Genomic DNA, 43,972 nt, shown 5'->3' with positions numbered 1-43,972 from the left:
AATAAGTACTGCACCGGGCCAGAGGCTGCATAGGCGAGGAACACCAGCAGCAGAATGCGCGGAGGATCACTGAACACGACGGCGAACACCAGCACGACTGCGAGGATGGCCACAAAAGGTACGCGCCCTTTCAGGTCCAGCTCCTTGAAGCTGTTGTACTTGATGTTGCTGACCATCAGCATGCCTGCTGCCGCGACCATCAACGCCACCAGGAAAGACATCTTGGAGCCCTGAATCCCGTAGTCGCTGAACGCCCAGACAATCCCTGCTACAACCCCAGCGGCAGCCGGGCTGGCCAGACCGATGAAGTAGCGTTTATCGGCGGTACCGACCTGGGTGTTGAAACGCGCCAGACGCAACGCAGCGCCTGCTACATAAATGAAGGCGACCATCCAGCCAACCTTGCCCATGTCGCCCAGTGCCCAGCCAAATGCCAGCAGTGCCGGCGCCACGCCGAAAGCGACCATGTCCGACAGCGAGTCGTACTCGGCACCGAAAGCGCTCTGGGTGTTGGTCATGCGAGCCACACGGCCATCGAGGCCGTCGAGCACCATGGCGACAAAGATCGCGATGGCAGCAAAAGCAAAGTACTTGCTTGCGCTGATTGAGTCGCCGGCGCTCAAGGCGGCCTGCGCACTCATCGAGTTGATGATGGAGTAGAAACCTGCGAACAGGTTCGCAGTAGTGAACAGATTCGGCAGAAGATAGATACCACGATGCCGGACTTTACGGCCTTCAGCGTCGTGCCCTTCTTCGACATGTTCATCGATGGGCAGCAGGCTTTCGGCGTCAGAGGCCTGGTTTGGCTCTTCGGGACGTTCGCTCATGGACAATACCTTGCAACAGGGTGGAAAGTTTCGACAGGTGTCTGCGACGACGGTTCGCATCGCAAACGATGCAGCTTTATACCAGAACCGGCGATCCAAACGAAAAAACGCGGCCTAAGCCGCGTTTTTCGTACAAGCGTCAGACTTAGTTTTTGGCTTTGTCGACGATCTTGTTGGCACCGATCCACGGCATCATGGAGCGCAGTTGCTCGCCGATGATTTCGATACCGTGAGCGGCGTTGTTACGACGCTTGGCGGTCATCGAAGGATAGCCGGTAGCGCCTTCGCTGATGAACATCTTGGCGTATTCGCCGTCCTGAATACGTTTCAGGGCGTTGCGCATGGCCTGACGGGATTCGGCGTTGATAACTTCCGGGCCGGTCACGTACTCGCCGTATTCGGCGTTGTTGGAGATCGAGTAGTTCATGTTGGCGATACCGCCTTCGTACATGAGGTCAACGATCAGTTTCAGTTCGTGCAGGCATTCGAAGTAGGCCATCTCCGGCGCGTAGCCAGCTTCAACCAGAGTTTCGAAACCGGCTTTAACCAGTTCAACGGTACCGCCGCACAGAACGGCTTGTTCGCCGAACAGGTCGGTTTCGGTCTCGTCCTTGAAGGTGGTTTCGATGATGCCGGTACGACCGCCACCAACGCCCGCCGCGTAGGACAGAGCAACGTTTTTGGCGTTGCCCGAAGCGTCCTGGTAAATCGCGATCAGGTCAGGGATACCGCCGCCTTTCACGAACTCGGAACGTACGGTGTGGCCTGGAGCCTTCGGCGCGATCATGATCACGTCGAGGTCAGCGCGTGGCACTACCTGGTTGTAGTGGATCGCAAAACCGTGGGAGAAGGCCAGGGTAGCGCCCTTCTTGATGTTCGGCTCGATTTCGTTCTTGTACAGCGAAGACTGGAATTCGTCCGGGGTCAGGATCATGACCAGGTCGGCAGCTGCAACGGCGGAAGCAACGTCAGTCACTTTCAGGCCATGGGCCTCAGCCTTGGCAACGGTAGCCGAACCTTTACGCAGGCCAACGGTAACGTCAACGCCGGAGTCTTTCAGGTTGCACGCTTGAGCGTGGCCTTGGGAACCGTAACCGATGATGGCTACTTTCTTGCCCTGGATGATCGACAGATCGCAGTCTTTATCGTAGAAAACTTTCATGAATTTCCCCTATATCAGGCCGTTCAGGCCATTCGCTAATTTGGTTTAGATGCTGAGTACTTTGTCGCCGCGGGCAATACCGGTCACGCCACTGCGGACGGTCTCCAGAATCGAAGCGGTGCCAATGGACTGAATGAAGCTGTCGAGTTTGTCGCTGGTACCGGTCAATTGAACGGTATACACGCTGGCACTGACATCGACGATCTGTCCACGATAAATATCGGTGGTGCGCTTGATCTCGGCGCGCTGGGCACCGGTAGCCTTGACCTTGACCAGCATCAGTTCGCGCTCGATGTGAGCACTTTCCGACAGGTCGACCAGTTTGACTACTTCGATCAGTTTGTTGAGGTTCTTGGTGATCTGCTCAATGACCTCATCGTGACCGACAGTGGTCAACGTCAGACGCGACAGGGTCGGGTCTTCGGTTGGCGCCACGGTCAGGCTTTCGATGTTGTAGTTGCGCTGCGAGAACAGGCCAACCACACGAGACAGAGCGCCCGGTTCGTTTTCCAGAAGCAAGGAAATAATGTGCCGCATGATTAAGTACGCTCCGTCTTGCTCAGCCACATATCGCGCATGGAGCCGTCTTTGATCTGCATCGGGTAGACGTGCTCGCTGGTGTCGACCGAAATATCGATGACCACCAGGCGATCCTTCATGGCAAACGCTTCTTCCATCTTCGACTTCAAATCTTTCGAATCGGTGATGCGCACGCCAACGTGACCATAAGCCTCTGCCAGCTTGACGAAATCAGGCAGCGATTCCATGTAGGAATGAGAGTGGCGGCTGCCGTAGCTCATGTCCTGCCACTGACGAACCATGCCCAGTACACCGTTGTTCAGGATGACGATTTTTACCGGCAAACCGTATTGCAGGCAGGTCGACAGTTCCTGAATGTTCATCTGGATGCTGCCCTCGCCCGTTACGCAGGCGACGTCATCGTCCGGAAAGTTCAACTTGATGCCCATGGCCGCCGGGAAACCGAAGCCCATGGTGCCCAGGCCACCGGAGTTGATCCAGCGGTTCGGCTTGTTGAACTTGTAGTACTGCGCCGCGAACATCTGATGCTGACCCACGTCGGAAGCGACGAAGGCATCGCCCTTGGTCACTTCGCACAGGGTTTCGATCACGGCCTGTGGCTTGATCACGCTGCCGTCGCCCTTGTCATAAGGGAACAGGCCGCGATCACCGCGCCACTCGTCGATCTGCTTCCACCAGCTGGCAACGGACTCCTTGTTCGGGGTCTCGCCGATTTCCTTGAGGATCGCGACCATTTCGGTCAGGACGCTCTCGACCGGACCTACGATTGGCACGTCGGCCTTGATGGTCTTGGAAATCGAAGCCGGGTCGATGTCGATGTGAATGATCTTGGCGTTCGGGCAGAACTTCGAGGCGCCGTTGATCACGCGATCGTCGAAACGAGCGCCGACTGCCAGGATCACGTCAGCATGGTGCATCGCCAGGTTGGCGGTGTAGCTGCCGTGCATGCCGAGCATGCCGATGAACTGACGGTCGGTGCCAGGGAAACCACCCAGGCCCATCAGGGTATTGGTCACTGGCAGGTTAAGCATTTTCGCCAGTTCGGTCAGCGGCGCGGAGCCACCACCGAGAATCACACCGCCGCCCGAGTACATCACAGGACGCTTGGCCGCCAGGAGCATTTCAGCCGCCTTGCGGATTTGCCCGGAGTGACCGCGAACGGCCGGGCTGTAGGAGCGCAACTTGGCTTTTTTCGGGAAGACGTATTCGAACTTCTCGGCCGGGTTGGTCATGTCTTTCGGGATATCGACAACGACTGGCCCCGGACGACCGGATTGTGCCAGGTAGAAAGCCTTCTTCATGACTTCAGGGATTTCCGACGCGTGTTTGATCATGAAGCTGTGCTTCACGATCGGCCGGGAGATACCGATCATGTCGGTTTCCTGGAAGGCGTCGGTACCGACCATGGTGCTCGGCACCTGGCCGGAAATCACGACCATCGGAATGGAGTCCATGTAGGCCGTGGCAATACCGGTGATGGCGTTTGTGGCGCCAGGACCGGAAGTCACCAGTACCACACCGGCTTTACCGGTGGCACGGGCGTAGCCGTCAGCCATATGGGTAGCCGCTTGTTCGTGACGAACCAGGATGTGGGTCACTTCCGGTTCTTTGAACAGGGCATCGTAGACATGAAGAAGAGCACCACCCGGGTACCCGTAGATATATTTGACGCCTTCGTCACGCAAAAAGCGGACGAGCATCTCACCGCCAGATAAAAGCTCCACGTTGCTCACCTCTAAAACGCCAGAATACCGCCCACGAAAAATGGGACGGGTCTTAATAGGTTTACTTCTCTGCAGAGCATGAGCGACGGTGGTCGCCGACTACGTCAGCACTGACTGAGCAAGTATTGGGATCGTCCCAAGTGTTGCGGGCTTCTCCCACCCAGCGCGAGGTAACGCGTTGCGGGTGTAACAGGTCGGCGCGGATGTGCGCCTCATGATCTGCTGAGAGGGTCTGCTTCTGGCAGTCCCTGTACAGCGGACTTTGGATTCTTCTGTTTCGCCCTTCGCAAGTCAAGCCGTCTATGTGCTTTATTCTAGTAACCGCATGAGAACGCAAGAAAAAACCTATAAATCCCATGTGTGTTAGCTTCAATTGCGCAACTTTTGACTAGGAATTGGCATGCGTACGCACTTCTACATCGCTGGCCTGTTGGTGGCCATCAGCCCGCTGTCCATGGCCGCGCAGGTTTACAAATGGGTCGACGCCCAGGGCGTTACCCATTTCGATGCGCAACCGCCCCAAGGCCAGCCAGCCACGACCATCGTTACGCCGGCGTCATCCGTGAGCAAACCGCCCGCTCCCACTGCCAGTGGCGCCATTGGCGATCAACAGGCCATCGACAAGAGCGTCAAAAAGCAGGTCGCCCGGCAGCAGGCCGAATTGAAAGTGTTTTGTGAACAGGCGCGAACGAACCTGGCGCAGTTGCAGAACAACCCGCGTATCAGGGAGGAAGTGGAAGGAGAGCTGCGCCGCCTGGACGACGCACAGCGGCAGGAGCGCATTGGCGAAACGCAGAAGCAGATCGCGCAGAACTGCGAATAACCCCTGCAAACTCCTACAAAGAACTGAAGTTAGCGGGAAGCGGTAATGAGCAGGTCGAATTCTTTGAGCAATACCTGCAACTGCCGATCCTTGCCCTGGACATTGCGGCCAGCGAAAACCATTTCGGCCATTTCCTGAATTCCGGATGCATTGGGCAACGGCAGATCCTGCTCCAGGATCGCTTTCATGCGGGGCAGGAAAATCCATTGCAGCCACTGCTCAAAATCCAGCGTATCAACCGAAAAGGGTTCAACGCTGGAGAGCGCCTCAGCGGATGGCGGGACGTCGTCCCACCAGCCTTGCACGCGCAACTCACGCTCGATCAGCAGCAACTGATCGGCGATTTTAAGAAAGCGTGCATCCATTACGAAGTAACCTTGGCTTTCTGACGGGCCAGTGCGGCACCAGCGGAATCACCCTGCTTCTCACGTGCCTGGGCGATCAATTCCCACAGGCTGGCCTGAAGCGCCGGGCGACCATTGGCGAACGTCAGGCCCCGACGTGCAAATTGCTCGGCCTGTGGCGCATCACCTTGAGCCATACGCACTTGCGCCAACCGATAAAGCACTTGTGGCTCACGCGGCGCAACTCGCTGGGCGCGCTCCAGGCTTGACGACGCACCGTTCAGGTCACCGCCGGCCTGTTGCTGCTGAGCCGTGGTCAACAGCGCAAGGACCGGACCGTCCAGTTGCTCGTCAGCGGACAGGCCGCCAGAGCTGGCCGAAGGAATACCGCTCGGCGTTGAAGGCATGCTGTAGCTGCCCTGGTTGATCGGCGCGGACTGAACCGGCGAGGTATCAATCGGCCCCGGTGTAATCGGGCCTGGCGTAATCGGCGTGGTGCTGATCGGTGTCGACGTTGTCGCACCGCCACCCGGCACCATCACAACGACGCCGGTATCGCCCTGTGGAATTGCCTGAGGCTGAGATTGCACAGGACGTTTGACCGTTGTCTGACGGTATCCACCGTTCGCTGAAACGCGCTCACTGTTGGAAACCGCGGTACCGGAATCCACAACCGGAATCGAACCACGCTGTACAGAGGAACAACCGCTGAGCACAGCTACGGCGGCAACCGCTGGAATCAACCACTTGTTCACTTGAAACCCTCTTTGCTTAATTCATCCAGCCTTTGACCCAATCCATCACCGACTCTGCAGGGTTTTCACCACCACATGCGGCGCCTGGAGGCGGTTCGCTGCCGCGAATATACGGCATCTGCACGGCACCCGGGCAACCGGCATCGGAACCTTGCCCGGTTCGCGAATCGACCCAGGCCTGAACGATATTGTCCGGCTGCGGCATGTCCAGGGGAAGTGGGTCTGCCTTGCGCATGAAGCTGGTCCAGACCTGCAATGCGCCGGTTGCACCGGTGAATGGCGTCTTGCCGTTGTCATCGCGCCCCAACCAGACCACCGCCAGCAAGTCCTGACTGAAACCGGCGAACCAACTGTCCCGGGAGTCGTTACTGGTCCCCGTCTTGCCCGCCAGGGTCAAGGTTTTTGGTAACACGTTGTAAACCGAACTGCCGGTACCTTCACGCATGACCCGCTGCATGGCGCTCTGGACCAGGTAAATCGATGCCGGGTCGAACCGCTGCTGAATCTGGAACGGGTAACGCTTGAGCGGTTCGCCCTCCGCCGTCAGCACGCTGCGAATCCCGCGCATTGGCGTGTTGAAGCCGCCGTTGGCGAGCGTCTGGTACATGGTCGCGACTTCAATCGGAGTCATGCCGCCGGCGCCCAACAACATCGACGGGAAGGCCGGAAATTCGCGACTCACACCCAGGCGCCCCAGGGTCTTGAGTACATTCGGCACACCCACCGCCAGACCGAGACGCGCCGTCGACAGGTTGTAGGAGTGCGCGAGGCCCTGATAAAGGAAGACCGTACCGTGGGAACGGCGATCGTAGTTTTGCGGCTTCCAGACCTGGCCGTCCGCACCTTTAACCGAGAACGACTCGTCCGACAGCCAACTGGTCAATGTGTACTGGCTCGGCTTCTCCAGCGCCGTCAGATAGACCGCCGGCTTGATCAGCGAGCCGATTGGCCGCACAGCATCCAGTGCGCGGTTGAACCCGGCAAAACTGGCCTGGCGACTGCCTATCATGGCCTGAACCTCACCGGTTTCCGGATTGGTCACGACCATGGCCGCTTCCACGTCGTCGGAGCCTTTGCGCCCGGAAAGGCGCTTGAAGGTGTCATTGACCGACGCTTCGGCCTTCATCTGCAGGATCGGGTCAAAACTGGTGAAGATTCGCAGGCCTTCTTCGGTCAAGTCTTCATCGCGATAGTCTTCACGCAATTGACGCTTGACCAGGTCCAGGAAGCCTGGGAAAGAGCTGTCCGCCAATTTGCCTCGCGTTGTCACGCCCAACGGCATTTTCTTCGCGGCAGCAACCTGCTCGGCGCTGGCAACACCTTGTTGCTCAAGCACATCGAGCACCAGATTGCGCCGCTCCAGCGCCCGCTCGGGATTGCGACGCGGGTTGTAGTAAGACGGACCCTTGACCATGCCCACCAACATCGCGACTTGATGCAGCTTCAGTTCGGACAATGGCTGCCCGAAGAAGAACTGGCTGGCCAGACCGAAACCATGCACCGCCCGCTGACCATCCTGACCAACGAACACTTCATTGAGGTAAGCCTCTAGAATTTCTCGCTTGTCGTAATGCAACTCAAGCAACATCGCCATCATGGCTTCAGTGAGTTTACGGCTCAGGCTGCGTTCGCTGGTCAGGTAGAAATTCTTGACCAATTGTTGCGTGAGCGTACTGCCGCCCTGGGTCATCTTGCCGCCAGAGGTGTTGACGTAGACCGCTCGCGCAATCGATTTGGGCGACACACCCCAGTGGCTGTAGAAGTCCCGATCTTCAACGGCGACCAGCGTTTCCAGCAAATACGGCGGGACCTGGTCGATTTTGATCAGAATGCGGTCTTCGAGGTTCTTCGGGTAAATCCCGCCGATCAGCAGCGGTTCCAGGCGCACCACGGACAACTTCGAACCGTTCGTCGCCGAGAGTTCGGCGACATAGTCGCCGGAGAAACGCACGCGCACCGGCTGTGCCTGTTCCATACCTTCGTAGAACTGGAAGCCACGGGTATTCAAGTCGACAGTATTACCATTGACCGCCGCCGCGCCGGGGCCATTGCTCACACTTTCACGGCGATAGCCCAAGGCATCGAGCTCGGTGAGAAAGTCGTCCCGGCTCAGCTTTTGTCCGACGAACAGTTCAAGCGGACGCGCGTAAACCTTGGCCGGAATCGTCCAGCGCTTGCCGGAGAACTTCTCCTGCACCACGGCATCGAGATAAACGGCGAATCCGGCCAGCACCACAAGGCCGACCAGACTGAGTTTAAGGGCCCAGCCCAGCCAAGGCCGCAAGCCTCGGGAAGGTGGTTTTTTTGGGGTACGGGGGGTTCGGGTACGAGTCATGGCGGCGGATTATACGCACTTTATTCATACTCAACAGGAGCCCTCCGAGTTTGCGTTAGGCTGGCTAGACGCCATAATGACGGCCTGAATTTTTCCAGACTCTGAAGGATCGCCCGTGAGCCAGTCCCTGATCGCCGCCCTGCAAAACCCGGCCCTCTACCCGCATGCCGTAAACGGGTTCCAGCTCATCGAGACCCACATTTCCTGGGTACTGCTGACTGGCGACTTTGCTTATAAAGTGAAGAAGCCGATGAATTTTGGCTTCCTCGACTTCACGACCCTGGAAGCGCGCAAGCATTTCTGTGGCGAAGAACTGCGCCTGAATCAGCGCCTGACCGATGATCTTTATCTCGAAGTGTTGCCGGTGACTGGCACTGCCGAAGCGCCTCAACTGGGCGGTGACGGCCCGGCCATCGAATACGTACTGAAAATGCGCCAGTTCCCACAGACCGGGTTGCTCAGCACCCTGCAAGCCAACGGCGAACTGACTACCGCGCACGTCGATGAGCTGGCGGCGCAAATCGCCCGCTTCCACCTCAACGCACCGAAGGTCCCGGCCGAGCATGAAGCCGGCACCCCCGACAGCGTGATGGCCCCCGTTCGCCAGAACTTTGAACAGATCTTGCCGTTCCTCAGCGACAAGGCTGACCTGCAGCAACTCGACGCTTTGCAAGCTTGGGCCGAGAGCAGCTTCGAACGCCTCAAGCCACTGCTGGCACAACGCAAGGTCGACGGTTTCATCCGCGAATGCCATGGCGATATTCATTTGGGTAACGCCACGGTGATCGACGGCAACGTGGTGATCTTCGACTGCATCGAGTTCAACGAACCGTTCCGCTTTACCGACGTCTACGCCGACAGCGCGTTCCTGGCGATGGACCTGGAAGACCGCGGCCTGAAATGCCTGGCACGACGCTTCATCAGCCAATACCTGGAGCTGACCGGCGACTATCAGGGCCTGGAACTGCTGAACTTCTATAAAGCCTACCGCGCACTGGTGCGTGCCAAGGTCGCACTGTTCAGCATGCCGGCCGATGCCACGCCGGTGCAGCGCGCTACCAGCCTGCGCCAATACCGCAACTACGCAAACCTGGCGGAAAGCTACAGCACCATCCCTTCACGCTTCATGGCCATCACCCACGGCGTTTCCGCGGTAGGCAAAAGCCATGTGGCCATGCGCCTGGTGGAAGCATTGGGCGCCATTCGCCTGCGCTCCGACGTAGAACGCAAACGCCTGTTCGGTGAGCAGACTGTGTCGAACGACGTTCAGGCCGGCATCTACAGTAGCGAAGCCAGTACCGCCACTTACCAGCGCCTGCATGAAATTGCCGAGGCGATTTTGCACGCCGGTTTCCCGGTGGTGATCGACGCGACTTACCTCAAGCGCGATCAACGCGACAGCGCTGCGAAAGTTGCCGAAGCGACTGGCGCACCGTTCCTGATTCTGGATTGCAACGCCCCGCAAGCGGTTATCGAGAGCTGGCTGCAGCAGCGTCAGGCTGACAAATCCGATCCGTCCGACGCGACACTGGCCGTTATTGAAGCCCAGCAAGCCAGTCGTGAAGCCCTGACGCCAGCAGAAATTCTCTGCAGCAAACGCGTCCAGACCAATGAAAGCGGGACCCTCGACACCGTGGTGGAGCAAATCCGCCAACGTCTGCCAGGGCTGTAAAAAGTATTTCAGCCGTGAAGCCTTCTCCGGCTTCACGGCTGTCAGATAGTGGCACTATACTGGCGTCATAAAACCAACAGGTGATGCGACATGAGCCAGCCGAAACTTCTCGACACCCCGCTTTATGCCTTGCTGCACAAAGACGACATAACAGGCTTCAACAACGAACGCCCGAAGGAAGGGTTGATCGACATGGTCGGAGGCGATTTCCGTGGCCTGGATCTGCGCGAGTTGAATGCGGACGGTATCGACTTCACCGATGCCTATTTTCGGTCCGCCGATTTGCGTGGCATCGATTTCCGCAACGCTTCGCTTGAGGGCGCGAGCCTGGCCCACGCGCAAATCTCCGGTGCCTACTTTCCTGCGGAGCTCAGCGCCGACGAAATCCTGATGTCGATGAACTTCGGAACCCGACTGCGTTACCGCACACGCTAACCCCGTGCGTAAATTGACAAGTCCGGCGCCCCCGCTTTGCGCTGGACTTCGGGCAGGTTCACTTTGAATCCAGACTATTTCGCCGCCACTCCCTACCCTTTTCGCAGATTTTAACGACACGCCTGCCTGACACCTCTTAGAAGCTTTTGCGTCGAAAACGACCAAACAATCACGCTTTTCCTACTGATGGCTACACTCCTCAGAAGCTTGCCCACGCACCATTCGGCCATCGCAAGGAGGCTTGATGAATGATGAACTGCAACACCTGAAAAATCTTGGCAAGACGTCGGCGCAGTGGCTGCATGCCGTGGGCATCCACAGCGCTTCGGACTTGCGTCGCCTCGGGGCGGTGGATGCTTATCGGGCCGTGCGCACGCGCGGGTTTCGGGCTTCCAAGGTGTTGTTGTATGCGATAGAAGGCGCCCTGATGGATGTGCACTGGAATGACATTCCAGCCGAGCGCAAAGAGGCCCTCAACAAGCAACTGGAAGCCATTTCATCACGCCACAAGAACTGAATAGCTACGGCTGCAATCCGGGGAACGTACTTGTTGCAAAATCAGCACACTAAAAACGACAGATCAATACCCAAGGATTTCAATGGCTTGCATGTAAAGCACGACACCAAGTCGATGAACGAGCAATCAGCTGTTGACTTGGTAATGAGAATCGCTATGATTATCACAACTGGTCGCGAGACTGGTCGATATTCTGAAAAGCCCTTGGTTCGGACTCTCAGATTATCTCCTCATCAGGCTAATCACGGTTATTTGACCCGGCTCTTGCCGGGTCTTTTTTTGCCTGTGGAAACGTCAGCCTGAATTTACTGACTCTCTGCATCCGGATAGAAACCATCGGACAGTGTTTTCACGCTGTCGGGTAGCCGTGGCCCCAATCCACCGACGAGCAAGGTTGGATCAAGCTCGATTACCCGCCCATCCCTGGCTGCACGAGTGGAGGCCAGAATCGGGTTTTCCTTGAACAGCGCTGCCCGCGCCGCATCGCCGCTCATAGCCCTGTCGGCAAAGACCAGTACATCGGGATCCAGACTCACCAGCGACTCGTTGGAAAATGGCTTGTAGCCGGTATGGGTCGCCAAATTGTGGCCGCCCGCCCGTTGCAGCAGCCAGTCGGCGGCGGTGTCCTTGCCGGCAATCAACGGTTTGCCGCCAGCATGACCAAGCACCAACAGCACACCAGGGGATTGTTTCGTCAGTTGTTCACGGGTCACCCGGATCTTCTGCTGCTCAAGCGCCTGTTGATAAGTGGCCAGCAACTGCGTTGCGCGGTCTTCGGCGCCGAGCAACTTGCCCAAACGCTGAAGGTTACCCTGCAAAGTGGAGAGATCCGGTTGCGCCGAGAACAATTCGACCCGAACGCCCGCGCTGCGTATTTGCGAAAGCACCGGCGGCGGACCCGTTTCTTCGGTACCGACCAGGATCTGCGGACGCAAACTCAACACGCCTTCGGCCGAAAGCTGCCGCTGATAACCGATGCTGGGCAGCGCCTTGAGGGATTCAGGATGCTGACTGGTGGTGTCGACGCCCACCAGTTTCGACTCGCCACCCAACGCGCTGACCCACTCCGACAATGCTCCCCCCGCGCTGACCCAGCGCTGCGGTAATTCGTCGGCACTGGCGTGATAGCTGACGAAGAGTCCGGTACAGAGTGCAGCGACACGGGTACTCAGGCGCATAAACAGCTTCCTTTAGGGGTTTCCCGGGCATCGAGTCGACAAGCCAAGTATCCTGCACATCTGGCTATTGCTCTCGATCGGGCTAGTTCGCCATTTGATAATTACTCGCATTTTCACGTCAAGCACAAACACATCCGGTCACCATTGCGGGACCTGAGGACCATCATGAAATTTCTGTGTACCGGCATCGAGCTGGCCGATGCCAGTAGCCGCGGCTTCGAGATCGATGGCCAGAAACTCTTCGCCGTGCGCCGGGGTGGCCAGGCTTACGTATACATCAATCGGTGTCCGCACCGGGGTGTCGGGCTGGAGTGGACCCCAAATCAGTTTCTCGACCCCAGCAACAGCCTGATCCAGTGCGCCACCCACGGCGCGCTGTTTCTGATTGAGGATGGCGAATGTGTGTCCGGGCCCTGCGCTGGCCAGTCGCTGTCCCGTGTGGCCTGCCGCGAGGACGCCCAAGGACTCTGGGTCAGTCTTTAATCGCCCAACAGCACTTCCAGCCGGCGATCCACGATCATTTCTTCATGGGTCAGGCTCACGCCGTAGGCCAGTACTTCCACGCCGCTGGCAACTGCCTCACGCAAGGCTGCGGCGTACGCCGAGTCAATTTCCTCGGCCGGACGCACCGCTTCGATGCCGGTCAGGTTCACGCAATACAACTGCACCGCACGAATCCCGTCCCGCGCCAGATGCGCCAGCTCACGCAGGTGCTTGGCGCCGCGCTGGGTTACCGCATCGGGAAACGCCGCCACCGCGACACCGTCAAACCCCAGCGTGACACTTTTCACCTCGACGTAGGCAGGGCCATCGGGGTAGTCGAGGCGAAAATCGATCCGGCTCTTTTCCTGACCGTAGGCCACTTCTCGTCTGAGCTCGGTGAAGCCGTTCAACTCAGTGATCACGCCAGCCCGCAGCGCTTCTTCGATCAAGCCGTTAGCCCGACCGGTATTCACGCAAAAATGCCGACCATGCGGGGTTTCGCCAATTTCCCAGGTACCCGGCAACTTGCGCTTGGGGTCATTTGAGCGGCTGAACCAGACCTGCCCGCCTTCGACCTGACAATTGAGCATCGAGCCGGTGTTTGGACAGTGAATGGTCAGCAACTCGCCGCTAACGGTTTCGATATCGGCGAGAAAACGCTTGTAACGGCGGATCAGCCGACCTTCTTCGAGAGGAGGATGAAAACGCATCAGCCTTGCCAGCTCCGCAGACCACGAGCGATCCGCTCAACCGCCTCTTCCAGGCGATCCAGACTTTGGGTGTAGGCAAACCGCACATGGTGCCCCGCCTGATAGCGACCAAAATCCAGTCCCGGGGTAAACGCCACGTGTTCGGTTTCGAGGAAATGCCTGCAGAACGCGAAGGCATCACCGCCGAACTTGCTGATATCGGCGTACAAATAGAACGCGCCTTCCGGTTCGACGGCGATTCCGAAGCCCAACTCACGCAGAGCCGGCAACAGGTAATCCCGACGACGACCGAATTCGGCGCGGCGCTCTTCGAGAATGCTGATGGTGGCCGGTTCGAAACAGGCCAATGCCGCATGTTGAGCCATGCTTGGCGCGCTGATGTACAGGTTTTGCGCAAGCTTCTCCAGTTCGCCGACCGCGGCTTCTGGTGCAACCAGCCAACCGAGGCGCCAACCGGTCATGCCGAAATACTTGGAAAAACTATTTAGCACGAAGGCACTGTCATCGACTTCCAGCACACTGGCCGCATCGGTGCCGTAGGTCAGGCCATGGTAGATCTCGTCCACCACCAGATGCCCGTTGCGTTCCTTGATCGCCCTGGACAACCCGGCCAGTTCATCCCGGGTCAAGATGGTCCCCGTCGGATTGGCCGGCGATGCAACCAGCGCTCCGACACTGTCGTGGTCCCAATGCCGCTCGATCAAGCCCGGCGTCAATTGATACCGCACGTCCGGGCCGACCGGTACCAACTGGGCAGCGCCTTCGACCAAACGCAAAAAGTGCCGGTTGCAGGGGTAGCCCGGGTCCGCCAGCAGCCAATGCTTGCCCGGATCGACCAACAAGGCACTGGCCAACAACAGGGCGCCGGAGCCGCCCGGCGTGATGAGGATGCGGCGCGGGTCGATGTTCAGCCCGTAACGCTGCTGATAAAACCCCGAAATGGCTTCACGCAGTTCAGGAATGCCGCGGGCTGCAGTGTAACGGGTGCGGCCCGCCTCCAGCGCGGCCTGCCCCGCCCGGATGATCGGCTCGGCGGTAGTGAAGTCCGGCTCGCCGATTTCCAGGTGGATGACATCGTGGCCCGCGGCCTGCAATTCATTGGCCCGCGCGAGCAATGCCATGACATGGAAAGGTTCGATCGCGCGACTGCGGGCACTGTAGGACTGAGCCATTGGCCTTCCTTCAACGAATAAAAAAATCGATTCTACCCAAGCGCAGGAACGAGCGAGAACCTAATGCGGTCAGAGGCCATATGGCCCAGACCACAAACGACTCAAGCGAGCGCCCGAGGTTTGACTAAAATCAATATTTGAGCAGCGCTCCAGAGCCACCAGACAGCGCTTTGCCAGCATTTGCAAGCGCCACGGGCCGCGGGCTCGACATCCGGGAGTAGCGCGGTCTGATTTGATCTGGTAAGTTCGCCCGCTTGCAGCCGCAGGGCCGGCAGGTGTCGGTGATGGAGCAATCCTGCGCAGATGGATTACAAGAGTAGAGGCGGTCTATTTCATGTCCACCCAAGCAAAGCAGCAACAACCGACGATTAGCGGCTTCGAACCCTATAAAGAAGTTCCGGGCGAGGAGTACATGGGCAAGCCCATGCGTCTTCACTTCACCAAGGTCCTGAACAAGTGGAAACAGGACTTGATGCAGGAAGTCGACCGTACGGTTGATCACATGAAGGACGAAGCAGCCAACTTCCCGGACCCGGCAGACCGTGCCAGTCAGGAAGAAGAGTTCGCCCTTGAACTGCGAGCCCGCGATCGCGAGCGCAAGTTGATCAAAAAGATCGACAAGACGCTGCAACTGATCGAAGACGAAGAGTACGGCTGGTGCGAGTCGTGCGGCGTCGAGATCGGCGTCAAGCGCCTGGAAGCCCGTCCTACTGCCGACATGTGTGTCGACTGCAAGACCCTGGCCGAAATCAAGGAAAAGCAAGTCGGCAAATAATTGCGACTTAAACGAACAACGGAGCGTGCGAACGCTCCGTTTTTGTTTCTGACATTCATGATATTTGTAGGAGCCGGCTTGCTGGCGATGGCGATTTCAAAGACGCCATCACCAGCAAGCCGGCTCCTGCGAAATGCTGATCGCGTAAACTCTTGCCCATGACCGCCACCACCTCTCCCGCCTACATCGGACGCTTCGCCCCCACCCCCAGTGGCCATTTGCACTTTGGTTCGCTGGTCGCAGCGCTGGCCTCGTACCTCGACGCACGCGCAGTGGGCGGCCGTTGGCTGATGCGCATGGAAGACCTGGATCCGCCCCGTGAAGAACCCGGCGCCCAGGCAGCCATACTCAAGGCACTGGAAAGCTACGGCTTCGAATGGGATGGCGAGATGGTTCGCCAGAGCGACCGTCACGACGCCTACGCCGAAGTGCTCAATCGCCTGTTCAATCACGGCCTGGCTTACGCCTGCACCTGCTCGCGTAAACAACTGGAGCCGTATCACGGCATTTATCCGGGTTTGTGCCGCAATGCCGGGCATGGCATCGAAGACGCCGCGATCCGCATACGCGTCCCTGAACTGGATTACCACTTCATCGATCGCGCTCAAGGTGAGTTTCACCAGCACCTGGGCCGGGATGTCGGTGATTTCGTGATACGCCGCCGCGACGGGCTCTACGCCTATCAATTGGCGGTCGTCCTGGACGATGCCTGGCAAGGCGTTACCGACATCGTGCGGGGTGCCGATCTGCTCGACTCCACGCCGCGTCAGCTCTACCTGCAGGAATTGCTTGGCCTGCGTCAACCGCGTTACTTGCACATCCCGCTGATTACTCAACCTGATGGCAACAAACTCGGCAAGTCCTACCGTTCACCGCCATTAAGCGAAGACCAGGCCACGCCGCTGTTGCTGCGCGCCCTGCGTGCACTGGGTCAAAACCCCGGCGCTGAACTGGCTCATGGCACACCCCGGGAAGTGCTGGACTGGGGCATCGCCCACTGGGACGCCACGCTGATCCCGCGCACACTCTGCCTTCCAGAGGCGCAGCTGCAGTGATCGTGCTTGCAGTGGCGCGCCCATCCGTTACCATCGCCGCACGTTTTCGGGCACGCGCATAAAAAAGAGAGGCCGGGATGTACATCTATCGCTTGGTCCTGCTCCTGGTAGTGGGGATTTATCTGTTTTCCCCCGCCATCATGGATTGGTGGATCGACGCCACTGGCGCCTGGTATCGCCCTTATCTGCTCTGGCTGATCCTGATCGTCGTGACCTTCATCCTGCAGAGCCAAAAAGATGCCGATGAGCTTTAGCCTGACCCAGATGATCCTGATCAGCGCCGCGTACCTGGCGGTGCTGTTCGGCGTAGCCTGGATCAGTGAACGGGGCATGATCCCGCGGGCGATCATTCGCCACCCGCTCACCTACACCTTGTCGCTGGGCGTCTACGCCAGTGCCTGGGCGTTTTACGGCACCGTCGGCCTGGCCTACCAGTACGGCTACGGCTTCCTGTCCAGCTATCTCGGCGTCTCCGGGGCTTTCCTGCTGGCGCCAGTGTTGCTGTATCCGATCCTGAAGATCACCCGCACTTATCAGCTGTCGTCTCTGGCGGACCTGTTTGCGTTCCGTTTCCGCAGTACCTGGGCCGGTGCGCTCACGACGATTTTCATGCTGGTCGGGGTGCTGCCGCTGCTGGCGTTGCAGATTCAGGCGGTGGCCGATTCCATCGGCATTCTGACCCGTGAGCCGGTGCAGCACCGCGTGGCCTTGAGTTTCTGTGCGCTGATTACGCTGTTCACGATTTTCTTCGGTTCCCGCCACATCGCCACCCGCGAGAAGCATGAGGGGCTGGTGTTTGCGATTGCCTTCGAATCGGTGATCAAGCTGATTGCCCTTGGCGGCGTCGGCCTCTATGCACTTTACGGCGTGTTCGATGGCCCGCAACAGCTGGAGCTATGGCTGCTGCAAAACCAGACCGCCCTCGCCGCACTGCACACGCCGCTGCAGGAAGGGCCGTGGCGGACGCTGCTGCTGGTGTTCTTCGCCTCGGCGATCGTGATGCCGCACATGTACCACATGACCTTTACCGAAAACCTCAACCCGCGCTCGCTGGTCAGCGCGAGTTGGGGTCTGCCGCTGTTTTTGCTGTTGATGAGCCTGGCGGTGCCGTTGATTCTCTGGGCAGGCCTCAAACTCGGCGCCACCACCGATCCGGAGTATTTCACCCTGGGTATTGGCATTGCGGCCAACAGCAAGGCGTTAGCGTTGCTGGCGTATGTCGGCGGGTTGTCTGCTGCCAGCGGCCTGATCATCGTCACCACCCTGGCGTTGTCGGGGATGGCACTCAACCATTTGGTGCTGCCGCTTTATCAGCCTCCGGCCGAAGGCAACATCTACCGCTGGTTGAAATGGACACGCCGGGCGCTGATCGTCGCGATCATCATGGCCGGTTACGGTTTTTACCTGTTGCTCGGCGCGGAGCAGGACCTGGCCAACCTCGGCATCGTCGCGTTTGTCGCCACGCTGCAGTTCCTGCCCGGCGTGCTCTCGGTCCTGTATTGGCCGACCGCCAATCGCCGCGGCTTCATCGCCGGTTTGCTGGCAGGGATTCTGGTGTGGCTGGTGACCATGCTGCTGCCGTTGGTCGGCAACCTGCAGGGTTTCTACATTCCGCTGCTGAACATGATTTACGTGCTCGATGACACCAGTTGGCACATGGCCGCGATCGCCTCGCTGGCCGCCAACGTGCTGATGTTCACCCTGATCTCGCTGTTCACCAATGCCAGCACCGAAGAGGCCAGCGCCGCCGAGGCGTGCGCGGTAGATAACGTGCGCCGGCCGCAGCGCCGCGAACTGCATGCCGCCTCGCCGCAGGAGTTCGCCACGCAACTGGCCAAGCCGTTGGGTGCCAAGGCTGCACAGAAGGAAGTCGAACAGGCCCTGCGCGACCTCTATCTGCCTTTCGACGAACGCCGCCCGTATGCCTTGCGTCGTTTGCGAGACCGCATCGAAGCCAACCTTTCCGGCCTGATGGGCCCGAGTGTGGCGCAGGACATGGTCGAGACCTTCCTGCCTTATAAGGCCGGTGGCGAAAACTACGTGACCGAAGACATCCACTTCATCGAAAGCCGTCTCGAGGATTACCACTCGCGCCTGACCGGCCTGGCCGCCGAACTCGACGCCCTGCGCCGCTACCACCGTCAGACGCTGCAAGAGTTGCCGATGGGCGTCTGCTCCCTGGCCAAGGATCAGGAAATCCTCATGTGGAACAAAGCCATGGAGGAGCTGACCGGGATCGCCGCGCAACGCGTGGTCGGTTCGCGCCTGAGCACCATTGCCGATCCGTGGAAGGAGTTGCTGCAAGGCTTCATCAACGTTCCGGACGAGCACTTGCACAAGCAGCACCTGGCCCTCGATGGCCAGACCCGCTGGCTGAACTTGCACAAAGCGGCGATCGACGAACCGCTCGCGCCGGGCAACAGCGGCCTGGTGCTGCTGGTGGAAGACCTGACCGAAACCCAGATGCTCGAAGACAAACTGGTGCATTCCGAGCGCCTGGCCAGCATCGGTCGACTGGCCGCCGGCGTGGCCCATGAAATCGGTAACCCGATCACCGGTATCGCCTGCCTGGCGCAGAATCTGCGCGAAGAGCGCGAAGACGATGGCGAGTTGAAGGAGATCAGCGGTCAGATCCTTGAGCAGACCAAACGCGTATCACGCATCGTGCAGTCGCTGATGAGTTTCGCCCATGCCGGCAGTCACCAGCACAGCGACGAGCCCGTCTGTCTGGCAGAGGTCGCTCAGGACGCCATCGGGTTGCTGGCCCTGAACCGGCGCAATTTCGAAGTGCAGTTCTACAACCTGTGCGACCCCGATCACTGGGTCGAAGGCGATCCGCAGCGACTCGCTCAGGTGTTGATCAACCTGCTCTCAAACGCCCGCGATGCCTCGCCTCCAGGCAGTGCGGTGCGGGTCAAGAGCGAAGCCGGCGAACACACGGTCGACCTGATCGTGGAAGACGAAGGCAGCGGTATTCCGAAGAACATCATGGACCGATTGTTCGAACCCTTCTTCACCACCAAGGATCCTGGCGAAGGCACCGGTCTGGGCCTTGCACTGGTCTATTCCATCGTTGAAGAGCATTATGGACAAATCACCATCGACAGCCCGGCTGATGTTCAGAGCCAGCGCGGCACCCGTATCCGGGTGACATTGCCGCGTCATGTCGAAGCGACGTCCGCTGTGAACTGAGACCGTCGAGAGTATCGAATCAATGCCGCACATTTTGATCGTCGAAGACGAAACCATTATCCGCTCCGCCTTGCGCCGCCTGCTGGAACGCAACCAGTACCAGGTCAGCGAAGCCGGTTCAGTGCAGGAAGCACAAGAACGTTTCACCATTCCCACGTTCGACCTGATCGTCAGTGACCTGCGCCTGCCGGGCGCTCCGGGCACCGAGCTGATCAAACTCGGCCAGGGCACTCCGGTGCTGATCATGACCAGTTACGCCAGCCTGCGCTCGGCAGTGGACTCGATGAAGATGGGCGCGGTGGATTACATCGCCAAGCCTTTTGATCACGATGAAATGCTCCAGGCCGTCGCGCGCATCCTGCGCGACCGCCAAGCGGTGCAGGCCAGCGGTGAGCCGGTTGCCGGCAAAGCCAGTAACGGCGCGGCCAAATCAGGCCCGGACAACAGCAACGGCGAAATCGGCATCATCGGCTCTTGCCCACCGATGCAGGATTTGTACGGCAAGATCCGCAAAGTCGCACCGACCGATTCCAATGTCCTGATCCAGGGCGAGTCCGGCACCGGTAAAGAACTGGTGGCGCGCGCCCTGCACAACCTCTCCAAGCGAGCCAAGGCTCCGATGATTTCGGTGAACTGTGCGGCGATTCCGGAAAGCCTGATCGAATCCGAATTGTTCGGCCACGAAAAAGGCGCGTTCACGGGCGCCAGCGCCGGGCGGGCGGGCCTGGTAGAAGCTGCCGATGGCGGCACGCTGTTCCTCGATGAAATCGGCGAATTGCCGCTGGAGGCCCAGGCCCGACTGCTGCGCGTATTGCAGGAAGGTGAAATTCGCCGGGTCGGCTCGGTTCAGTCGCAGAAAGTCGATGTACGCCTGATTGCCGCGACGCACCGTGACCTCAAGAGCCTGGCCAAGATCGGCCAGTTCCGTGAAGACTTGTACTACCGCCTGCACGTGATTGCCCTGAAATTGCCGGCCCTGCGCGAGCGCGGTGCCGACGTCAACGAAATTGCCAATGCCTTCCTGGCGCGGCAGAGCGCACGGATAAACCGTACCGACCTCAAATTCGCCCCGGATGCCGAACAGGCCATTCGTCATTACTCATGGCCAGGCAACGTGCGTGAGCTGGAGAACGCCGTCGAGCGCGCAGTCATCCTTTCCGAGAGCCCGGAGATTTCTGCCGAGCTGCTGGGCATCGACATCGAACTGAGTGATCTGGACGATGACGAGTTCATCGGCCTGCCCCCGCAACAGGGCAACGGCAATTCCGGTAACAACAATCATGAGCCGACCGAAGACCTGTCCCTGGAGGACTACTTCCAGCATTTCGTGCTTGAGCATCAGGACCACATGACCGAAACCGAACTGGCTCGCAAACTCGGGGTCAGCCGCAAGTGCCTGTGGGAACGTCGTCAGCGCCTGGGCATTCCACGGCGCAAGACCGGGGTGGCCAGCGAGAGCTGAACCAGACCTGTCTCATGTGCGGGTAACACATGACTTTGTGAAAAAACTGTTACCTCAGTTTTTCCACGTAACAGAAGCCGGGGCTTACGGTAACGAAGCCCCGGCTTTTTTTGGCCTGCACAAACCCCATCAGCACGCCTAACCCCTTGTTTTACTGGGCTTCGCAAAAGTTGGCACGCACCCTGCTATATGTTTGGTACAAGAACAATAACAAGCAATGCACAAGACAATAAAAATAAGACGAATCGACTCACGCACAATAAAAACAAGACGGCGAGAGGCGCAGCTAACTGATTCTTTTGGAGAGGCGTTGTATTTGGGGCTTGCCCCACGACCAGGCCGAGAACAACAAAAACTGTCTTAAGACAGAGCCTGTACTGGTTGGATCGGAAGATCACTGCAATTCAGCGACCAAAGCAATCCGTTTGCTCTTGGCTCCCGATTGGGAGGGTCATGAAGGAAAACTTCATGGCGAGGGCACTTAACAAAAACAAAAAGCCCGAAACCAATAACAAAAATAGAGCATGCAACTACTTCTTGGGGAGCTTCGGCTCCCCTTGTAGTTTCTGCGATTCAGAAAACCCCTCCCCCACAGCATTGCGCCTTACAGCTCATATCTGCTGCGTCCTACACCATCCCCCGACTAAATGCTAGAATCCCCGCCCATCATGCGGTCATTCTTTGTTTTGGCCGAACATTCCTTCAAACAGTGCATCCCATGCTGAAGAAGCTGTTCCAGTCATTCCGTACTCCCCAGCGTCGTACGCAACACATCCGCAGCACGCCTGAAGTGCTCAACAGCGGTCAACACTCGCTGCAAAAGGGCCAATTCAGCCGTTACGCGGTGAACATCGTCGAACGCCTGCAGGGCGCCGGTTACCAGGCGTATCTGGTTGGCGGTTGTGTGCGTGACATGCTGCTCGGCATCACGCCGAAAGACTTTGACGTCGCCACCAGTGCCACCCCTGAACAGGTACGGGCCGAATTTCGCAATGCGCGGATCATCGGTCGCCGATTCAAACTGGTGCACATCCACTTTGGTCGCGAGATCATCGAAGTCGCCACCTTCCGCGCCAATCACCCGCAAAACGACGAAGAGGAAGACAACAATCAATCCTCGCGTAACGAAAGCGGACGCATCCTGCGCGACAACGTCTATGGCACCCTGGAAGAAGACGCGCAACGCCGCGACTTCACCATCAACGCCTTGTATTACGACCCGGTCAGCGAGCGGATTCTCGATTACGCCAACGGCGTACACGACATACGCAATCAACTGATCCGCCTGATCGGCGACCCGAAACAGCGCTACCAGGAAGACCCGGTACGGATGTTGCGAGCCGTGCGTTTCGCCGCCAAGCTGAATTTCGGCATCGAAAAACACAGCGCTGCGCCAATCCGCGACCTGGCACCGATGCTGCGCGAGATTCCGTCGGCCCGTCTGTTCGAAGAAGTACTCAAGCTGTTCCTCTCCGGCCATGCCGCGGACACCTTTGAGATGCTGGTCGACCTGCAACTGTTCGACCCACTGTTCCCGGCCAGTGCCGAGGCGCTGGAGTACAACCCGACTTACACTCACACCCTGATCAGCGAGGCGCTGATCAACACCGACCTGCGCATCAAGCAGAACAAACCGGTGACCCCGGCGTTCCTGTTTGCAGCCCTGCTCTGGCCAGCCCTGCCGGCCCGCGTCCTGCGCTTGCAGGAACGTGGCATGCCGCCAATTCCGGCGATGCAGGAAGCAGCGCACGAGCTGATTGCCGAGCAATGCCAGCGCATCGCGATCCCGAAACGTTTCACCATGCCGATCCGCGAGATCTGGGACATGCAGGAACGCCTGCCCCGCCGCAGCGGCAAACGCGCCGATCTGCTGCTGGACAATCCACGCTTCCGCGCCGGTTACGACTTCCTGCTACTGCGTGAAAGCGCGGGCGAGCAGACCGATGGTCTGGGCGAATGGTGGACGGATTATCAGGACGCCAATGAAAGCGAACGTCGCGACATGATCCGCGACCTCAGCGGCAAGGACGAAGGTAGCGGCGCGCCACGCAAGCGTCGTCGTAGCGGCGGTTCCAAGCGTAAACGCGCAGCGGGCGCTTCGAGCACCACGGGCGAGTAATCCATGGAACGCATCTACATCGGCATGGGCAGTAATCTGGCTGACCCCGCCGAACAATTGCGCAGCGCTGTTGAAGCGCTGGCGCAATTGCCGCAATCGTCGCTGGTCGGGGTTTCCGCCTTTTATCAAAGCGACTCGCTGCTCCCGGGCCAACCGCGCTACACCAATGCGGTGGCTGCCCTCGACAGTAACCTCGCCCCGCTCGCCTTGCTTGATGCCTTACAAGCCATCGAAAACGGCCAGGGCCGCGAGCGACTGGAGCGCTGGGGGCCACGCACGCTGGACCTCGACATCCTGCTGTTCGGCGATCGGTTGATCGATGAGCCGCGCCTCAAAGTCCCTCATTACCACATACAGGAACGGGCTTTTGTCCTGTATCCGCTGGCTGAACTAGCGCCTGCAGCTCTGCGTCTGGCCGATGGCCGCAGCCTTAAAGATCTACTGGCTGCCTGCCCGTTCGTCGGACTGGAACGCTTGTCCGAAGATTGACGCAAATCCACATAGGAGCGGGCCTGCTCCAGATAGCGGAGTCTCGTTCAGCAAAATTGTTGACTGATGCACCGCCATCGCGAGCAGACACACTCCCGCATTGGTTTGCATTGCTCCTACAGAATCTGCTGAATCGCATCAGTCCCCTTCGGTAACACCCCACCCGTAACAATGCGGTAACACACCGGATTGACTTCCCGAGTTCTCATCACGACTATAGGCGTCCCGCTGCCGCCAACACGGCACACACGGGCGCAATCCAGGCCTTATAAGCACGACAGAAGACCGTGCGCCTGAGTAGATGACGAATCACGCGCGTTACTCGCAGTAGTTTCCATAGCGCCTGAACGAGGATTTTTTGACATGCCAGCCATCACCCTGACCACGCTCCAGAGCCTCAAGCAGAAAGGTGAAAAAATCACCATGCTGACCTGCTATGACGCGACCTTCGCCCACGCCTGCAATCAGGCTGGCGTCGAAGTGCTGCTGGTGGGCGACTCCCTCGGCATGGTTTTGCAAGGTCACGACAGCACCCTGCCGGTCACCACTGCCGAAATGGCTTACCACGTTGCCTGCGTCAAACGCGGTAACAGCGACGCGTTGATTCTCGCCGACCTGCCCTTCATGGCCTACGCGACCACCGAACAAGCCATGACCAACAGTGCCCTGTTGATGCAGGCTGGCGCGCACATGGTCAAAGTCGAAGGTGCATTGTGGCTGGCGGACTCGATCCGCCTGCTCGCCGAGCGCGGCATCCCGGTATGCGCGCACATGGGCCTGACCCCGCAATCGGTGAACATCCTCGGTGGCTACAAAGTCCAGGGCCGTAACGAAAACCAGGCGCGACAGATGCGCGCCGATGCGATTTCGCTGGAACAGGCCGGCGCGGCCATGCTGCTGCTCGAATGTGTACCGAGCGAGTTGGCCGAAGAAATCACCCAGGCGGTTAAAATTCCCGTGATCGGCATTGGTGCCGGCAATCGCACCGACGGCCAGGTTCTGGTCCTGCACGACATGCTGGGCCTGTCCATCACTGGCCGCGTACCGAAATTCGTGAAGAACTTCATGGCCGGTCAGGAAAACATTCACGCGGCATTGAATGCTTACGTCAGCGAAGTCAAAGCGGCGACTTTCCCAGGCATCGAACACGGATTCTCTGCATGAACACCGTAAAAACCGTACGCGAACTGCGGGCCGCCGTGGCCCGTGCCCGCAGCGAAGGCAAGCGCATTGGCTTCGTGCCGACGATGGGCAACCTGCACAGCGGTCACGTCGCGCTGATTACCAAGGCCACCCAGCGGGTGGATTTCGTGGTCGCGAGCATTTTCGTCAACCCGCTGCAATTCGGCGCCGGCGAAGACCTCGACAAGTACCCGCGCACGCTGCTGGCCGATCAGGAAAAACTGCTCGAAGCCGGTTGCGACCTGTTGTTCGCGCCCACCGTTGAAGAGATGTACCCCGACGGCATGGCCGGCCAGACCCGCGTCAGCGTCCCGCAACTGTCCGAAGGCCTGTGCGGCGCCAGCCGCCCGGGTCATTTCGAAGGCGTGGCAACGGTGGTCAGCAAGCTGTTCAACATGGTCCAGCCGGACCTGGCGATTTTCGGTCAGAAAGACTTCCAGCAACTGGCGGTGATCCGCGCGTTGGTCCATGACCTGAACATGCCGATCCAGATCATCGGCGAGCCGACCGTGCGCGCGGCCGATGGCCTGGCGCTGTCGTCGCGCAATGGTTTCCTCAGCGAAGAACATCGTGCCGTGGCGCCGGTGGTTTATCGCACGTTGAGCGAGATTGCCGACTCGATCAAGCAAGGTGAGCGGGATTTCCCGGCGCTGATCAACGCGAAAATCCAGCAGCTTGAAGCCGCAGGCTTGCGTCCGGACTACCTGGAAATTCGCCATGCACTGACCTTGCGCCCGGCGACAGTCGAGGATCGGGACCTGGTGATCCTGGTGGCGGCATTCCTCGGAACCACACGATTGATCGACAACCTGCACCTGAACCTCGACTCCCCCCTCTAAACAGCGCATTGCCTATTGCAGGAGCCTGCTGCTGGTTCCTGCAATAGGCATCCGTGCCAGTCCAAGTCGCCTGCCCTAAACCCTGTCTCGTCCCGTTTGTCGGACCGTTCCTAACTTCGATGTTAAAAAAGTACCGGAATCAGGTCAGACAAAGTCAAGACAGATCTCTGCGCGGGGTTTACTGTATTCGCCCTGCGCCATGAATTCGTGTCGACGCAGTTAACCGGGACGCCCACCCATAGCGTTCCGGGATTTTTAGTGTTCAAAAGGCCGTTCAAGTAAAAAGGAAACCCGCAGCGATGGCGTATTACCGCACTCCTCACGACGTGACCGCTCTGCCCGCCTGGCAAGCGTTGAATGACCACCGCCAAGCCATGCAGGATTTCAGCATGCGCGAGGCTTTCAATGCCGACCCGCAGCGCTTTACCCAATTCACCCTTAGCAGTTGCGGCCTGTTTCTCGACTATTCGAAGAACCTGATCAACGCCGAGACCCGCAACCTGCTGGTGGGTCTGGCCAATGAGGTCGACCTCCAGGGCGCGATCAAGTCACTGTTCGACGGCGAAATCGTCAACGCTTCCGAAGGTCGCCCGGCCCTGCACACGGCGCTGCGCCGTCCGGTTGGCGACAAGCTGTCGGTCAACGGCGTCAACGTGATGCCGGAAGTACACAAGGTGCTGAACCAGATCACCGACCTCGTGGGCCGAATCCACGACGGTCTGTGGCGCGGTTACACCGAGAAGCCGATCACCGACGTGGTGAACATCGGTATCGGTGGCTCGTTCCTCGGCCCGGAACTGGTGTCCGAAGCCTTGCTGTCCTACGCGCAAAAAGGCGTGCGTTGCCACTACCTGGCGAACATCGACGGCAGCGAGTTCCACGAGCTGACCATGAAACTGCGCGCCGAGACCACGCTGTTCATCGTCTCGTCAAAATCCTTCAATACCCTCGAAACCCTGAAGAACGCCCAGGCCGCCCGCGCCTGGTACCTGGCTCAGGGTGGTTCGGAAGCCGAGCTGTATCGTCACTTCATCGCGGTGTCGAGCAACAACGCTGCCGCCGTGGCCTTCGGTATCCGCGAGGAAAACATTTTCCCGATGTGGGACTGGGTTGGCGGTCGTTACTCGCTGTGGTCGGCCATCGGTTTGCCGATTGCCCTGGCCATCGGCATGTCGAACTTCAAGGAGTTGCTGTCCGGTGCCTACACCATGGACCAGCACTTCCAGAGCGCCCCGTTCGAGCAAAACATGCCAGTGCTGCTGGCGTTGCTTGGCGTGTGGTACGGCAACTTCTGGGGCGCGCAGAGCCATGCGATCCTGCCGTACGACCACTACCTGCGTAACATCACCAAGCACTTGCAACAGCTGGACATGGAATCCAACGGCAAGAGCGTGCGCCAGGACGGCACAGCAGTCAGCACTGACACAGGGCCAGTGATCTGGGGCGGCGTCGGTTGCAATGGCCAGCACGCTTATCACCAGTTGCTGCACCAGGGCACCCAGCTGATCCCGGCTGATTTCATCGTGCCGATCGTCAGCTTCAACCCCGTGTCCGACCATCACCAGTGGCTGTACGCCAACTGCCTGTCGCAAAGCCAGGCGCTGATGCTTGGCAAGACCCTGGCCGAGGCCCAAGCCGAGCTGCGTGAAAAAGGCATGGGTGAAGACGAGGTGCAGAAACTCGCGCCGCACAAGGTGATCCCGGGCAACCGTCCGAGCAACACCCTGGTGGTCGAGCGCATCAGCCCGCGTCGTCTCGGCGCATTGGTGGCGATGTACGAACACAAAGTCTTCGTGCAAAGCGTGGTCTGGGGCATCAACGCCTTCGACCAGTGGGGCGTGGAACTGGGCAAGGAACTGGGCAAAGGCGTCTACAACCGTCTGGTCGGCAGCGAGGAAACGCCGGCTGATGACCCGTCCACCCAAGGCTTGATCAACTATTTCCGTGGTCGTCACCGCGGCTGACCTGCAGCAATTGCGCAACACCCTGTGGGAGCGAGCCTGCTTGCGAAAGCGGTCTGACAATCAACATCACTGTTGAATGTTATACCGCCATCGCGAGCAGGCTCGCTCCCACAGTTGTTTTGTGTACGACTTGAACCCGTTGTTTACTCGGCGCATCTTTAGATCTTGTCGCAAAACAAGAAGAAGGAACCGTCATGTTCGATATCAGCACGTTCCCCAAAGCCGATGCCGTCCGCCGGGCTGCACAATTGAGTCAAGACGACTACCAGCGCCTGTACCGCGAATCCATCGACCACCCCAGTACGTTCTGGGCTGAACAGGCCACCCGCTTCCTCGACTGGAGCACGCCTTGGGACACTGTCCAGCGCTACGATCTCAAAACCGGTGAGGCCAGCTGGTTTGCCGGCGCAAAACTCAATGTCAGCTACAACTGCATTGACCGGCACCTGGAAAAACGCGGTGATCAGATCGCAATCATCTGGGAAGGCGACGACCCCGCCGAATCCACCCAGATCACCTACAAAAAACTCCATCACCACGTCTGCCGCCTGGCCAATGTGCTGAAAAGCCGTGGCGTGAAAAAAGGCGACCGGGTGTGCATCTACATGCCGATGATTCCTGAGGCGGCCTACGCCATGCTCGCCTGCACCCGCATCGGTGCGGTGCATTCGGTGGTGTTCGGCGGTTTCTCCCCGGACTCACTGCGCGACAGGATTCTCGACGCCGACTGCCGTACCGTGATCACCGCCGATGAAGGCGTGCGCGGTGGCAAGTTCGTCCCGTTGAAACAGAATGTCGACAAGGCACTGCAAAGCTGCCCTGACGTGAGCACCGTGGTCGTGGTCGAGCGCACACAGAATCAGGTGAACTGGGTTGAAGGCCGGGACATCTGGTATCACCAGGCGTTGCGCGATGTCGGCGACGACTGTCCGCCGGAACCCATGGATGCCGAAGACCCGCTGTTCATCCTCTACACCTCCGGCAGCACCGGCAAACCCAAAGGCGTGCTGCACACCACCGGCGGTTACTTGCTGCAGGCGGCGATGACCTTCAAGTACGTGCTGGACTACCGCGACGGCGAAGTGTTCTGGTGCACCGCCGATGTCGGCTGGGTAACGGGGCACAGCTACATCGTCTACGGGCCGCTGGCCAATGGCGCGACCACGCTGATCTTCGAAGGGGTGCCGAGCTACCCGAGCACCTCGCGCTTCTGGCAAGTGATCGACAAGCACAAGGTGAACATTTTCTACACCGCGCCCACCGCTTTGCGCGCACTGATGCGTGAAGGTCCGGAACCGTTGAAGGAAAGTTCCCGCGCCAGCGTCAGATTGCTCGGCACCGTCGGTGAGCCGATTAACCCGGAAGCGTGGGAGTGGTACTTCCATGAAGTCGGTGAAGAGCGCTGCCCGATTGTCGATACCTGGTGGCAGACCGAGACCGGCGGCATCATGCTCAGCCCGCTGGTGAGCGCGCAACGGATTAAACCCGGCTGCGCCACGCAACCGATGTTCGGCGTGCAACCGGTATTGCTCGACGAACAGGGCAAGGAAATCAAAGGCGCCGGCAGTGGCGTGCTGGCGATCAAATCCAGCTGGCCGGCGCAGATCCGCAGCGTCTATGGCGATCCGCAACGGATGATCGACACCTACTTCAAGCCCTACCCCGGCTATTACTTCACCGGTGACGGCGCCCGCCGCGACGAAGATGGCGATTACTGGATCACCGGACGTATCGACGACGTGATCAACGTGTCCGGGCACCGCATCGGCACCGCCGAAGTGGAAAGTGCCCTGGTGTTGCATGACTGCATCGCAGAGGCGGCCGTGGTTGGTTACCCTCATGACGTCAAGGGCCAGGGTATCTACGCCTTCGTCACGCCCATGAACGGCGTCGACGCCGGCGACGATCTGAAGAAGGAATTGCTGGCGATGGTCAGCAAGGAAATCGGCAGTTTCGCCAAACCGGATTTGATCCAGTGGGCGCCAGCGTTGCCAAAAACCCGTTCGGGCAAGATCATGCGGCGTATTCTGCGCAAGATCGCCTGCAACGAGCTCGACAGTCTGGGCGACACCTCGACCCTGGCCGACCCGAGCGTGGTACAAGGCTTGATCGATAAACGCCTGAATCAGTAGAAACCCGGGCGCGACCAACGGCCGCGCCCTCCTTCCCGCGAGTCTTCATGGAATTCATCCGCACCCGCATTGAGACCCAAATCATGAGCCTGACCGGTCTGTCGCTGGGCAAGCTCGATCTGGAGAACCCCAAGGGCGATCCGGGGCTGTTCGGCCCTGATTCCGTGAGCTGGCAAGTTCACGGCGACTTCAGCAGCATGCTCATCGGTGGCATCAGCGCTTTGATGCTGCAAGCCTTGCATCCGTTGGCCCTGGCCGGCGTCTGGGACCACTCGAATTTCCGCGAGGACATGCTCGGCCGGTTACGCCGCACCGGGCAGTTCATTTCCGGCACCACGTTCGGCTCGCGACAGGACGCCGACTGGCTGATCGAAAAAGTCCGCACCATTCATTTGCAGATCACCGGCACCGCTCCCGATGGCCGGCCCTACGCCGCCAGCGATCCGGAGCTGTTGACCTGGGTGCACGTGGCCGAGGTCAGCAATTTCCTCGCCGCACATTTGCGCTATCGAAATCCGCATTTGTCGCTGCTGGACCAGGATCGCTATTACGCGGAAATTTCCCTGGTCGCAGAACGCTTGGGGGCCAGGAATGTGCCGCGCTCGCGGCGGGAAATTTCCGAATACCTTGAACGCATCCGCCCACAGCTGCTGTGCGATGAGCGCAGTCGGGAAGTGTTGCGACTGTTGTTGAATGCGCCGTCGCCTAGCCGCCTGGCCAGGCCTTTCGGCGGACTGATGATGCAGGCTGGCATCGATCTGTTGCCAGACTGGGCCAGTGACATGCTCGACGTCCGCCAGAGCCCGCTGCAACGCAAACTGATCCGCGCCAGCGTCAATCGCAGTGCGCCAATGTTGCGCTGGGCGGTGCGCAATGGCTCGGTGCAACGGGCCAGGCGTCGGATGGGGTTGCTGACCTGACCCCGGACTCTGTGGCAAGCCCCTCATCCAAACTCCACAGTGTTAAACTCCCGCGCCAAATTACCTCCTGCAAGGCGCTCAGCATGTCTTCCTTGAATCAGGCGCTGCGCGCCGCCCTCGATCATCGCCAGGACCTGCTCGCCGAGCTGCACAGCCAGGGCACCGACTGCTATCGCCTGTTTCACGGCAGCCAGGAAGGCGCTGGCGGCCTGACGATCGACCGGTACGGTCCGCAACTGATGGCGCAGAGTTTCCATCAGTCGCTGGAACGCGAAGACCTGCTGCGCCTGCACGAAATGGTCAACAACCATTTGGGCCTGGAAACCCTGCTGGTCTACAACGACCGCTCCCGTGGCAACTCGCGCATCGACCGCGATGACACCGTCTACCGCGCCGACGAAGCGGCGCTGCAGGATCTGGTCGGCCACGAGTGGGGTCTCAATTACCGCGTTCGCGGCCGTCACGCCGGGCAGGATCCGCTGCTGTTCCTCGATCTGCGCAACACCCGTGGCTGGGTCAAGGATCACAGCAAGAACAAAAGTGTGTTGAACCTGTTTGCCTACACCTGTGGTGTCGGCCTCAGTGCGGCGGCTGGTGGCGCTCGCGAGGTGTGCAACCTGGACTTCGCCGAAGGCAACCTGGCGGTCGGTCGTGAAAACGGCCTGCTCAACCCGCAGCTGCCGACCATGGAGTTCATCCAGTCCGACTATTTCCCGGCCATTCGCCAACTCGCCGGCCTGCCCATCAGCCAGCGTCGCGGGCAGAAGCTGCCGAGCTATCAGCGCCTGGAACAGCGCCAGTATGATCTGGTGCTGCTCGATCCACCGGCCTGGGCCAAGAGCGCGTTCGGCACCGTCGACCTGCTGCGCGACTATCAGAGCCTGCTCAAACCCGCGCTGCTGACCACCGCTGACAACGGCGTACTGATCTGCTGCAACAACCTGGCAAAAGTCAGCATGGACGACTGGCGTGAACAGGTTTTGCGTTGCGCCGAGAAAGCCGGCCGGCCAGTGCGTGAGTGGACAGTGATGAAACCGGGTGCAGATTTCCCGTCAATGGATCAGCAGCCGCCACTGAAAACCCTGATCCTGCAGCTTTGATCTCTGTCAGACAAATCTGAAAAAACCTGAACAGGCTGGTTGCTTCGGAACCGGAATCGCGTGCCATACTCCAAGGCACTCCGATTCAGACAGATGAAGCCACGCATGTACAAAGGATTGATTCGCGCCATCGGCGCCTTGTTGACTGCTCTGGCCCTCTACAGCTTGCTGGGCTTTCTGATTTTGCCGGGCATCGCCTTGCGCATCGCCAACCAGCAGTTGGCCAATTACTCCACGATGCCCGCCGCGCTTCAGCGCATAGAACTCAACCCGTTCAGCCTCGAAGTGACCCTGTGGGGCCTGAGCATTGGTGAGCCCGGCAAGGAACAGATTGGCTTCGAACGTCTGTACGCCAACCTGCAACTCGACAGCTTGTGGACCAAGGCGCTGCATCTGTCAGACGTTGAACTGGACAAGTCCAAGACCGAAATCCTCTTCAGCAAGGACGGCAAACTCAACCTGCTCGGACTGTTCAAGATTCCGGCCAGCGAGCCCACCCCAGCCGACCCGGATGCCAAGCCGTTTCCGTTGCGCATCGAGCGCATCAAACTGGCCGGCGGTGCCGTGCACTTTGAGGATGCCCGGCCCAGCGAACCCATCGAGTTTCTCTACGACTCACTCGATTTCGAGCTGAAAAACCTCAGCACCCTGCCCGAAGACAGCGCCGACATGACCCTGGTTGCCATCGGCCCCAACGGCGGGCAGATCGACTGGACCGGTAACTTCAGCCTGATCCCGATTGCCTCCGAAGGTAAGTTGAAAATTACCGACGGCAAGATGAAAGCTTTCTGGCCGTATGTGCGCGACGCCGTCCCCCTGGACCTCGAAAGCGGTGTCATGAGCATCAGCACCGACTACAAACTCAATCTGTCCAAAGAAACCGAACTGCTGCTGAGCAATCTTTCGGCCACCATCGCGCCCTTCGCCATCAAGGCAACGGACGGACGACCGCTGGTGAAGCTTGAGCGTCTGGACGTCAGCGAAACCACCGTCGATCTGGCCAAGCAACAAGTGGTGGTCGGCAAGATCCGCAGCCACAAGCTGGAAACCTGGGCCGCGCTGGAAGCCGATGGTCAGCTCGACTGGCAGAAACTGTTCGCCAGCCAGCCCTCCAAGCCTGCCGCCAAAGCCAACGCCGAACCGGCCAGTACGCCGGCTGCCGCCGACTCGCCGAAAACCGAGCCCGCCCCAAGCAAGCCCTGGCAGGTACTGCTCAACGACGTCCAGCTACGCGATTACCAAGTGCACCTGGCAGACCGCAAGGCTCAGCCCGCCGTGGCCCTGGAACTGGGGCCGCTGAATCTCGACCTGCAGAAATTCGACAGCCTCAATGGCTCGCCCTTCTTGCTCAAACTCGACACAGGTGTGGGCAAGCAAGGCAAGCTCACGGCCGATGGCGAGGTCAATCTGGCGCCGGTCAGCGCCAAACTGAATGTGCAGACCAAGGACATTGACCTGCGCGTCGCCCAGTCCTACATCAGCCCGTTCATTCGCCTGGAACTGCGCAGCGGCATGCTCGGCAGTGATCTGGCCGTCAACCTGAAAAGCACCGAGCCGCTGGCTTTCAACGTCACCGGTCGTGCCCAGGTCGATCAGTTGCACACCCTCGACACCCTGAAAACCCGCGACTTCCTCAAGTGGCAGCAGGTGGTGGTCGAAGGCCTGAACTATCAGCATGGAGACAGCCTGTCGATCGACAAAGTCAACCTGCTGCAACCCTACGTACGCTTCATGATCAACGATGACCGCACCACCAACGTCGATGACTTGTTGATCCCGCAACCAGCCGACACCGGCGCCAAACCTGCCGCCGCCAAACCCGCCGCCAGCAAAGAAAAACCGTTGGGCATTCACATCGGCGGCATAGCCATCAATGACGGCTCGGCCAACTTCGCCGACTTCAGCCTGACGCCGAACTTCGCCACCGCGATCCAGCAGCTCAACGGGCAAATCGGCACCATCGACAGTCGCCAGGCCAAGCCGGCCAGTGTCGACGTCAAAGGCAAGGTCGACCGCTATGCACCGGTGACCATCAAAGGTGCGGTCAACCCGTTTGATCCGATGGCCAGCCTCGACATCGCCACCAGTTTCAAACGCGTGGAACTGACCACACTGACGCCGTACTCCGGCAAATTCGCCGGATACCGTATCCGCAAGGGCCGACTGAACCTCGACCTGCATTACCGAATCACCAAAGGCCAGCTCAAGGCCGACAACAAAGTGGTGGTCGAGCAACTGCAACTGGGTGAAAAAGTCGACAGCCCCGACGCCGTGAGCCTGCCGCTGAAACTGGCAATTGCCCTGCTCAAGGACGTCGACGGCAAGATTTCAATCGAACTGCCGGTGACCGGCGACCTCAACAACCCGCAGTTCAGCGTCATGCCGATTGTCTGGCAAACGTTGCGCAACCTGATCGTCAAGGCCGCCGCCGCACCGTTCAAACTCATCGGAGGATTGGTGGCCGGTGGCGGTTCGGAAGATCTGGGCAGCGTGTCGTTCGCGCCAGGTTCCAGCGTTCTGAGCAAGGATGCCGAAGGCGCCCTGGACAAACTGTCGAAAGCGCTCAAGGAACGCCCGGCCCTGCGCCTGGAAATCGAAGGTACGGCCGCGAAGAGCAGCGACGGTCCGCTGATTGCCGAGCAGCGGCTGGAACGGGAATACCAGTACAACTACTACAAAATGCTCCAGCGCCGAGGCGACAAGGTGCCGGCCAGGGCTGGCTTGCTGGATGTGCCCGACGGCGAGAAAGGCCCGTTGCTGGAAGGGATCTATCGCACACGCCTGAAAACCCAGCCGCCTGCTGAGTGGAAAGATCTGGGCAAAGAAGAACGCAGCGCAAAAATGCGTGCCGACGTGATCCAGTTCTGGAGTTCCAGCGAAGTCCTGTTGCGTGAATTGGGTCAGGATCGCGCCAGCACCATCAAGGACTATCTGGTCGACAAGGGCCAACTGGCCGATGATCGCGTTTACTTCATCGATGCGCAGTTGGGTGAAGCGGAAAAAGACGGCAAGGTCGTCACGCCGATGCATCTGGACGCCGAGTGATGGGCAAACGGCTGCTGCTCGCACTGGTGTTGGCAGCAGCGGCGAGCCCGGCTTCGGCGGCGGATACTTTGCGCTGTGGCAGGCAGTTGATCAGTACCGGCGACCGCTCCAGCGAGGTGCTGCAAAAATGTGGGGAGCCGGTCAGCCGCGACGTGCTCGGTTACAAGCGCAGTGCCAATCGACGGGAAGAGTTTCAGGTCGAGGAATGGACTTACGGTCCGAACGGCGGGATGTATCAGTACCTGCGGTTTGAAGCGAATCGCTTGGTGCAGATCACCAGCAAGCGCGGTAATTGAAGATCAAAAGATCGCAGCCTTCGGCCGCGCCTACAGGATGAGTACGTCTGTAGGCGCGGCTGAAGGCTGCGATCTTTTGGTTTCCCGAATAGAACAGGCCCCGACACGAATGCCGGGGCCTGTAATGGCCACATCCTTGTGGCCGTTCGCATGAACACTCAAGAGGCGGCAGGCGTATGGCTCGGCCCGTCTACCGCATCTTCTCCCGGTCCAGGCGAGAAGCCTTGCCTTACTCGGCTTTCAGGCCGTCAGCGGAGACCGCTTTAACGCCTTTGATTTTCTTGGCGATCGCCACGGCGGTGGTTTTCTGAGCGTCGGTTACAGCAACGGTGGACGACAGGGAAACGACGCCTTTGTTGGTTTCAACTTTGATATCGGTACCTGGGATACCTTTTTCGGTGACCAGGTCAGCTTTGACTTTGGTAGTGATCCAGGTATCGGAAGTAGCTTCTTTCGCCTCAGTGACTTCACCGGCGGCCAGCACCATTGGCGACTGGGTAGCCTGGGTGCTTTGGGCGAACGCAACGTTGGCCATGGTCAGGGTCAGCGCGGTAGCAGCAGCGGCAGTGATAGCGAACTTCTTCATACGAGTAACTCCTGTTTTTCTAGAAAATCTGCTGGGTTGATGTCAGCAGGGTTACCAGAGATATTGCGAACGGTGTGCCAAGTTTGAGACAGGAAATTTATTCATATAAATCAATAACTTAACAAAATGATCATTTTTTGGATTCGTGCAAAATGCATGAGTTGAACTTTATCTACATGCAAGTTGCGGGTTTTTACGCAGGCCTAAGGCCATGAATTGTCGAAGCTTTTCATTCGCTTACTTGGGAATAGGGCAAAAACTGTTTTTCATTGAAAGAAAAAAGATACAAGCAGTCCGTGGCGATCCTGATTGATCGCAGCGGCGCCGACCTAACTTGCCCGCACATCCCGAGCGCCAGCGCGGCGGGTGTCTTCCCCACACAAACAGGATGGCTCATGGTCTGGGTGCGCCGCCGTTAGGGGAACCAAACTTGAACGGGTCGGCACCACGGTTCTTGCGGTTTTTCGCTATGCGCGCTGCGTCCGGTGGGCGGATCATTTGTACCGTCAGGCTGCCGTCTTGACCGGCGTAGACCACTGCGCTGGTACCGCCGTCGTGGTAGCTGGCGATGGTCGCCAGGTTGATCTCCACCAGCGCGCTGCTGACTCCGGTATTCCCCAGGCGCCGCCCGATGTTGTAACCCTCGTCGACATTGCCCAACTCGATGCCATGGCCGTCTGTATTCAGGCCGTGCAAGGCAAGGGTCAGGGCGATTTCAGCCTCTTGATTGTCGGTGGTGTCGTAGAACACGCGCACCGGCTTATGCCCTTCGGGCAAGGTATCCAGCGCCTCTAACCAGCCGGCTTGCAGCGCCTTGGCCTGCAACGCCGGCTTGAGCCGTTTGCCGTTTTCGTCCTGCATCGAGACCTTGATCGGGCGGTGCAGGTAACCCAGTACCGGCGCGGCGTCGAACTCTTTGACCTGGTGCTGGGCCCAGCGGATGGGTAGCCACGGCGAGGGTTGGAATTCTCCCGGTCCGCGGTTGCTGATGGTTTGCCAGAGGGTGGGGAGTTGGGAATGCCAGTAGGCGGTGGACATGGTGCTCGGGGGGATTGAGAGTTTGGCTCCCTTGGCGCGCTCTTGAGCTTCATACCATTTCAAAAATGCTTTATCACGATCCCAGTAAAAGGCCCATAGTTTGCCCAGATCGGTGTCTTTGTTCTGGTTATCTTCACGTTCATGAGTGGCATAACGGCGGATGTACCGATCCACTCGATCCGAGCGGGTGACCAGCAGCCCGGTCATGCTTTCGTACACCGTGGGGACTACCTGCACGCTTTGCAACCCAGGCGTACCGGGCTTGCGATAGACATCTCGTGTCACATCACCGTCCTCGCTCGCGATCAAGGCTTGGGGCACTTGAGGATTGTCATCAAAAAACTGGAACAGTCGCTCAATCATGCCTTGCGCATGGCTCGTACTTTCATCGTCCTGCCAGAGAAATTGGGTAACTCCCAGAGTTGCCTTATTACGACCTGAGTTAATCAGGCCGGCAGCTCGATAGCCTTTCTCGTATGGGTCTGGTGGACCCAGCGCAAACACTGGAATCGGCCAATATGCTACTGATTCGCCTGCCGAATGTTTGAAGGCGACACGGATTTTGATATCTCTGCTGATCTGTCTGAAGTCCAGCGAGTCCGTGTAATCCTTGGGGTCACGAGAGTAAATTGAAGCAAAGTTGTCGTTTTTCTTTTTGATGAACTGCCAGATTTCAGATTGATGGTCGTGATAAATCCCCAGCCCAACGCCTCGTATTTCCAACGCATAGGTCCGCGCTTGCGTAGCTTTGCGCTCGGCAATTTGCGCCTTGACGTCGGCTTTGTAAGCGGCAAGCTCCGCCTTTTCACTGGCCACCGCTTTGCCCCACCAGTGAACGCTGAAGATCAGCAGCAAGGGCCCCAAAATAGCGGCGATACCCCAGCGCATCACCGGCTTCATGTCACGCAATTCCATATTGAGTTCCTGTGCCTTGATTTGGACCAACCAGACGAAGCCGAGCCAAACGATCAGCAGTACGCCGGCGATCCAGAGGTAGGGTTTGAGTTTCGGTAAAGTCCGGGTTTGGTGTTGAGCATCCCTCACACGGCACCTCCTTCTTTAGCGGTGTCGGCAAGCAGGGAGGGCGGTACTAGAGAGACCACATCGGTGGGCGGGAAAATGCCTTTGTCGTAGTACATGTAACTGGCGGTTACTAAGGCCTGAGCCTCAGCACTGAGTCGCGACCAGCCTGACAACTCACTGGTCGATCTAAAAGTTTTTTCATCCATCTTCCAATCCGCAATCGCCACCAACACCTCACGCATCCGCGGGTCATCAAGGCAATGCGCCTGGCCAATGGCAATGTCCATCGCCGTCACCTAGCGCTGGTTTTCCGGACTGCGCAGGATCGCCGAGTGATAGGAATTGGCCCCCCATTCACGTTGGTCACGCTCCATGCGCGCCCGGGCTTCTCGAGGGGTTTCCTCGCGCTCGTGAAAAGAACTGGTGCGAGTACGAGCCGCGCCTTTGCGGACGGCGCGGGTGTGATCCTCCGGGTCTTCGGTTAATCCGTTAAACCGCGCCAGCGCCTCCTGCTGCGTGGTGTTGGGCGCGTCATATTCGACGGGCATCCTGATCCACAAAAAGGTCGCGGCGTCTTTGCCCAGGGCGATGCTTTTGGCAACTTCATCGGGTTTGTCCAGGCCGGCAGTGGTCGGGCTGCCCTGGATGGCTTCGCCGCCAAACATCTGCGGCGCATGGGGCGGGGTCAGGGCCTCGGCATTGATCAGGCGTTCCTGCCCCTTGGCGATCGGCGCTTGCGAAGCCACGCCGATGAGCATGGACGCGCCCGGGTAACGGTGCTCGCCCGGCGCGCGGATGAACTCGGGTTGCGGCGACTTGCCCACCAGCACCGGCTCGCCGTCACGCTGGCGTTTGGTCCACAGCCGTTGATAAAAGCCCATCGATTGCAGCGCAATCATCGCCGGTCGCCCGTCGGGCGTGGCATCGGGCACGCCGTAGGTGCCGATGCCTTGCACATCATCCAGCGCCACGGTGGTGTCGTCGGGGCAAAAATACACATACACCTTGCCGCGATTGTCGCGCTCGGGAAACACCGTGTGGTTGCCGATTTTATCGGGCCGCGAGCCTTGTGTAGGTGACCAGCGCGGGCCGCTGCGACCGCCATAGGTCTTGATATCCCGGAGCGCGGATAGTGGAGGCTGCGCATGGGGCGTTTGCGTGACCGCGCTGACAATACCGATCAGTGTGGCGAGGGTGTCATGGTCCTTGGGGGTGACCTTGGGCAGCACGCTGTAAGGCGAGTCCACGAGAATCAGGGTATCGGCGCAACGCTGGTCCTTGTCCATCAACAGGGCCTGCGCCAACAGGGCGATCAAGGTGCCCTGGCTATGCCCCATGATGCTGATGGTTTCATCGGGTGATACCCGGCGAATCTCACGGACCAGCATCGCCAGCCGGTGCGCGGCGAACACAAAGTAATGCCGCAGCGGTGCATTGGCGAACAGCAGGAAATTGTTCGGGCTCAAACGCTCCACGGCGCCGGTTTTCACGTTGGCCTTGAAGCCCTCGCCGTACATCTCTTGCAGGTTATTGGTGGCGTTGACGAAAAATCCGCCAGCCTTGGCAAAGTGGCGATCCAGGCGATTGCCGTGGATATCCTGAAACTGGTTGCGCATCCGGAACGGATCACCGGCGTCATCACGCTTGACGTGTTCCGGCGCGGCCCGATAGCCCCAGTAGAACGGGATCATCAGGCTACGGGTTTTTGGGGCGTTAGTATCTCGGCGATAAAGATAAGTGTCAGGATCATCGAGAACGGCACTCTGATCATTGCTCAACGTTTCAAGCGGCACTTCTTTAGCCGCACTGTAAGCCGCCCCATACCGCCCCGCCTTCAGATCCGGTCGATCCAGCCGTTCGTTCACCCCCTGACACAATCCGGTTTCCACTGATTCGTAGGACGCCCCAGGGTCATTCACGCCGTGCAGGAAAATCACCACCCCCGGCAGGTCAGCGGGTACTTCCATTTTGCGCACGGTGTTGCAATTGGGCATCAACCGGGTCGTGAGTTGCGCCACGCAGTACATGTCTTCGTGGCTCATTGGTTGCCACCTTTCGGGTCTTCGCTTCGCACCGCGGCCATTTGCGTCAGATGCATCCTTTCTCTCTCCATCAGTCCGCTTGAATATTTCTCTCCTTGCACAGTGCTGCCACCCTCCAGATCGATTTGTTATGTCCGAGGTGATGATCGCTGACCGAGCCGTGATGGCTGGACGTTAGCGGGCGCAAATTCACCGGCACAACCGTGGCGATATGGTGGCTCTGTATGGTTTTTTAGCGAAGGAGAGGCGCAAGGATGCGTGGATGCTGGAGAGGCGTCTGAAAACAGATTTAATGTTCAAAATGTAAATCAGAACAGTCCTAGGAACCGTCTTACGTACTCAATGAGTGTTGCTTGAGGTACACCGTATTTTGCCTGGATGTAGCGATGCCCGGCAGGGGTGGATAGAGGCCATGCATGAGCATGGAGAGGGTAAAAAAAACCGCACGAGGCGCAATGCTGTTCAGTTAAGAGATAGAGCGAGCAATCAGTAACCTGTGGCGAGGGAGCTTGCTCCCGCTGGGGCGCGAAGCGGCCCCGAAAATGGGACCGCTACGCAGTCCAGCGGGAGCAAGCTCCCTCGCCACAGATACAATGTTCGTCCTTAACTGAACAGCATCACGCACAAGGCGGGGTTTCAGGCGATCAGCCAAGGTCAGACTTTGGGTGCCACACCGGCACACCCCTTCGGCGCGAACTCCTGATCGACCGTCGTGGAGCAAGTCCAACCGGTCAGGGCGCGTTTCAGAGTGATGGTTTGATTCAGCACCGGCCCTGGTGCATTCAGAATCGTACAGGCGATTTCACCCGTCCCGTCAGCCGCCTTGCCCGAGGCGGTGGTGGTGCAGTTCGACGTCGTTGCCGTACCACCCACTTTTGTCAGGTCCGGGTCGGTTCCCTGGTTCATCAAGTCTTCAAATGGCACCTTCAACGCCGAAATCTCCGCCAGCCCCGCCGTGACCTTGGCCCGCGCCTGGTACTTGGAGTACGCCGGTATCGCAAACGTCGCGAGAATGCCGATGATCGCCACCACGATCAGCAGCTCGATCAGGGTAAAACCTTTTTGAGTCTTCATAGACAGCCTCCGTGCATGAGTCGAAATCTCATGATCTGAACCTGTCGCAGCACAGCCCATGCCAAGCCCGGTACGCCGTGTTGGCGGGGTACTCGCCGGGCCTAAAGAACTTTCCTACTCCCAGGATCCGCACTATCTGACACTTTTTGTCACCTCGGAGCCGCTGGTTTGGTTCAGTCGCTTGACTAGGCTATAACTCATGAACTGTCTGCGTCCGGTATCCCAATGAATGACATCGCCCTCAGCGGTCTGGCCAAGCAGTTGATCCTGGCCGAGCTGCTTACTGACAAAAGCGCGCAACAGGCGTACCAGCAAGCCCAACGCAACCGTATGTCCCTGGTCAGTTACCTGGTGCAGAACAAACTGGTGAAAAGCCGCCAGGTCGCCGAGATCGCCTCGGAGCACTTCGGCATGGCTCTGCTGGACCTGCATGCGTTGGACAAGGACATGCAGCCCAAGGGGCTGGTCAGCGAGAAGCTCGTGCGCCAGCATCACGCCCTGCCCCTCTGGCGCCGTGGCAACAAGTTGTTCGTTGGGGTTTCCGACCCGACCAACCATCAGGCCATCAACGACATCCAGTTCAGCACCGGGCTCACCACCGAAGCGATCCTGGTCGAAGACGACAAGCTCAGCGATGCCATCGAGAAATTCTTCGACAACCCTGGCACTGGCCTGGAAGAAACCGCCGACGTCGACCTCGATGGCCTGGACATCGAGGCCACCCATGACAAAAGCCAGGACGCTATCGGCGGTCAGGAGGCCGATGACGCCCCGGTGGTGCGTTTCGTCCATAAAATGCTGCTCGACGCGATCAGGAGCGGTTCTTCCGACCTGCATTTCGAACCCTACGAAAAGCACTACCGCGTGCGCATGCGTACCGATGGTGTGTTGCATGAAGTCGCCAGGCCGCCGATCCAGCTGGCCAACCGCATCGCCGCACGCCTGAAAGTCATGGCCAGCCTCGACATCTCCGAACGTCGCAGGCCCCAGGACGGCCGGATCAAGATGCGCCTGTCAAAAAGCAAGTCCATCGACTTTCGGGTCAATACCTTGCCCACTTTGTGGGGCGAGAAAGTGGTGATCCGGATTCTCGACCCCGCCAGCGCGCAAATGGGCATCGACGCCCTTGGGTACGAGCCCGACCAGAAAGACCTGTACATGGCGGCCCTGAAACAGCCGCAAGGCATGATTCTGGTGACCGGCCCCACCGGCTCGGGCAAAACCGTGTCGCTCTACACCGGGCTGAACATTCTCAATACCGTGGACATCAACATTTCGACCGCCGAAGACCCGGTCGAAATCAACATGGAAGGCATCAACCAGGTCAACGTCAATCCCAAGCAGGGCATGGATTTCGCCCAGGCGCTGCGCTCGTTCCTGCGTCAGGATCCGGACGTGATCATGGTCGGCGAAATCCGCGATCTCGAAACCGCCGAAATCGCCATCAAGGCTGCCCAGACCGGGCACCTGGTACTGTCGACCCTGCACACCAACAGCGCCGCGCAAACCCTGACCCGCCTGCACAACATGGGCATCCAGGGCTTCAATATCGCCACCTCCGTCAGCCTGATCATCGCCCAGCGCCTGGCGCGCAAACTGTGCAGCCATTGCCGCGTGCCGGTGGAAATTCCCCGCGAAACGTTGCTAAAGGAAGGTTTTCCCGAGGAACGCATCGGCACCTTCACGATCTATGGACCGGTCGGCTGCGATCACTGCAACGGCGGCTACAAAGGACGAGTGGGGATTTATGAAGTGGTGAAGAACACGGCGGACCTGCAACGGCTGATCATGGCTGAAGGCAACGCACTGCAAATCGATGACCAGATGCGTAAGGACGGCTTTAACGACCTGCGCACCTCAGGACTGCTCAAAGCCATGCAGGGCATCACCAGCCTGGAAGAAATCAACCGGGTCACCAAGGACTGAACATGGCGGTCAAGGCAGCGAAAATCAGCGTGTATGCCTGGGAAGGCACAGACCGCAAAGGCACGAAAATCAGCGGCGAGTTGAGTGGGCAGAACCCGGCACTGGTCAAGGCACAACTGCGCAAGCAAGGCATCAACCCCGGCAAGGTGCGCCGGAAAACCACGTCGATTTTCGACATGGGCAAACGCATCAAGGCCCACGATATCGCCCTCTTCACCCGGCAAATGGCGACGATGATGAAAGCGGGTGTGCCGCTCCTGCAATCGTTCGACATCATCGGCGAAGGCTTCGACAACCCGGCGATGCGCAAACTGGTGGACGAGGTGAAACAGGAAGTCGCGGCAGGCAACAGCTTCGCCGCCGCCCTGCGCAAAAAACCGCAATATTTCGATGAGCTCTACTGCAACCTGGTGGACGCCGGAGAGCAGGCCGGTGCGCTGGATACGCTGCTGGAGCGGGTGGCGACCTACAAGGAAAAGAGCGAAAGCCTCAAGGCCAAGATCAAGAAAGCCATGACCTACCCGCTGGTGGTGGTCTTCGTGGCGATGATCGTTACCACCATTCTGCTGGTCAAAGTGGTGCCACAGTTTCAATCGGTGTTCGAAGGGTTCGGTGCCGAATTGCCCGCCTTCACCGTCATGGTCATTGGCCTTTCGCAGTTCATGCAGGATTGGTGGTGGGTCATGCTCGGCGCGCTGATTGTGGCGATTTTCGGGGTGCGCCACACCTTCAGGACCTCACAGGGTTTTCGCGACCGCACGGACGCCTGGCTGCTGAAGCTGCCGCTGGTGGGCACCTTGATGTACAAGTCCGCGGTGGCCCGATTTTCCCGTACCCTGTCGACCACCTTCGCGGCCGGCGTACCGTTGGTGGAAGCCCTGGAGTCAGTGGCCGGCGCCACCGGCAACATCGTGTTCAAACGGGCCGTGCTGCGCATCAAGCAGGACGTCTCGACAGGCATGCAGCTGAATTTTTCCATGCGCACATCCGGCATTTTCCCGAACATGGCGACTCAGATGACCGCCATTGGCGAAGA

The 43,972-nt window shown here is 59.0% G+C and carries 35 protein-coding genes and 1 pseudogene (2 of these 36 running past the window's edge); 22 read left to right on the top strand and 14 right to left on the bottom strand.

Features of this window, described 5'->3' with window-relative positions; all coding sequences use genetic code 11:
* From pssA to KHO07_RS04415, 4 genes are all read right to left on the bottom strand, one after another.
* Nucleotides 1-827: the 5' portion of a CDP-diacylglycerol--serine O-phosphatidyltransferase gene (pssA, locus tag KHO07_RS04430; protein ID WP_075949521.1), read on the bottom strand. 31 nt of this gene lie to the left of the window's left edge; 827 of the gene's 858 nt are visible here — the first part of the coding sequence; its start codon is at nt 825-827; its stop codon lies off the left edge, out of view.
* Nucleotides 828-972: 145 nt separating this feature from the next.
* On the bottom strand, nt 973-1,989 hold the full coding sequence (ilvC, locus tag KHO07_RS04425; protein ID WP_003228216.1) for a ketol-acid reductoisomerase: 1,017 nt from the start codon (nt 1,987-1,989) through the stop codon (nt 973-975).
* A 45-nt stretch (nt 1,990-2,034) separates the two neighbouring features.
* A complete protein-coding gene (gene ilvN / locus KHO07_RS04420; RefSeq protein ID WP_003176102.1) occupies nt 2,035-2,526 on the bottom strand; it encodes an acetolactate synthase small subunit in 492 nt (163 codons plus the stop codon).
* 2 nt (nt 2,527-2,528) lie between these two features.
* Nucleotides 2,529-4,253, bottom strand: a complete 1,725-nt coding sequence (locus KHO07_RS04415) for an acetolactate synthase 3 large subunit (RefSeq protein WP_150734794.1) — start codon at nt 4,251-4,253, stop codon at nt 2,529-2,531.
* A gap of 400 nt (nt 4,254-4,653) precedes the next feature.
* On the opposite strand from KHO07_RS04415, the gene KHO07_RS04410 reads away from it, so the two are divergent.
* A complete protein-coding gene (locus KHO07_RS04410; protein WP_212626556.1) occupies nt 4,654-5,076 on the top strand; it encodes a DUF4124 domain-containing protein in 423 nt (140 codons plus the stop codon).
* Nucleotides 5,077-5,105: 29 nt separating this feature from the next.
* Here KHO07_RS04410 and KHO07_RS04405 read toward each other — a convergent pair whose 3' ends face one another.
* The 3 genes from KHO07_RS04405 to mrcB are packed head-to-tail and all read right to left on the bottom strand — an operon-like array spanning nt 5,106 to nt 8,510.
* Nucleotides 5,106-5,441, bottom strand: a complete 336-nt coding sequence (locus tag KHO07_RS04405) for a YqcC family protein (RefSeq protein ID WP_075949519.1) — start codon at nt 5,439-5,441, stop codon at nt 5,106-5,108.
* Nucleotides 5,441-6,175 (bottom strand): hypothetical protein, encoded by a 735-nt coding sequence (locus tag KHO07_RS04400; protein ID WP_150734792.1) that lies wholly within the window; start codon nt 6,173-6,175, stop codon nt 5,441-5,443. The genes KHO07_RS04405 and KHO07_RS04400 overlap by 1 nt, the downstream gene beginning before the upstream one ends.
* Nucleotides 6,176-6,191: 16 nt before the next feature.
* Nucleotides 6,192-8,510: a penicillin-binding protein 1B gene (gene mrcB, locus KHO07_RS04395; RefSeq protein WP_150734791.1), complete on the bottom strand. Its 2,319-nt coding sequence runs from the start codon at nt 8,508-8,510 to the stop codon at nt 6,192-6,194.
* 115 nt (nt 8,511-8,625) lie between these two features.
* Here mrcB and KHO07_RS04390 point away from each other — a divergent pair, with 115 nt between their 5' ends.
* From KHO07_RS04390 to KHO07_RS04380, 3 genes are all read left to right on the top strand, one after another.
* Nucleotides 8,626-10,182 (top strand): bifunctional aminoglycoside phosphotransferase/ATP-binding protein, encoded by a 1,557-nt coding sequence (locus KHO07_RS04390; RefSeq protein ID WP_212626555.1) that lies wholly within the window; start codon nt 8,626-8,628, stop codon nt 10,180-10,182.
* A gap of 90 nt (nt 10,183-10,272) precedes the next feature.
* Nucleotides 10,273-10,617: a pentapeptide repeat-containing protein gene (locus KHO07_RS04385; protein ID WP_212626554.1), complete on the top strand. Its 345-nt coding sequence runs from the start codon at nt 10,273-10,275 to the stop codon at nt 10,615-10,617.
* Between the two features lie 244 nt (nt 10,618-10,861).
* A complete protein-coding gene (locus KHO07_RS04380; RefSeq protein ID WP_007971093.1) occupies nt 10,862-11,134 on the top strand; it encodes a TfoX/Sxy family protein in 273 nt (90 codons plus the stop codon).
* A 305-nt stretch (nt 11,135-11,439) separates the two neighbouring features.
* On the opposite strand, the gene KHO07_RS04375 is transcribed toward KHO07_RS04380, so the two are convergent.
* Nucleotides 11,440-12,312, bottom strand: a complete 873-nt coding sequence (locus tag KHO07_RS04375; protein ID WP_212626553.1) for an ABC transporter substrate-binding protein — start codon at nt 12,310-12,312, stop codon at nt 11,440-11,442.
* 165 nt (nt 12,313-12,477) lie between these two features.
* Between KHO07_RS04375 and KHO07_RS04370 the strand changes: the two genes are divergently transcribed.
* Nucleotides 12,478-12,795, top strand: a complete 318-nt coding sequence (locus tag KHO07_RS04370; protein WP_212626552.1) for a Rieske 2Fe-2S domain-containing protein — start codon at nt 12,478-12,480, stop codon at nt 12,793-12,795.
* Here KHO07_RS04370 and sfsA read toward each other — a convergent pair.
* Together sfsA and KHO07_RS04360 are read right to left on the bottom strand one after the other, a co-directional pair.
* Entirely contained in the window at nt 12,792-13,505 is a 714-nt protein-coding gene (gene sfsA, locus KHO07_RS04365; RefSeq protein WP_150734786.1) for a DNA/RNA nuclease SfsA, read from the bottom strand. The two genes, KHO07_RS04370 and sfsA, sit on opposite strands and share 4 nt — an antisense overlap.
* The gene (locus tag KHO07_RS04360; RefSeq protein ID WP_212626551.1) at nt 13,505-14,677 is read right to left on the bottom strand and encodes a pyridoxal phosphate-dependent aminotransferase; all 1,173 of its coding nucleotides are present in this window, start codon (nt 14,675-14,677) and stop codon (nt 13,505-13,507) included. The genes sfsA and KHO07_RS04360 overlap by 1 nt, the downstream gene beginning before the upstream one ends.
* 334 nt (nt 14,678-15,011) lie before the next feature.
* Between KHO07_RS04360 and dksA the strand changes: the two genes are divergently transcribed.
* From dksA to KHO07_RS04285, 15 genes are all read left to right on the top strand, one after another.
* The gene (gene dksA, locus KHO07_RS04355; RefSeq protein ID WP_075949511.1) at nt 15,012-15,452 is read left to right on the top strand and encodes an RNA polymerase-binding protein DksA; all 441 of its coding nucleotides are present in this window, start codon (nt 15,012-15,014) and stop codon (nt 15,450-15,452) included.
* A 158-nt stretch (nt 15,453-15,610) separates the two neighbouring features.
* On the top strand, nt 15,611-16,507 hold the full coding sequence (gene gluQRS / locus KHO07_RS04350; RefSeq protein ID WP_212626550.1) for a tRNA glutamyl-Q(34) synthetase GluQRS: 897 nt from the start codon (nt 15,611-15,613) through the stop codon (nt 16,505-16,507).
* 77 nt (nt 16,508-16,584) lie between these two features.
* Nucleotides 16,585-16,761 carry a hypothetical protein gene (locus KHO07_RS04345; protein ID WP_003176118.1) on the top strand — a complete coding sequence of 59 codons (177 nt, stop codon included), beginning with the start codon at nt 16,585-16,587 and terminating at the stop codon, nt 16,759-16,761.
* Entirely contained in the window at nt 16,745-19,699 is a 2,955-nt protein-coding gene (locus tag KHO07_RS04340) for a sensor histidine kinase (RefSeq protein WP_191635259.1), read from the top strand. Before KHO07_RS04345 ends, KHO07_RS04340 begins: the two co-directional genes overlap by 17 nt.
* 22 nt (nt 19,700-19,721) lie before the next feature.
* On the top strand, nt 19,722-21,161 hold the full coding sequence (locus KHO07_RS04335) for a sigma-54 dependent transcriptional regulator (RefSeq protein WP_212626549.1): 1,440 nt from the start codon (nt 19,722-19,724) through the stop codon (nt 21,159-21,161).
* A gap of 718 nt (nt 21,162-21,879) precedes the next feature.
* On the top strand, nt 21,880-23,280 hold the full coding sequence (locus KHO07_RS04330) for a polynucleotide adenylyltransferase PcnB (RefSeq protein ID WP_150734781.1): 1,401 nt from the start codon (nt 21,880-21,882) through the stop codon (nt 23,278-23,280).
* Between the two features lie 3 nt (nt 23,281-23,283).
* Complete coding sequence (gene folK / locus KHO07_RS04325; RefSeq protein ID WP_212626548.1) at nt 23,284-23,769, top strand: 2-amino-4-hydroxy-6-hydroxymethyldihydropteridine diphosphokinase; 486 nt, start codon at nt 23,284-23,286, stop codon at nt 23,767-23,769.
* A gap of 363 nt (nt 23,770-24,132) precedes the next feature.
* Nucleotides 24,133-24,933, top strand: a complete 801-nt coding sequence (panB, locus tag KHO07_RS04320; RefSeq protein ID WP_150734779.1) for a 3-methyl-2-oxobutanoate hydroxymethyltransferase — start codon at nt 24,133-24,135, stop codon at nt 24,931-24,933.
* Nucleotides 24,930-25,790, top strand: a complete 861-nt coding sequence (gene panC / locus KHO07_RS04315) for a pantoate--beta-alanine ligase (protein ID WP_150734778.1) — start codon at nt 24,930-24,932, stop codon at nt 25,788-25,790. Before panB ends, panC begins: the two co-directional genes overlap by 4 nt.
* Before the next feature lie 299 nt (nt 25,791-26,089).
* A complete protein-coding gene (gene pgi, locus KHO07_RS04310) occupies nt 26,090-27,754 on the top strand; it encodes a glucose-6-phosphate isomerase (RefSeq protein WP_212626547.1) in 1,665 nt (554 codons plus the stop codon).
* A gap of 194 nt (nt 27,755-27,948) precedes the next feature.
* The gene (acs, locus tag KHO07_RS04305) at nt 27,949-29,886 is read left to right on the top strand and encodes an acetate--CoA ligase (RefSeq protein WP_212626546.1); all 1,938 of its coding nucleotides are present in this window, start codon (nt 27,949-27,951) and stop codon (nt 29,884-29,886) included.
* A gap of 47 nt (nt 29,887-29,933) precedes the next feature.
* The gene (locus KHO07_RS04300; protein ID WP_212626545.1) at nt 29,934-30,806 is read left to right on the top strand and encodes an oxygenase MpaB family protein; all 873 of its coding nucleotides are present in this window, start codon (nt 29,934-29,936) and stop codon (nt 30,804-30,806) included.
* A gap of 83 nt (nt 30,807-30,889) precedes the next feature.
* Nucleotides 30,890-31,906: a class I SAM-dependent methyltransferase gene (locus KHO07_RS04295; RefSeq protein WP_212626544.1), complete on the top strand. Its 1,017-nt coding sequence runs from the start codon at nt 30,890-30,892 to the stop codon at nt 31,904-31,906.
* A 93-nt stretch (nt 31,907-31,999) separates the two neighbouring features.
* Nucleotides 32,000-34,951, top strand: coding sequence for a DUF748 domain-containing protein (locus tag KHO07_RS04290; protein WP_212626543.1), 2,952 nt, complete (start codon nt 32,000-32,002; stop codon nt 34,949-34,951).
* Entirely contained in the window at nt 34,951-35,247 is a 297-nt protein-coding gene (locus KHO07_RS04285; RefSeq protein ID WP_212626542.1) for a DUF2845 domain-containing protein, read from the top strand. The genes KHO07_RS04290 and KHO07_RS04285 overlap by 1 nt, the downstream gene beginning before the upstream one ends.
* Nucleotides 35,248-35,476: 229 nt before the next feature.
* On the opposite strand, the gene KHO07_RS04280 is transcribed toward KHO07_RS04285, so the two are convergent.
* The 4 genes and pseudogenes from KHO07_RS04280 to KHO07_RS04265 form a co-directional block, all read right to left on the bottom strand.
* Complete coding sequence (locus KHO07_RS04280) at nt 35,477-35,833, bottom strand: BON domain-containing protein (protein WP_075949497.1); 357 nt, start codon at nt 35,831-35,833, stop codon at nt 35,477-35,479.
* A gap of 393 nt (nt 35,834-36,226) precedes the next feature.
* The gene (locus KHO07_RS04275; protein ID WP_212626541.1) at nt 36,227-37,915 is read right to left on the bottom strand and encodes a DUF2875 family protein; all 1,689 of its coding nucleotides are present in this window, start codon (nt 37,913-37,915) and stop codon (nt 36,227-36,229) included.
* Nucleotides 37,912-39,936 (bottom strand): annotated as a pseudogene (locus KHO07_RS04270) (DUF3274 domain-containing protein). The gene KHO07_RS04275 and the pseudogene KHO07_RS04270 overlap by 4 nt, the downstream one beginning before the upstream one ends.
* Nucleotides 39,937-40,590: 654 nt before the next feature.
* Entirely contained in the window at nt 40,591-41,010 is a 420-nt protein-coding gene (locus KHO07_RS04265) for a pilin (protein WP_075948424.1), read from the bottom strand.
* 225 nt (nt 41,011-41,235) lie between these two features.
* Between KHO07_RS04265 and pilB the strand changes: the two genes are divergently transcribed.
* Together pilB and KHO07_RS04255 are read left to right on the top strand one after the other, a co-directional pair.
* The gene (gene pilB / locus KHO07_RS04260; protein ID WP_150734768.1) at nt 41,236-42,936 is read left to right on the top strand and encodes a type IV-A pilus assembly ATPase PilB; all 1,701 of its coding nucleotides are present in this window, start codon (nt 41,236-41,238) and stop codon (nt 42,934-42,936) included.
* 2 nt (nt 42,937-42,938) lie between these two features.
* Nucleotides 42,939-43,972 carry the 5' portion of a type II secretion system F family protein gene (locus KHO07_RS04255; RefSeq protein ID WP_212626540.1) on the top strand. Its footprint extends 184 nt past the window's final position, so only the first 1,034 of its 1,218 coding nucleotides appear in the window; it begins with the start codon at nt 42,939-42,941; its stop codon lies off the right edge, out of view.

The organism is Pseudomonas sp. PP3, from assembly GCF_905336995.1.
GTDB lineage: Bacteria > Pseudomonadota > Gammaproteobacteria > Pseudomonadales > Pseudomonadaceae > Aquipseudomonas > Aquipseudomonas reinekei.
The sequence above is the reverse complement of the archived record's forward strand: the minus strand, read 5'-3'. Positions and strand labels throughout refer to the sequence as shown.

What these genes read in the sequence shown, in the direction of transcription:
- ilvC (WP_003228216.1), bottom strand. Translation starts at nt 1,989, where the DNA reads ATGAAAGTTTTCTACGATAAAGACTGCGATCTGTCGATCATCCAGGGC.
- ilvN (WP_003176102.1), bottom strand. Translation starts at nt 2,526, where the DNA reads ATGCGGCACATTATTTCCTTGCTTCTGGAAAACGAACCGGGCGCTCTG.
- KHO07_RS04410 (WP_212626556.1), top strand. Translation starts at nt 4,654, where the DNA reads ATGCGTACGCACTTCTACATCGCTGGCCTGTTGGTGGCCATCAGCCCG.
- KHO07_RS04405 (WP_075949519.1), bottom strand. Translation starts at nt 5,441, where the DNA reads ATGGATGCACGCTTTCTTAAAATCGCCGATCAGTTGCTGCTGATCGAG.
- mrcB (WP_150734791.1), bottom strand. Translation starts at nt 8,510, where the DNA reads ATGACTCGTACCCGAACCCCCCGTACCCCAAAAAAACCACCTTCCCGA.
- KHO07_RS04385 (WP_212626554.1), top strand. Translation starts at nt 10,273, where the DNA reads ATGAGCCAGCCGAAACTTCTCGACACCCCGCTTTATGCCTTGCTGCAC.
- KHO07_RS04380 (WP_007971093.1), top strand. Translation starts at nt 10,862, where the DNA reads ATGAATGATGAACTGCAACACCTGAAAAATCTTGGCAAGACGTCGGCG.
- KHO07_RS04375 (WP_212626553.1), bottom strand. Translation starts at nt 12,312, where the DNA reads ATGCGCCTGAGTACCCGTGTCGCTGCACTCTGTACCGGACTCTTCGTC.
- KHO07_RS04370 (WP_212626552.1), top strand. Translation starts at nt 12,478, where the DNA reads ATGAAATTTCTGTGTACCGGCATCGAGCTGGCCGATGCCAGTAGCCGC.
- sfsA (WP_150734786.1), bottom strand. Translation starts at nt 13,505, where the DNA reads ATGCGTTTTCATCCTCCTCTCGAAGAAGGTCGGCTGATCCGCCGTTAC.
- KHO07_RS04360 (WP_212626551.1), bottom strand. Translation starts at nt 14,677, where the DNA reads ATGGCTCAGTCCTACAGTGCCCGCAGTCGCGCGATCGAACCTTTCCAT.
- dksA (WP_075949511.1), top strand. Translation starts at nt 15,012, where the DNA reads ATGTCCACCCAAGCAAAGCAGCAACAACCGACGATTAGCGGCTTCGAA.
- gluQRS (WP_212626550.1), top strand. Translation starts at nt 15,611, where the DNA reads ATGACCGCCACCACCTCTCCCGCCTACATCGGACGCTTCGCCCCCACC.
- KHO07_RS04345 (WP_003176118.1), top strand. Translation starts at nt 16,585, where the DNA reads ATGTACATCTATCGCTTGGTCCTGCTCCTGGTAGTGGGGATTTATCTG.
- KHO07_RS04340 (WP_191635259.1), top strand. Translation starts at nt 16,745, where the DNA reads ATGCCGATGAGCTTTAGCCTGACCCAGATGATCCTGATCAGCGCCGCG.
- KHO07_RS04335 (WP_212626549.1), top strand. Translation starts at nt 19,722, where the DNA reads ATGCCGCACATTTTGATCGTCGAAGACGAAACCATTATCCGCTCCGCC.
- KHO07_RS04330 (WP_150734781.1), top strand. Translation starts at nt 21,880, where the DNA reads ATGCTGAAGAAGCTGTTCCAGTCATTCCGTACTCCCCAGCGTCGTACG.
- folK (WP_212626548.1), top strand. Translation starts at nt 23,284, where the DNA reads ATGGAACGCATCTACATCGGCATGGGCAGTAATCTGGCTGACCCCGCC.
- panB (WP_150734779.1), top strand. Translation starts at nt 24,133, where the DNA reads ATGCCAGCCATCACCCTGACCACGCTCCAGAGCCTCAAGCAGAAAGGT.
- panC (WP_150734778.1), top strand. Translation starts at nt 24,930, where the DNA reads ATGAACACCGTAAAAACCGTACGCGAACTGCGGGCCGCCGTGGCCCGT.
- pgi (WP_212626547.1), top strand. Translation starts at nt 26,090, where the DNA reads ATGGCGTATTACCGCACTCCTCACGACGTGACCGCTCTGCCCGCCTGG.
- acs (WP_212626546.1), top strand. Translation starts at nt 27,949, where the DNA reads ATGTTCGATATCAGCACGTTCCCCAAAGCCGATGCCGTCCGCCGGGCT.
- KHO07_RS04300 (WP_212626545.1), top strand. Translation starts at nt 29,934, where the DNA reads ATGGAATTCATCCGCACCCGCATTGAGACCCAAATCATGAGCCTGACC.
- KHO07_RS04295 (WP_212626544.1), top strand. Translation starts at nt 30,890, where the DNA reads ATGTCTTCCTTGAATCAGGCGCTGCGCGCCGCCCTCGATCATCGCCAG.
- KHO07_RS04290 (WP_212626543.1), top strand. Translation starts at nt 32,000, where the DNA reads ATGAAGCCACGCATGTACAAAGGATTGATTCGCGCCATCGGCGCCTTG.
- KHO07_RS04285 (WP_212626542.1), top strand. Translation starts at nt 34,951, where the DNA reads ATGGGCAAACGGCTGCTGCTCGCACTGGTGTTGGCAGCAGCGGCGAGC.
- KHO07_RS04280 (WP_075949497.1), bottom strand. Translation starts at nt 35,833, where the DNA reads ATGAAGAAGTTCGCTATCACTGCCGCTGCTGCTACCGCGCTGACCCTG.
- KHO07_RS04265 (WP_075948424.1), bottom strand. Translation starts at nt 41,010, where the DNA reads ATGAAGACTCAAAAAGGTTTTACCCTGATCGAGCTGCTGATCGTGGTG.
- pilB (WP_150734768.1), top strand. Translation starts at nt 41,236, where the DNA reads ATGAATGACATCGCCCTCAGCGGTCTGGCCAAGCAGTTGATCCTGGCC.